This window comes from Flavobacterium sp. (assembly GCF_040402895.1).
Taxonomy (GTDB): Bacteria; Bacteroidota; Bacteroidia; order Flavobacteriales; family Flavobacteriaceae; genus Flavobacterium.
In genome coordinates this window covers 57,672-115,342 of sequence record NZ_JBBALR010000002.1, presented here as the reverse complement: position 1 = coordinate 115,342, position 57,671 = coordinate 57,672, and the positions used below count along the sequence as shown (strand labels likewise).

The 57,671-nt window shown below is 30.9% G+C and carries 48 protein-coding genes (2 of these 48 cut by a window edge); 18 read left to right on the top strand and 30 right to left on the bottom strand.

Annotation, left to right across the window (positions count from 1 at the left end; all coding sequences use genetic code 11):
• The 5 genes from ABWP60_RS02560 to ABWP60_RS02540 all read right to left on the bottom strand — a co-directional run.
• Positions 1-1,597, bottom strand: partial view of a phospho-sugar mutase gene (locus ABWP60_RS02560; protein ID WP_353148073.1) — the 5' portion only. It extends 131 nt beyond the left edge of the window; only the first 1,597 of its 1,728 coding nucleotides appear in the window; its start codon is at positions 1,595-1,597; the stop codon falls past the left edge of the window.
• Positions 1,598-1,601: 4 nt separating this feature from the next.
• Complete coding sequence (locus tag ABWP60_RS02555; protein WP_353148070.1) at positions 1,602-2,105, bottom strand: ORF6N domain-containing protein; 504 nt, start codon at positions 2,103-2,105, stop codon at positions 1,602-1,604.
• Between the two features lie 98 nt (positions 2,106-2,203).
• Complete coding sequence (locus ABWP60_RS02550; RefSeq protein WP_353148067.1) at positions 2,204-3,145, bottom strand: glycosyltransferase family 2 protein; 942 nt, start codon at positions 3,143-3,145, stop codon at positions 2,204-2,206.
• Positions 3,146-3,679 carry a DUF4199 domain-containing protein gene (locus ABWP60_RS02545; RefSeq protein ID WP_353148064.1) on the bottom strand — a complete coding sequence of 178 codons (534 nt, stop codon included), beginning with the start codon at positions 3,677-3,679 and terminating at the stop codon, positions 3,146-3,148.
• Between the two features lie 49 nt (positions 3,680-3,728).
• Entirely contained in the window at positions 3,729-4,412 is a 684-nt protein-coding gene (locus tag ABWP60_RS02540) for a cell division ATP-binding protein FtsE (RefSeq protein ID WP_353148061.1), read from the bottom strand.
• 149 nt (positions 4,413-4,561) lie between these two features.
• On the opposite strand from ABWP60_RS02540, the gene ABWP60_RS02535 reads away from it, so the two are divergent.
• The 5 genes from ABWP60_RS02535 to ABWP60_RS02515 all read left to right on the top strand — a co-directional run bounded on the left by ABWP60_RS02535 (position 4,562) and on the right by ABWP60_RS02515 (position 13,166).
• Complete coding sequence (locus ABWP60_RS02535; RefSeq protein ID WP_353148058.1) at positions 4,562-7,573, top strand: tetratricopeptide repeat protein; 3,012 nt, start codon at positions 4,562-4,564, stop codon at positions 7,571-7,573.
• Between the two features lie 104 nt (positions 7,574-7,677).
• Positions 7,678-9,426: a porin family protein gene (locus tag ABWP60_RS02530; protein WP_353148055.1), complete on the top strand. Its 1,749-nt coding sequence runs from the start codon at positions 7,678-7,680 to the stop codon at positions 9,424-9,426.
• A gap of 50 nt (positions 9,427-9,476) precedes the next feature.
• Positions 9,477-9,929, top strand: a complete 453-nt coding sequence (locus tag ABWP60_RS02525) for a hypothetical protein (protein ID WP_353148052.1) — start codon at positions 9,477-9,479, stop codon at positions 9,927-9,929.
• A 285-nt stretch (positions 9,930-10,214) separates the two neighbouring features.
• Positions 10,215-12,155, top strand: a complete 1,941-nt coding sequence (gene gyrB, locus ABWP60_RS02520; RefSeq protein ID WP_353148049.1) for a DNA topoisomerase (ATP-hydrolyzing) subunit B — start codon at positions 10,215-10,217, stop codon at positions 12,153-12,155.
• Entirely contained in the window at positions 12,156-13,166 is a 1,011-nt protein-coding gene (locus ABWP60_RS02515; protein ID WP_353148046.1) for a DUF6588 family protein, read from the top strand.
• A 43-nt stretch (positions 13,167-13,209) separates the two neighbouring features.
• Here ABWP60_RS02515 and ABWP60_RS02510 read toward each other — a convergent pair whose 3' ends face one another.
• From ABWP60_RS02510 to ABWP60_RS02485, 6 genes are all read right to left on the bottom strand, one after another.
• Positions 13,210-13,932, bottom strand: a complete 723-nt coding sequence (locus tag ABWP60_RS02510; RefSeq protein ID WP_353148043.1) for an LOG family protein — start codon at positions 13,930-13,932, stop codon at positions 13,210-13,212.
• Positions 13,933-13,962: 30 nt separating this feature from the next.
• The gene (gene uvrA / locus ABWP60_RS02505) at positions 13,963-16,794 is read right to left on the bottom strand and encodes an excinuclease ABC subunit UvrA (RefSeq protein WP_353148040.1); all 2,832 of its coding nucleotides are present in this window, start codon (positions 16,792-16,794) and stop codon (positions 13,963-13,965) included.
• Between the two features lie 68 nt (positions 16,795-16,862).
• Positions 16,863-17,192 carry a DUF6787 family protein gene (locus ABWP60_RS02500; RefSeq protein ID WP_353148038.1) on the bottom strand — a complete coding sequence of 110 codons (330 nt, stop codon included), beginning with the start codon at positions 17,190-17,192 and terminating at the stop codon, positions 16,863-16,865.
• A gap of 90 nt (positions 17,193-17,282) precedes the next feature.
• Positions 17,283-18,239 (bottom strand): D-2-hydroxyacid dehydrogenase, encoded by a 957-nt coding sequence (locus ABWP60_RS02495; protein WP_353148036.1) that lies wholly within the window; start codon positions 18,237-18,239, stop codon positions 17,283-17,285.
• A gap of 91 nt (positions 18,240-18,330) precedes the next feature.
• A complete protein-coding gene (gene serC / locus ABWP60_RS02490) occupies positions 18,331-19,404 on the bottom strand; it encodes a 3-phosphoserine/phosphohydroxythreonine transaminase (protein ID WP_353148034.1) in 1,074 nt (357 codons plus the stop codon).
• A gap of 236 nt (positions 19,405-19,640) precedes the next feature.
• On the bottom strand, positions 19,641-20,699 hold the full coding sequence (locus ABWP60_RS02485) for an acyl-CoA reductase (RefSeq protein WP_353148032.1): 1,059 nt from the start codon (positions 20,697-20,699) through the stop codon (positions 19,641-19,643).
• Positions 20,700-20,834: 135 nt separating this feature from the next.
• On the opposite strand from ABWP60_RS02485, the gene ABWP60_RS02480 reads away from it, so the two are divergent.
• The 4 genes from ABWP60_RS02480 (at position 20,835) to ABWP60_RS02465 (ending at position 27,258) form a co-directional block, all read left to right on the top strand.
• Positions 20,835-21,185 carry a 4Fe-4S binding protein gene (locus tag ABWP60_RS02480; protein ID WP_353148029.1) on the top strand — a complete coding sequence of 117 codons (351 nt, stop codon included), beginning with the start codon at positions 20,835-20,837 and terminating at the stop codon, positions 21,183-21,185.
• Positions 21,186-21,278: 93 nt separating this feature from the next.
• Positions 21,279-22,373, top strand: coding sequence for a redox-regulated ATPase YchF (ychF, locus tag ABWP60_RS02475; protein WP_353148026.1), 1,095 nt, complete (start codon positions 21,279-21,281; stop codon positions 22,371-22,373).
• Positions 22,374-22,601: 228 nt separating this feature from the next.
• A complete protein-coding gene (locus ABWP60_RS02470) occupies positions 22,602-24,464 on the top strand; it encodes a DNA topoisomerase IV subunit B (RefSeq protein ID WP_353148024.1) in 1,863 nt (620 codons plus the stop codon).
• Positions 24,465-24,522: 58 nt separating this feature from the next.
• Complete coding sequence (locus ABWP60_RS02465) at positions 24,523-27,258, top strand: DNA gyrase/topoisomerase IV subunit A (RefSeq protein WP_353148022.1); 2,736 nt, start codon at positions 24,523-24,525, stop codon at positions 27,256-27,258.
• Positions 27,259-27,310: 52 nt separating this feature from the next.
• Here ABWP60_RS02465 and ABWP60_RS02460 read toward each other — a convergent pair whose 3' ends face one another.
• The 4 genes from ABWP60_RS02460 to murQ form a co-directional block, all read right to left on the bottom strand.
• Positions 27,311-28,168: a TerC family protein gene (locus ABWP60_RS02460; protein WP_353148020.1), complete on the bottom strand. Its 858-nt coding sequence runs from the start codon at positions 28,166-28,168 to the stop codon at positions 27,311-27,313.
• A 70-nt stretch (positions 28,169-28,238) separates the two neighbouring features.
• Positions 28,239-28,604, bottom strand: coding sequence for a DNA topoisomerase IV (locus tag ABWP60_RS02455; protein ID WP_353148018.1), 366 nt, complete (start codon positions 28,602-28,604; stop codon positions 28,239-28,241).
• A 3-nt stretch (positions 28,605-28,607) separates the two neighbouring features.
• A complete protein-coding gene (locus tag ABWP60_RS02450; protein WP_353148016.1) occupies positions 28,608-28,829 on the bottom strand; it encodes a DUF6095 family protein in 222 nt (73 codons plus the stop codon).
• Between the two features lie 7 nt (positions 28,830-28,836).
• Complete coding sequence (gene murQ / locus ABWP60_RS02445) at positions 28,837-29,655, bottom strand: N-acetylmuramic acid 6-phosphate etherase (RefSeq protein ID WP_353148014.1); 819 nt, start codon at positions 29,653-29,655, stop codon at positions 28,837-28,839.
• 104 nt (positions 29,656-29,759) lie between these two features.
• Between murQ and ABWP60_RS02440 the strand changes: the two genes are divergently transcribed.
• Both ABWP60_RS02440 and ABWP60_RS02435 read left to right on the top strand, forming a co-directional pair.
• Positions 29,760-30,857 (top strand): glycosyltransferase, encoded by a 1,098-nt coding sequence (locus tag ABWP60_RS02440; RefSeq protein ID WP_353148012.1) that lies wholly within the window; start codon positions 29,760-29,762, stop codon positions 30,855-30,857.
• Positions 30,858-30,863: 6 nt separating this feature from the next.
• Positions 30,864-31,259, top strand: a complete 396-nt coding sequence (locus ABWP60_RS02435) for a sugar 3,4-ketoisomerase (RefSeq protein ID WP_353148010.1) — start codon at positions 30,864-30,866, stop codon at positions 31,257-31,259.
• 21 nt (positions 31,260-31,280) lie between these two features.
• On the opposite strand, the gene ABWP60_RS02430 is transcribed toward ABWP60_RS02435, so the two are convergent.
• Genes ABWP60_RS02430 through ABWP60_RS02410 form a run of 5 tightly spaced genes read right to left on the bottom strand, consistent with a single transcriptional unit; the run spans position 31,281 to position 35,315 of the window.
• Positions 31,281-32,213: a glycosyltransferase family 2 protein gene (locus tag ABWP60_RS02430; RefSeq protein WP_353148008.1), complete on the bottom strand. Its 933-nt coding sequence runs from the start codon at positions 32,211-32,213 to the stop codon at positions 31,281-31,283.
• A gap of 1 nt (position 32,214) precedes the next feature.
• Positions 32,215-33,315, bottom strand: coding sequence for a glycosyltransferase (locus tag ABWP60_RS02425; RefSeq protein WP_353148006.1), 1,101 nt, complete (start codon positions 33,313-33,315; stop codon positions 32,215-32,217).
• 11 nt (positions 33,316-33,326) lie between these two features.
• Positions 33,327-33,695, bottom strand: coding sequence for a sulfite exporter TauE/SafE family protein (locus ABWP60_RS02420; RefSeq protein ID WP_353148003.1), 369 nt, complete (start codon positions 33,693-33,695; stop codon positions 33,327-33,329).
• Positions 33,696-33,709: 14 nt separating this feature from the next.
• Positions 33,710-34,597, bottom strand: a complete 888-nt coding sequence (locus ABWP60_RS02415) for a lytic transglycosylase domain-containing protein (RefSeq protein WP_353148001.1) — start codon at positions 34,595-34,597, stop codon at positions 33,710-33,712.
• 58 nt (positions 34,598-34,655) lie between these two features.
• Positions 34,656-35,315, bottom strand: a complete 660-nt coding sequence (locus ABWP60_RS02410; RefSeq protein WP_353147994.1) for an alpha/beta hydrolase — start codon at positions 35,313-35,315, stop codon at positions 34,656-34,658.
• Between the two features lie 203 nt (positions 35,316-35,518).
• Here ABWP60_RS02410 and ABWP60_RS02405 point away from each other — a divergent pair, with 203 nt between their 5' ends.
• The 3 genes from ABWP60_RS02405 (at position 35,519) to ABWP60_RS02395 (ending at position 39,051) form a co-directional block, all read left to right on the top strand.
• Positions 35,519-35,809, top strand: coding sequence for an N-acetyltransferase (locus ABWP60_RS02405; protein WP_353147991.1), 291 nt, complete (start codon positions 35,519-35,521; stop codon positions 35,807-35,809).
• Positions 35,810-36,052: 243 nt separating this feature from the next.
• Entirely contained in the window at positions 36,053-38,152 is a 2,100-nt protein-coding gene (ppk1, locus tag ABWP60_RS02400) for a polyphosphate kinase 1 (RefSeq protein WP_353147988.1), read from the top strand.
• A gap of 8 nt (positions 38,153-38,160) precedes the next feature.
• Positions 38,161-39,051 carry a Ppx/GppA phosphatase family protein gene (locus tag ABWP60_RS02395; RefSeq protein WP_353147986.1) on the top strand — a complete coding sequence of 297 codons (891 nt, stop codon included), beginning with the start codon at positions 38,161-38,163 and terminating at the stop codon, positions 39,049-39,051.
• A 71-nt stretch (positions 39,052-39,122) separates the two neighbouring features.
• On the opposite strand, the gene katG is transcribed toward ABWP60_RS02395, so the two are convergent.
• A complete protein-coding gene (gene katG / locus ABWP60_RS02390; RefSeq protein WP_353147983.1) occupies positions 39,123-41,342 on the bottom strand; it encodes a catalase/peroxidase HPI in 2,220 nt (739 codons plus the stop codon).
• Positions 41,343-41,526: 184 nt separating this feature from the next.
• Here katG and ABWP60_RS02385 point away from each other — a divergent pair, with 184 nt between their 5' ends.
• Both ABWP60_RS02385 and ABWP60_RS02380 read left to right on the top strand, forming a co-directional pair.
• Positions 41,527-43,188 (top strand): amino acid permease, encoded by a 1,662-nt coding sequence (locus tag ABWP60_RS02385; RefSeq protein WP_353147980.1) that lies wholly within the window; start codon positions 41,527-41,529, stop codon positions 43,186-43,188.
• A 21-nt stretch (positions 43,189-43,209) separates the two neighbouring features.
• Positions 43,210-43,875 carry a DUF2461 domain-containing protein gene (locus tag ABWP60_RS02380; protein WP_353147977.1) on the top strand — a complete coding sequence of 222 codons (666 nt, stop codon included), beginning with the start codon at positions 43,210-43,212 and terminating at the stop codon, positions 43,873-43,875.
• Between the two features lie 36 nt (positions 43,876-43,911).
• On the opposite strand, the gene ABWP60_RS02375 is transcribed toward ABWP60_RS02380, so the two are convergent.
• On the bottom strand, positions 43,912-46,077 hold the full coding sequence (locus ABWP60_RS02375; protein WP_353147974.1) for an endonuclease MutS2: 2,166 nt from the start codon (positions 46,075-46,077) through the stop codon (positions 43,912-43,914).
• Between the two features lie 67 nt (positions 46,078-46,144).
• Here ABWP60_RS02375 and ung point away from each other — a divergent pair, with 67 nt between their 5' ends.
• A complete protein-coding gene (gene ung, locus ABWP60_RS02370; RefSeq protein WP_353147971.1) occupies positions 46,145-46,816 on the top strand; it encodes a uracil-DNA glycosylase in 672 nt (223 codons plus the stop codon).
• Here the strand turns inward: ung and ABWP60_RS02365 are convergent.
• The 8 genes from ABWP60_RS02365 to tsaD all read right to left on the bottom strand — a co-directional run bounded on the left by ABWP60_RS02365 (position 46,788) and on the right by tsaD (position 53,505).
• Complete coding sequence (locus ABWP60_RS02365) at positions 46,788-47,756, bottom strand: transglutaminase (protein WP_353147969.1); 969 nt, start codon at positions 47,754-47,756, stop codon at positions 46,788-46,790. The two genes, ung and ABWP60_RS02365, sit on opposite strands and share 29 nt — an antisense overlap.
• Positions 47,757-47,837: 81 nt before the next feature.
• Positions 47,838-48,689: a substrate-binding domain-containing protein gene (locus tag ABWP60_RS02360; protein ID WP_353147966.1), complete on the bottom strand. Its 852-nt coding sequence runs from the start codon at positions 48,687-48,689 to the stop codon at positions 47,838-47,840.
• Between the two features lie 97 nt (positions 48,690-48,786).
• Entirely contained in the window at positions 48,787-49,668 is an 882-nt protein-coding gene (locus tag ABWP60_RS02355; protein WP_353147963.1) for a nucleoside phosphorylase, read from the bottom strand.
• Between the two features lie 44 nt (positions 49,669-49,712).
• On the bottom strand, positions 49,713-50,045 hold the full coding sequence (locus ABWP60_RS02350) for a translation initiation factor (protein WP_353147961.1): 333 nt from the start codon (positions 50,043-50,045) through the stop codon (positions 49,713-49,715).
• 57 nt (positions 50,046-50,102) lie between these two features.
• Positions 50,103-51,056 carry an isopenicillin N synthase family dioxygenase gene (locus ABWP60_RS02345; protein WP_353147958.1) on the bottom strand — a complete coding sequence of 318 codons (954 nt, stop codon included), beginning with the start codon at positions 51,054-51,056 and terminating at the stop codon, positions 50,103-50,105.
• A gap of 71 nt (positions 51,057-51,127) precedes the next feature.
• Positions 51,128-51,769, bottom strand: a complete 642-nt coding sequence (locus ABWP60_RS02340; RefSeq protein WP_353147956.1) for a DUF4159 domain-containing protein — start codon at positions 51,767-51,769, stop codon at positions 51,128-51,130.
• Positions 51,762-52,466, bottom strand: coding sequence for a 16S rRNA (uracil(1498)-N(3))-methyltransferase (locus ABWP60_RS02335; RefSeq protein ID WP_353147954.1), 705 nt, complete (start codon positions 52,464-52,466; stop codon positions 51,762-51,764). Before ABWP60_RS02335 ends, ABWP60_RS02340 begins: the two co-directional genes overlap by 8 nt.
• 4 nt (positions 52,467-52,470) lie before the next feature.
• Positions 52,471-53,505 carry a tRNA (adenosine(37)-N6)-threonylcarbamoyltransferase complex transferase subunit TsaD gene (tsaD, locus tag ABWP60_RS02330; protein WP_353147951.1) on the bottom strand — a complete coding sequence of 345 codons (1,035 nt, stop codon included), beginning with the start codon at positions 53,503-53,505 and terminating at the stop codon, positions 52,471-52,473.
• Between the two features lie 74 nt (positions 53,506-53,579).
• Between tsaD and ABWP60_RS02325 the strand changes: the two genes are divergently transcribed.
• On the top strand, positions 53,580-57,671 hold the 5' portion of the coding sequence (locus ABWP60_RS02325) for a translocation/assembly module TamB domain-containing protein (RefSeq protein WP_502904805.1). The gene runs 450 nt beyond the window's last position; the window shows 4,092 of its 4,542 coding nt (coding positions 1-4,092); it begins with the start codon at positions 53,580-53,582; the stop codon falls past the right edge of the window.

Here is a 57,671-nt window from a genome sequence, read left to right as displayed (position 1 = left end):
CACTTGGTCTGGCGCAAATTTTTGTACCATCTTCTAAATAATAAATCAACACATTTGATTTTGGAATGTCTAAATCAAACGTTTCATTATTAATTAAATCGCGAGCGGTTGTATTTTGATAATCTTCAATACACACTACACGTTGTCCGTTGATAGTTTCCATTGGATGGTCTCGTAAATCTATCATCATTTGATTGATTTCCACTAAACCTTCTTTACCTTTTTTGGTTAAAGATATTAAATGTTCTTTGAAAAAACCGAAATCTAAGTATAAATTAATTAGTTCTTTATATAAGCTACTTCGAGAAGCTTTGGCTTGAGCGGCAATTTCGCACACCAATAAACTTGCTGCAACGGCATCTTTATCTCTTACGGCATCACCAACCATATACCCGAAACTTTCTTCGCCACCGCCAATAAACTTCTGATTTGGAAAGTCTTTAATAAATTTTGCAATCCATTTAAAACCTGTTAATCCTACTTTACATTCAATTCCATACGCACTTGCTAAATCAAGCATCATAGGAGTAGAAACTATAGTTGAACCAATAAATTCAGTTCCTGTAATTTTGTCAGCCCGTTTCCATTGTTCTAGTAAAAATGCCGTCATAACCACCATGGTTTGATTTCCGTTTAGTAACATCATTTTACCATTCGTATCTCTAACAGCCACTCCCAATCTATCCGAATCGGGATCGGTACCAATTACGATATCTGCATTTACTTGGTCAGCTAATTCTAATGCCATAGCTAACGCTTCAGGTTCTTCAGGATTTGGCGACTTAACTGTTGGAAAGTTTCCATCCGGAATTTCTTGTGCTGCCACGATATTTACATTCGTATATCCAGCTTTTGCTAAAACGGCAGGAATTGATTTTACAGATGTTCCATGTAAAGGTGTAAAAACAATATTTAAATTTTCTTTAGCTGATTTTGGAGTATTAAAACTGGCGTTTTCAATGGTAGAATTAATAAAAGCTTCATCAACTGTTTCATCAATATATTCAATTAAACTTTCATTTGATGAGAAGTTAATATCGCTATATTTTAATGCTTCAATTTCTGCGATAAGTTCCCCATCTTGTGGTGGTACAATTTGTCCGCCATCTTGCCAATATACTTTGTATCCGTTGTACTCTGGTGGATTATGTGATGCGGTTAATACAATTCCAGCGTGACAATTTAAGTGTTTTAAAGCAAATGATAATTCTGGAGTAGGACGTAATTCAGAAAACAAATAGACTTTTATATTATTCGCTGAAAAAATATCGGCTACTATTTTCGCTAACGTATCGCTGTTTTTTCTACAATCATAGGCTATTGCGACTTTTAAATCTTCATTTGGAAAACACTTGCGCAAATAATTAGACAAGCCTTGGGTGTTTTTTCCCAAAGTATATTTGTTTATACGATTGGTTCCAACACCCATAATACCTCGCATTCCACCTGTACCAAATTCTAAATTTTTGTAAAAAGCATCTTCTAAACCTTTTGGATCGGATGTCATTAATGCTTCAATTTCAGTTTGTGTATTTTGGTCGAAAGTAGGCGTAAGCCATTCGTTTACTTGATCTAATATGTTTTGTTCTATGTGCATTATTTTATTTTTTGTAACCAATTTTTGGTCGGTCTTCTTGTTCAATTTTTAATTCTTCTTTATCCATTAAATAATTCAAAATTTTATAAATTTCTGGAAACTGATTTTCAATTTCCTTTACTTTTGAAGTTATTTCTTCTAAATTTAGTAAGGAATTTCTCAAAATTACAAAAGTTCTCATAATTGCAATATTTATTTTAATTGCTTTTTCTGATTTTAAAACGCCTGAAAGCATTGCTACTCCTTGTTCTGTGAATGCGAAAGGCAAATATTTAGAGAATTTTCCTCTTCCAATCTCTAAGGTCACAATTTGTGACCTTAGAGATCTATATTCACTTTCTGTCAATTCAAACATAAAATCTTCTGGGAATCTTTCAATGTTTCTTTTAACAGATTGTTTTAAAACTTTTGTTTCAATTTCATAAAGTGTTGCTAAATCATAGTCTAACATCACTTTTTGATTTCGAATAATGTAAATTTTGTTTGTAATAATCTCTAAATTGTTCATTTTGGCGTATATTTAAGTTATTCATTAATCTTGAGGTCACAAATTGTAATCTTTATTATTTTTTAATTGTTGGTATCACATTTTTTGATACCATATAACTATACTATTTCCGATATTTTATATCGTTCTTCGTTGCTTTTGGTGCGTAAAATAATTTCGCCTAAAAAACCGGCTAAAAACAATTGCGTTCCAATAATCATAGTGGTTAAGGCGATGTAAAATTCCGGTCTATTTGTAATTAAACGTGCTGTTTTATGAATAAAAAGCTTATCGATTCCTAGATATATTGTTAAAACAAATCCAATGAAAAACATCAAACTACCAAGTAATCCAAAGAAATGCATAGGACGTTTTCCAAATTTTGAAATAAACCAAATGGTAATTAAATCTAAAAATCCATTTATAAATCTATCGATACCAAATTTTGATGTTCCGTATTTTCTAGCTTGATGAATCACTACTTTTTCTCCAATTTTTGAAAAACCAGCATTTTTAGCTAAAACGGGAATGTAGCGATGCATTTCGCCTGATACTTCAATATTTTTAATTACAACATTTTTGTAAGCTTTTAAACCGCAATTGAAATCGTTAAGTTTTACACCCGAAATTCTTCTTGCTGCCCAATTGAATAATTTTGATGGAATATTTTTAAACACCACAGAATCGTAGCGTTTTTTCTTCCAACCAGAAATTAAATCAAATCCTTGATTTTGAACTAAATCGTACAATTCTGGAATTTCATCTGGACTATCTTGTAAATCGGCATCCATAGTAATTACTACGTCTCCATTAGCTTTTGCAAAACCAGCGTGTAGGGCTTGACTTTTACCATAATTTCGTAAAAACTTAATTCCTTTGATGTTGGAATTGATTTTTTGTAAGTCTAAAATGGTTTGCCAAGACGCGTCAGTACTACCATCGTCTATAAACAATACTTCATAAGAAAAGTTATGACTCGTCATAACTTTCTCAATCCATTTTGATAATTCTGGTAACGATTCTTGTTCGTTTAATAAGGGAATTACTAATGATATATTCATTTATTCGTTTAATGGGTTTGTTTTACTTTTCATTATTGCCGCTAGAATTAATCCGAATATTGCCGCACCTAATAATGAAAATCCATATCCTTTAGTTAATCCCCCTATTGTAAATTGAGGATTATCTTTCATTTCTTTAATAGTTTCTTTAATAGTTTCAGTCGGAACATTCCATTTTTGTAATTGTTCTGCTTGATAGGTAATTAAATTTTCTGTAATTAAATCTCTTGCAGCAGTATCTATTACATTAAATAGTAAAATACTGAATAATGTTGAAATTGTTATACCTATAACTGCAGCATAAAAATATCCTGTAAAAGCTTCTTTAAAAGGCATTTTTCCAGATAGATCTTTTTTTAATTCAATTAATTGATAAATTCCAATTGCTAAATACAACAATATTAAACCTGAGCCTAACCAAGGATTAATAAATAATTTTAAATCAATAAGATAAAAAGTTAGTGATAGTACCACAGAAATAGCACCAGTTATAACTCCAAATTTAATTCCGTTTTTTTTAATAGCTTCGTTCATAATTTATAAGATTTAGGTTAATTAATTAGTATCTAAATTTAAAAATTTGTTACACTGCTTTTTGCACGACTTCATATACTTTTCCGTCTTCAAATTTTAATGTTTTTGCAGGATATTTCAATAATAAGGCATAGTCGTGCGTAGCAATGACTACCGTTTTTCCGTTGGCATTAATATTTCTTAATACTTCCATAATTTCAATACTCGTTTGAGGATCTAAATTACCAGATGGTTCGTCGGCTAAAATTAATTCCGGATCATTTAGAAGAGCACGTGCTATTGCAACACGCTGTTGTTCTCCACCAGATAATTGATGCGGCATTTTTGAAGCAAAATTAGCCATACCTACTTTTTCCAAAACTTCATGAATTTGTGCATCCATTTCAGATTTGTCTTTCCAGCCAGTAGCTTTTAATACAAACAATAAATTTTCTTTTATGCTTCTGTCAGATAATAATTTGAAATCCTGAAACACAATTCCAATTTTTCTTCTTAAAAACGGAATGTCTTTTTCTTTTAAGGTATTTAAATTATAATCAACAATTGTTCCTTCGCCTTCTTTTAAAGGTAAATCTGCATAAAGCACTTTCATTAAACTACTTTTTCCAGAACCCGTTTTTCCAATAAAATATAAAAATTCACCTTTTTGAACTTCTAAATTAATATCTGATACTATTAAATTGTTTTCTTGGTATATAGAAACGTTTTTTAGAGATAAAATCGTTTGACTCATAATAATGTAATTTATTCTGTAAAAATATAAACATTTCATCGCTAAACAAAATTATTCAAGTAAATTATTATCATTGCAATATTTAAGATAATTTTTGCGTTTATAATGATATCCTTTTGATATATTTGAAACTTAAAATGAATTCAATTATGAACGGTATTAAAACGCTTTTTTTAGCATTACTTTTTATTTCGCAAAGTAATATGGCTCAGCAATCTGCTATATATTTAAATCAAAATCCAGAATATCATAAAGCTATTCAATTATACAATGAAAAGCAGTTTCAAGCAGCACAAATTTTATTTGAACGTGTAAAAAATGCCATTCCATCTGAAGAAATTTTATCTGATTGCTATTATTTTATTGCCAATTGTGCTATAAAAACCAATCAACAAGATGCGGATGTACTGATGGAATCATTTATTGAAAATCACCCGACTAGTACAAAAAGAAATTTAGCTTATTTTGAAGTTGCACAATATTATTTTGCAGAAGGAAATTATGCGCAATCTTTAAAATGGTATGAAAATATTTATGAAGCTGAATTAGCTGATTACGATATAGTTAAAGCTAACTTTCAGAGAGGGTATGCCAATTTTTCAATTAAAAAAAATAAAGATGCTTCTAATTATTTGAATAAAGTAATTCAGTCGAAAGAATATGGAAATCAGGCCAAATATTATTTAGGATATTTAGCCTATGAAGGTAATAATTATAAAGAAGCTAACGAGCTCTTTGGACAAGTTGAAAATCAGGAAAAGTACAAAGAAAAAATGGGGTACTTTCAAGCCGATATGAATTTTAAATTAGGAAATTTTCAGAAAGCAATTGATTTAGGCGAACCGCAACTGAAAAAATCATCAGCAATTGAAAAAAGTGAATTGTCGAAAATAATTGGAGAAAGTTATTTTAATTTAAAACAATACGATAAAGCAATCCTTTATTTACAAGCCTATAAAGGAAAAAATGGCAAATGGAATCATACCGATTTTTACCAATTAGGGTATGCTTTTTACCAACAAAAAAATTATGAAAGTGCCATCTTACAATTCAATAAAATTATTGAAGGAAATGATTTTTTAGCACAAAACGCGTATTATCATTTAGCAGAAAGTTATCTAAATACCGACAAAAAACAGCAAGCATTAACTGCTTTTAAAACGGCTTCAGAAATGACTTTTGATGCTAAAATTCAAGAAGATGCCGCATTAAATTATGCAAAGTTGAGTTATGAAATTGGAAATCCATATGTCTCAACGCCTGAAATTCTTAAATCGTTCATAGAAAAATATCCAACGAATCCAAATAATCAGGAATTGAAAAGTTTATTGATTAATTCTTATATCACGTCTAAAAATTATACAGAAGCTTTAATTTTATTAGAAAAAAATAAAACACCTGAAAATAAATTAGCATACCAAAAAGTTACTTTTTACAGAGGGTTAGAACTTTATACAGATGGAAAGTATCAAGAAGCTTACATTTTATTTAAAAAATCATTAACAGAAAATAAAGAGGCAAAAATTAACGCACGTGCTACTTTTTGGAAAGCAGAATGTGAGTATAGTTTAGATCAATTTTCAGAAGCGGTTTTAACTTATAAACAATTTTTAAATGATGCGGCAGCATCAGAAACTCCAGAAAGTAAAACTGCGGAATATAATTTGGCCTATGCTTATTTTAAAATTAAAGAATATGAAAATGCCATTCCGTACTTTAATGCTTTTATTTTAAAAAGAAAAGACGATAAAGTCCGATTCACGGATGCGTATTTACGAATGGCAGACTGCAATTATATTTCTTCAAAATATTGGCCAGCTATGGATGCTTATAACAAAGCTATTGAGTTAAAATGCGTTGATGCTGATTATGCGGCTTTTCAAAAAGGAATGAGCTATGGATTTGTAAATAAGAATGAAAAGAAAATTGAGGATTTAAATAAATTTGTAACCACGTATAAAACATCACAATTTATGGATGATGCTTTATATGAATTAGCCAATACCTATACCGTTGAAGAACAAAATGATAAAGCCATTGCTACATTTGATGTTCTAATTACTACTCACAAAAATAGCGCCTATATAGCAAAATCAATATTAAAGCAAGGATTGATTTTTTACAATACAGATAAAGACGATGCTGCCATTACAAAATTTAAAAAAGTGGTAGCCGAATTTCCAAATTCGCCAGAATCATTAGAAGCTGTCTCAACAGCAAAAAATATTTACAAAGCAAATGGAAATATACCAGAATATGCTGCTTGGGTAAAAACACTACCTTTTGTAGAAGTTTCCGATGCAGAATTAGATAATGATATGTATGAATCGGCAGAAAAAAAATACTTAACAAATAATGCCAAACAAGCGATATCTGGATTTACGAGTTATTTGGTTCAGTTTCCAAATGGATTACACGCTTTGAAAGTACATTTTTACCTTGCGCAATTGTATTTTGCAGATGCATTAGAAAAAAATGCAATTCCACATTACGAGTATGTAATTGCACAAGCCAGAAACGAATTTACAGAACAAGCTTTGGTTCGCTTATCAGAAATTCATCTTAAAGATAAAAATTGTGATGCAGCAATTGTTGTTTTAAAACAATTAGAAACAGCTGCAGAATATCCTCAAAACATTACGTTTGCGCAAGCTAATTTGATGAAGTGTTTTTATGAAAAACAAGATTTTACTAACTCAGAATTGTATTCCGATAAGGTGTTAAATAATCAAAAAATAGAGGATAAGATTAAAAGTGATGCACAAATTATTATAGCACGTTCAGCAATAAAAACAAATAACGATGCAAAAGCAAAAGATGCTTATGCTAAATTACAAAAAATAGCAAAAGGCGAATTGGCAGCCGAAGCGTTGTATTACGATGCTTATTTTAAGAATAAAGAACAAAAATTTGAAGCCTCAAATACATCGGTAGAAAAATATTCGAGTACGTACTCAGGATATAAATATTTTGGAGCAAAAAGTTTGGTTTTAATGGCAAAAAACTATTACGGATTAAACGATAGTTTTCAAGCTACTGAAATTTTACAAAGTATCATCGATAATTTTACTGAGTTTCCTGATGTAGTTTCAGAATGTCAATCAGAATTAGAAACTATAAAAGCAGCAGAAGCGAAGACAAATTCGTCAGTTACGAAGTAAGTTTAATTACGATTTACGAATTTTGATTTACGAAGTATAAAATTAAAAAAAATACAAACCTTGCGAAAACCTTAATGTATTTGCGGTTTAAAAAAAAAACATATATGAAAAAAGTAATTATAAGTATCATCGTCCTTTCAGCTTTTCAAGTTGGTTTTTCTCAAAAGAAAGATGAAAACATTGGAAGTGAAGTGGTAAATATTGTAAAACCCTATACACCAACCATTTCGGATGCGTTTAAAATAAAACAATCACCAGCAGTGGAACAAGAAGTTGTGGAACCAAAAATTCCTATAAAATTTCAAATTTTTTCATTTCCAGTGGCCTCAACATTTATGCCTTCTAAAGGAAAAGCGGCTGATGTAGATGAAGAAATATTAGAAAAAGGTTTTTCTAATTATGTTTCTTTAGGTGCAGGTAATTATGGTACTGCAAATGCGGAAGTGTTTTTAACCCACCAATTGAGTAAAACCGATTATGTGGGCGGATTGTTTCAACATTTATCCTCTCAAGGTGGAATTGGTGGCGTACTTTTAGACAATAATTTTCACACAAATGCATTGGACGTAACTTATGGAAGTAGAAATAGAAAAATAAGTTGGAATGCTGACTTAGGAATTAAAAATCAAGGCATCAATTGGTATGGTTTACCAAATTATTCGTTTTTTGACGCTTCAGTAGTCAATAAAATTGATGAAAAACAAGTGTATAATACCCTAGCAATTGGTGGGAAAATGACTGCAAAAGACAGTTTTTTTAAGCAACTATCTATACAATTTAAACGATTTTCTGATGCTTTTGGCTCGGCTGAAAATAGATTTTTTGTCAAACCAAATTTTGATTTTGAAGTAATTGATCAAAAAGTGAAAACTGATTTTGTTTTAGATTATGTAGGTGGAAGTTTTGATAGAAGATTAATGCAAATGAATTCGGCTTACAAATATTCATCCTTAAATTTAGGTTTTAGTCCAAGTATTTTATACCAACAAGAGGATTTGTCAGTTGAAATAGGTGCAAAAGTTTTTTTTGCTCAATCATCCATAGATCAAGAAAATAATAACAAAATATTCTTTTATCCAAAAGTAAAAGCATCGTACAAATTAGTAGGTGATATTTTATCAGCTTATGCTGGAGCAGAAGGAAATTTAAAGCAAAACTCGTATGCGGATTTTGTAGATAATAATCCGTTTGTTTCTCCAACGTTATTTATTGCTCCAACCAATATTAAATATGATTTGTATGCTGGTTTAAAAGGAAAATTAGCCAATGCAGTAGCTTTTAATGTAAAAACTTCCTATTTAAATCAAGATAATAAAGCATTATTTGTAGCAAATTATTTTGATTCGTTACCAACATACACAAATGGATATGCTTTTGGAAATTCGTTTAATGTAGTTTATGACGACTTGAAAACCTGGAGTGTGTTTGGAGAATTAAAAGCAGATTTTACAAAAAACATTGCTTTCGGAATTAACGGAACCTTTAATACGTATACTACATCAACTCAAAATGAGGCTTGGAATTTACCAAAACTTCAAGTAGCAAGTTTTATTGACTTTGAAATAAATGAAAAATGGAGCGCTGGTGCTAAATTGTTTTTTGTAGGAGAAAGACAAGATATAGATAGCATTAATAATGAATCGATGTTTTCTTCGTTTTATTCAGGTATAAAAACAGTAACATTAGATAGTTACTTTGATTTGAATGCACACGTAGGATATAAATTCAGTAAAAGATTAAATTTCTTTTTAAAAGGAAATAATTTAGCCAATCAACAATATAACAGATGGGCAAATTTCCCAGTACAAGGCGTACAGATTTTGGGTGGTGCGAGTTATAAATTTGATTTTTAATTATAAAAATGATTTCAAGTCATTAAATTAAGTATTCTATAATTTTATATATGCCAAACTTCAAGCAAAAAATACTTTCCCATTATCAACTATTACTTCAAGATAAAATAGACATTTATCAGGATTTAATAAACTCATTAACGGAAGATGCGCAAAATGACGCTAAATCATCGGCAGGAGATAAGCACGAAACTACGTTGTCAAAATTACATATCGAACAAGAAAAAATCGCTACTAAACTTAAAGAAGCCATCGAGCAACAAGTCATATTATCAAAATTAGATATTGAACAGATTTCAAATAAAACCATTTTAGGAAGTGTTGTAGTTACTAATCATTTAACCGTTTTTATTAGCACTGCTTTACCTAAAATCACAATTGATAATCGAGTTGTTTTTGCCATTTCTCCGCAATCTCCTTTGGGCATACAATTGATGCATAAACCTGTACAAGCTGAATTTTTGGTAAATGAAGTGAATTATAAAATTTTAGAAATTCTATAAGTTTTTACTTTTTTTCTCTTTTTTAGGTTAATTATAGAAAAATAAGCATTTTTAAATACTTCTTTTTTTGCGTTTTAAGACGTTTTCATATTTTCAACTGTTTTCGATTGAGATAAAAAATCATCAAAATAGCATTTTTGACCCTTTTTAGCCCTTTTTAGAAAAGATTTCAGAAATTAACAAATGTTGATAACTTAAGGTGTTTTGCTGTTGTTATATCTTGGCTTTTTTTAATCCATTCGTTATATTTGTTTGTTATAAAAATGTTTATTTAACACAATTATTATGAGTGAAGAAAATAAAAAAGGTAGTTATTCAGCCGATAGTATCCAGGCGTTAGAAGGAATGGAGCATGTAAGAATGCGTCCATCTATGTATATTGGAGATACTGGAGTTAGAGGATTGCATCATTTAGTATATGAAGTAGTAGATAACTCTATTGATGAAGCATTAGCCGGTCATTGTGATACCATCTATGTAGCTATCAATGAAGATAATTCAATTACTGTTGAAGATAATGGACGCGGTATTCCTGTAGACATTCACAAGAAAGAAGGAATTTCTGCATTAGAGGTGGTAATGACCAAAATTGGAGCTGGAGGTAAGTTTGATAAAGATTCGTATAAAGTTTCTGGAGGACTTCATGGAGTAGGTGTATCTTGTGTGAATGCACTTTCAGACCACTTGCGCGCCACTGTTCATAGAGAAGGAAAAGTATATGAACAAGAATACGAAAAAGGAAAAAGCTTATATCCCGTAAAACAAATTGGTACAACAGATAAAAGAGGTACAATTGTAACGTTTAAGCCTGATGCTACTATTTTTACACAAACGTTAGAATATTCTTACGATACATTAGCGGCTCGTTTACGTGAGTTGTCATTCTTAAATAAAGGAATTACAATAACTTTAACCGATAAAAGACACTTAGCAGACGATGGAAGTCAGCCTGTTGAAACCTTTCATTCTAAAGAAGGGTTAAAAGAATTTATTAAGTTTTTAGATGGAAACAGAGAACCAATTATTTCTCATGTAATTAGCATGGAAAATGAAAAAGGAGAAATTCCTGTGGAAGTAGCCTTAATTTACAATACTTCTTATACAGAAAATATTTTTTCATATGTAAATAATATTAATACTCACGAAGGAGGAACCCATTTACAAGGTTTCCGTATGGGATTAACGCGTACGTTGAAAAAATATGCAGATGCTTCTGGTTTATTAGAAAAATTGAAATTTGAAATTGCTGGTGATGATTTCCGTGAAGGATTAACAGCAATAATTTCTGTGAAAATTCAAGAACCACAATTTGAAGGACAAACCAAAACAAAATTAGGAAATAGAGAAGTAGTTTCACCCGTTTCGCAAGCTGTTGCAGAAATGTTGGAAAACTATTTAGAAGAAAATCCTAATGATGCCAAAACTATTGTTCAGAAAGTAATTTTAGCAGCACAAGCGCGTCACGCAGCGAAGAAAGCTCGTGAAATGGTACAACGTAAAACCGTTATGGGTGGCGGTGGATTGCCTGGAAAATTATCCGATTGTTCGGAACAAGATCCTGAAAAATGTGAAATTTACTTAGTAGAGGGAGATTCTGCAGGTGGTACTGCCAAACAAGGTCGTAATAGATATTTTCAAGCCATTTTACCATTAAGAGGTAAAATTTTGAATGTAGAAAAAGCGATGCAACACAAAGTTTTTGAAAACGAAGAGATTAGAAATATTTTCACTGCTTTAGGAGTTACTGTAGGAACAGAAGAGGACAGTAAAGCATTAAACTTATCGAAATTACGTTACCATAAAGTAATTATTATGTGTGATGCCGATGTCGATGGTTCTCACATTTCTACATTAATTCTTACATTTTTCTTTAGATACATGAAAGAATTAATTGAAGGCGGACACGTGTACATTGCAGCCCCACCTTTATATCAAGTTAAAAAAGGAAACAAAAAACAATATGCTTGGAATGACGACCAACGCGATAGAATTTCTATGGAAATGGGCGGAAGTACAAGTATTCAACGTTATAAAGGTCTGGGAGAGATGAATGCAGAACAATTGTGGGAAACTACAATGAATCCGGATTTTAGAACTTTCCGTCAAGTAACTATCGATAATTTAGGTGAAGCAGATCGAGTGTTCTCTATGTTAATGGGTGATGAAGTTCCACCTCGTAGAGAATTTATTGAGAAAAATGCAGCTTACGCTAAAATTGATGCTTAATTGAAAAAGTTAAGTATTTTATCAGGTCTGTTTATTTTTGGATTTTCAAATTTTGGATTTTCACAAACAAGTGCACAATTTGAACAAATAGGGTATCTTTTAGAAGATGCCCTATTGTATTCCAAACAATATTTAATTCCAGCAACGGATGCAGCTGTTTATCAAGCGTCATCTGCATGGATGCATTCGGCTAAGAAGAAAGAAAATTGGAAAATTAATGTGGGAATTCATGGAAACATGTTTTTTGTTCCAAATTCGGATAGAAGTTTTACAATTGCAAATTCGGATTTTCAATTTTTACAGTTAGAAGGCACTCAAACTACAGCATTAGTCCCAACTGCGATTGGAAATGATGATACTTATTATTTAGTAGGTGATTTAGATGGGCAACAAGTCCGTTTAAAAACTCCAAAAGGAGTAAACCAAGAAACTATAAACTATCCATATTTAGATGTATCTCTCGCTTTACCAAGTGGTACAGAACTTATTGGTCGTTTTTCTACTAAAACCAATTTAAAACGTGGGTATTATCAAGTATATGGTGTTGGATTAAAGCACAATATTAGTCAATATTTTCCGAGTTTAGAACCTAAAAACATTCATATTTCTGCTATGTCTTTTTATTCAAATGAAGACATTAGTTTTGATTTTTTAGATGTGAATACTTCATTTGGAAATTTAGGTATTAATAATTTAAACGGAATTGTGGATACATTTCATTACCAATTAGCGGTATCTAAAGAAATCAAAAAATTTGAAATTTTAGGAAGTTTTATTGTCAACAGCAGCATGTTTAATTATGTAGTTAGCGGTGAAAAAGGCGCTATTGAAGATATCATTCCGGCTCAACAAATAATTAACCAATTGCTGGATACCATTGAAAAAAGAAAAACCAATTATATTGGTGAAATTGCCGTAAATTATACTTTAAATAAATTTAATTTTCTGAGTGCCTTTGCTTTCGGAAAGTTTTTTAATTTTAATTTAGGTGTTTCTTATAATATAAATTAAAAAAATCCCATTCAAAAGATGGGACTTTTTTTTAAATTTTATATTAGAAGTTAGGCGACAATTCATATTTTTTATAGAAATTATCTAAAGTTTCCACCACCTCATCTTCGTGATCTACAATTTTAAATAATTTTAAATCTTCTGGTGATGCATTTTTAAATTTGTCTATCATTACAGATTGAATCCAATCCATTAAACCCGTCCAAAATTCAGTTCCCACTAAGATAATTGGAAATTTAGCTATTTTTTTAGTTTGAATTAAAGTAATGGCTTCAAATAGTTCATCTAATGTTCCAAAACCTCCAGGCATCACCACAAAACCTTGAGAATATTTTACAAACATTACTTTTCTAACAAAAAAGTAATCGAAATTTAAGTTTTTATCTCGATCTATATATGGATTAAAATGTTGTTCAAAAGGTAAATCAATATTTAACCCCACAGATGTTCCTCCACCAATGTGTGCGCCTTTGTTTCCAGCTTCCATAATTCCAGGACCGCCACCGGTAATGACTCCGTACCCCGCTTTTGAAATTTTATAAGCAATTTTTTCGGCTAGTAAATAATATTTATCTTCTGGTTTTGTTCTTGCAGATCCAAAAATAGTTACACAAGGGCCAATACGTCCCATAGTTTCATATCCATTTACAAATTCTGACATGATTTTAAAAATAGCCCAAGAATCGTTTGCTCTTACTTCGTTCCAAGTTTTTTGTTTTAATTTATCTTGAATTCTTTCCTCTTCATTTTGGTATATTCCACTCATAGTATCAATTTTTTTATTAAAATAAGTAAACTAAGATAATTCTTTTTTCAAAAACTGTGCGGTATAACTTTTATTATTTTTTATAATTTCTTCTGGCGTGCCTTTACATAAAACTTCTCCGCCACCTTTTCCGCCTTCTAAACCAATATCTATAATATAATCTGCAAGTTTTATTACGTCTAAATTATGTTCAATAATTAAAACCGTATTTCCTTTGTCTACCAATTTATTTATGACATCCATTAAAATGCGAATGTCTTCAAAGTGCAAGCCAGTTGTAGGTTCATCTAAAATATAAAAGGTATTTCCTGTATCTTTTTTAGATAATTCTCCAGCTAATTTAATTCGTTGTGCTTCACCACCAGAAAGCGTGGTACTTTGTTGTCCTAATGTGATGTATCCCAAACCAACATCTTGGATGGTTTTTACTTTTCGATATATTTTTGGAATATTTTCAAAGAAATCTACGGCTTCATCAACCGTCATGTTTAATACATCTGAAATAGATTTCCCTTTGAAACGAATTTCTAAGGTTTCTCTGTTAAAACGTTTTCCTTGACAGGTTTCGCATGCTACATACACATCGGGTAAAAAACTCATTTCAATGGTTCTAACTCCAGAACCTTCACAGGTTTCGCAACGGCCACCTTTTACATTAAAACTAAAACGTCCTGGTTTATAGCCACGAATTTGTGCTTCAGATGTCAATGTAAATAAACTTCTTATTTCCGAAAAAACATCGGTATAAGTAGCTGGATTACTTCGCGGCGTTCTACCAATTGGACTTTGATCAATATCAATAACCTTATCTAAATGTACTAATCCTTCAATTTTCTTATAGGGTTGCGGTTTTTTAACCGCGTTATAAAAGTGTGCATTTAAAATAGGGTAGAGCGTTTCATTAATTAAGGTGGATTTTCCACTTCCAGAAACCCCTGAAACACAAATTAATTGCCCTAAAGGAATTTCTATTGAAACATTTTTTAGGTTGTTTCCTGTTGCACCTGATAATTTTAAAAATTTTCCATTTCCTTTTCTACGCGTTTTTGGTACTTCAATTTTCATTTTACCATTTAAATATTGCGCAGTAATGGTATTTTCTTTTAATAATGCAGCAGGTGTGCCTTGACTAATAATTTGCCCGCCATATTTACCAGCTTTCGGACCAATGTCAATCACGTGATCAGCACGAACTATCATATCTTTGTCGTGTTCCACCACTAAAACCGAGTTGCCAATATCGCGTAAACTTTCTAATGATTTTATTAATCGTTCATTGTCGCGTTGATGTAATCCGATACTTGGTTCGTCTAAAATATATAAAACGCCCACCAATTGCGAACCAATTTGTGTGGCCAATCGTATACGTTGTGCTTCACCACCAGAAAGCGTTTTGGAGCTTCTATTCAAACATAAATAATCCAAGCCAACATCTAGTAAAAAATTAATTCGAGCATTGATTTCTTTTAAAATTTCGAGTGAAATGGTTTGTTGTTTTTCCGACATGTGATTCGGTAAGTCCGAAAACCACTGTTGTAATTCTACAATATCCATTTGCACTAAATCGCCAATACTTTTTTCGTTGATTTTAAAGTACAAAACTTCTTTTCGTAAACGTGATCCGTGACATTCCGAACATTCGTTTTCGTCCATAAATTCTTTTGCCCAACGTTTAATACTTGCCGATTCGGATTGCTCAAACTGATTTTTAATAAAGTTGGAGATGCCTTCGAAGTCAATTTTATACTCTTTAGTGATGCCCATCACTTTAGAAACTACTGAAAATTTTTCATTTCCACCGTATAAAATCATATCCATGGCTTCTGCCGGAATGGTTTCTATATTATCTGTAATCTTAAATCCGTATTTTTCACCAATAAATTCTAATTGCTTAAAAATCCAAGTGCTTTTATATTCGCCCAAAGGCGCAAAACCACCGGATTTGATTGATGCTTTTGGATTAGGAATAATTTTTTGAAGATTAATTTCATTTACAATTCCTAAACCATTACAGTTAGAACAAGCCCCTTTTGGTGAATTGAAGGAGAAATTATTAGGTTCTGGATTGGGATACGAAATACCAGAAGTAGGACACATTAAACTTCTACTATAAAAACGAACTTCTTGAGTATCTTGTTCAATAACCATTAAAATATCATCACCATGATGCATCGCTACTTTGATGCTTTCGGTTAATCTTTTATCGGTGTCTTCATCTTGTTTTACAGCGACTCTATCAATAACAATTTCAATATCGTGTGTTTTGTATCGATCTACTTTCATGCCATATTCTAAATCTTTTATAGTGCCGTTTACACGCACTTTTAAAAAACCTTGTTTGGCAATTTGTTCAAACAACTCACGATAATGTCCTTTACGGGAACGAATTACTGGTGCTAATATGTTAATTTTTTTTCCATCAAATTCTTGATAAATCAACTCTTTAATTTGATCATCCGAATAAGAAACCATTTTTTCACCCGTATTGTAACTGTATGCATCTGCAGCACGAGCAAATAATAATCTAAGAAAATCGTATATTTCTGTAATAGTACCCACGGTTGAGCGTGGACTTTTATTGGTTGTTTTTTGTTCAATGGCAATTACAGGAGATAATCCATCAATTTTATCTACATCAGGACGTTCTAAACCGCCTAAAAATTGACGCGCATAAGCAGAAAATGTTTCGATATATCTACGTTGTCCTTCCGCATAAATGGTATCAAAGGCTAATGAGGACTTTCCAGAACCCGATAAACCCGTAATTACCACTAATTTTTCACGAGGAATGGTAACATCAATATTTTTTAAATTATGAGTACGAGCCCCAATAATTTCAATAGAATTTTCTGTGTGTTGCATACAATTTTTATCAAAACGCAAAATTACAATTTTTTAGTTCAATTGTAAGTCAGAAATAGGTTTTGTTTTTATTTTTTTAGAATTTTTTCATCTACAAAATTAGCAATGAAACCTAGTCTCATTCTATACAGCATTTTCTTTTCAAAATTCCAAAAGAAAGTAAATTGTCCGAAAACAAATCCAATAAAAACAAGTAAAACTTGATAGATAGGAAAAATTAATACCAATCGTAAAATACGATATAACCAATGTGGTTGAAAGGTTTCGGGAATTCCAATTAATGACAGAAAAGGTTTCGCTACTTGTAATGAGCTGAATCCCGTAATAGCAAAAACAATTAAAATGCTAACTAATTGCCAGTTACTAGAAATATTCCAACGTTTTTTTAACCTGTTCATTTTTTAAAATTTATCGGTATAAAGATAAAAAAAAAGTCCCGAAAAATCGGGACTAAATTTTATTTTTGGTAAATGTTAATGTTATTTGAATTATTTGTTTTTCAATAAACTAATAATTTGCTCAGCTAATTCGGTACCAATTCTGTCTTGCGCTTCTAAAGTAGCTGCACCAATATGAGGTGTTAATGAAATTTTTGGTTGCATTAATATTTGAACTTCTGGAGTGGGCTCGTTTTCAAACACATCTAAACCTGCAAATAACACTTTTCCGTTTTCGATAGCTTCAAGTAAAGCGACTTCATTTATCACGCCACCACGAGCACAATTTACAATTCCAACTTCATTTTTCATCATTTCAAATTCGGCTTTGTCTAATACATAACCGTCTTGTGCCGGTACATGTAGCGTAATAAAGTCAGCATGTTTTAATACATCTTCTAATGGCTCTGTGATAACATCAACATTAATAAATTGACCGTTATAAAAATCGACTCTAATTACGGCTTCGTTAATATATTTATCGGCAGCAATCACTTTCATTCCTATTCCTAAAGCTAATTTCGCCACCGCCTGACCAATTCTACCGAATCCAATAATTCCAATAGTTTTTCCTCTTAGTTCTAATCCGTCAGCGTAGGCTTTTTTTAATCCATTGAAATTCGTATCACCTTCTAAAGGCATATTTCTATTGGCATCGTGTAAAAAACGAACGCCAGAAAACAAATGCGCAAAAACCAATTCGGCTACACTTTCAGATGAAGAGGCAGGAGTATTAATAACGTGAATTCCTTTTGAACGCGCATATTCTACATCTATATTATCCATTCCAACACCACCACGACCAATAATTTTTAATCCTGGACAAGCATCGATAATGTCTTGTTTTACTTTGGTAGCACTTCTTACCAAAATAACTTGTACATCATTTGTATTGATGTAATGGGCTACTTGTTCTTGGGCTACTTTTGTAGTAATGACTTCAAATCCTGCTTTTTCTAAGGTAGTGATACCACTTTTTGAAATTCCGTCGTTTGCTAATATTTTCATATTTGAGTTTGTAAGTTTAAAAGTTTATGAGTTTAAAAGTTAAAACTCAATTATTATTTATTTTCTATTTTTTCTGAAAAATAACTACTGATTATTGAATACTACTTTCTAATTCTTTCATTACATCAACCAAAACTTGAACACTTTCTATTGGAAGTGCGTTGTACATTGAAGCACGATATCCTCCAACTGAGCGGTGCCCAGTCAATCCTGATATTCCTGCAGCTTTCCACATCGCATCAAATTTTTCAGTTAGACTTTCGTCTGTTAAAACAAATGTTGCATTCATGTTACTTCTATCTTCAACTTCGGCAGTACCTTTAAATAATGGATTTCTGTCAATTTCTGAATATAATAAAGCTGCTTTTTGTTCGTTTATTTTTTCAATAGCTGCAATACCACCTAAATTTTTCAACCATTGTAAAGTTAATAATGAAGCATAAACAGGGAACACCGGCGGCGTATTGTACATGCTTTCCGCTTTAATATGTTTTTCATAATCTAGCATACTTGGTATATAACGTCCTGTTTTTCCTAAGATTTCTTCTTTTATAACTACCAGTGTAGTCCCAGCTGGACCCATATTTTTTTGTGCCCCAGCATAAATGATATCAAATTGAGAAAAATCTAATGTTCTTGAAAAAATATCCGAACTCATATCGCAAACCACAGGCACATTTGTTTTCGGAAATGATTTCATTTGTGTTCCAAAGATTGTATTATTACTTGTACAATGGAAATAATTTACATCTGTTGGAATTTCAATGTTTTTTGGAATATAATTATAATTGGCTTCTTTTGAAGAACCCACAACAAGTGTTTCTCCAAAATGTTTGGCTTCTTTTATAGCATTGTTTGCCCAAGTTCCTGTATCTAAATAGGCAGCTTTTCCGTCAGATTTCATTAAGTTATAGGGCACCATTAAGAATTCTAAACTGGCACCACCTGCTAAAAATAATGCTTGATATCCTTTGTTTTCTAAGCCCAAAAGTTCTAAAACTAAAGCACGTGCATCATCCATAACGGCAACAAAATCTTTACTTCTGTGCGATATTTCTAATAAAGATAAATCGGAATTATTAAAATTTAAAATGGCTTGAGCAGATTTTTCAAATACTTCTTGTGGCAAAATACAAGGTCCTGCGCTATAATTGTGTTTTTTCATGATGTTGGTTGTAGTTTGGTGCAAATTTCATATTTTAAGAAAAACTGCCCAAAATTAAATAAACGAAATTGAATCGAATTATTAACAATATCGATTTCGGAAAATATTATTTTTCTTTTTTAGAGGCCTTTCTATTTGAATTTATTTTTGCTTCCAAATTAAATTTGGGTTGGTGTTTATGTACCTCTTTTTCTTTTTGAGTTTTAATTATGGTACTAATTTTTGAAACAGCCATTTTATAAATTATTTAGAAAATCTAAAGTATCTACATTGTCGGCATAGTCCCATAAGTTAGGTTTCTGCGTGTTTCCAAAATATACTGAGTTCTCAATGATTCCATTAGAAACTACACATTGAATGATTTCGGCATCTTGTTGTATACGTGTTTTTACTTCGTTTATATCTTCATAATATTCATAAAACACAGAAGAAATAGGCGAGGCGTGACTGGTGTCTTCCTTTATCGTTAAAAATTCGTTATCTAATAATTGAAAATTACTCATTAAAAAAACGGCTTTGTTGTAATCGTAATTATTAGCATATTTTTCATAATAAATTACGTCTTTTTGAGCATACATTCCATTAAAAAACGCATCGAAATTATAATTTTTCGGCACAAAAATTTTAGAGACATTTCGGCAACCTAATCCAAAATATCTAAAAACATCTTCGCTTAATAAGGTCATTTCTTCTGGAGTTTCATTACCTGTTAATACAGCAACAGAATTTCTACTTTTTCTAATAATCGAAGGTTTGTTTTTAAAATAATATTCAAAATATCTTGCGGTATTGTTGCTTCCAGTAGCAATAACGGCATCAAAATTTTTTAATTTTCCTTCAACAAACGTTATTTTTTCATTAAAACGGGTATCTAAAGCAATTAAATAGTTAGCTAAAAATTTAATTATATAATCGTCTTTACTAGATGTTTTCACTAAAACATTATTTCCTGAAATCAAAACAGATAAAAAATCGTGAAAACCTACCAACGGAATATTTCCTGCTAAAATTAAACCTACGTTTTTGGGTTCTTTTTCAATAAAATTGTAAGCAGAAAGCCACTGATTTAAGTTGTTTTCAGTCAAAGCTTCAGACCAACTTGAAATACTAAAATGCACATTATCTGGTGTAAACCAATTGTTGTGAGATTGGGATAACGCAATTAAATCTACAAACGAGTTAAAAAACAAATCATTATATTTTACTTGCTCATTTTGTTGATTATTCTCTAAAGAAAATTGACTTAAAAACTTTCCCAATTCAACAAAATTATTTTTTATTTCAATTTGTAACATCTGTAACTTGTTTATATTTAGTTTACGTTGTATTTTTGCACAAAATTAATATAATATGTCGAAAGTCTAACGTCTTAAAGTAAAAAGATTTACGACATTTGACATTATGACTTTTCAACATTAAGACAAAATAAAATGGCAATTATAATAACAGACGAATGTATTAATTGTGGCGCTTGTGAACCCGAATGTCCAAATACTGCAATATATGAAGGTGCGGATGATTGGCGTTGGAAAGACGGTACCAAACTTTCAGGAAAAATAATTTTACCAGACGGAACAGAAATTGATGCAGATGCGGCACAAACGCCAGTTTCTGATGATTTATATTACATTGTTCCAGGAAAGTGTACTGAATGTAAAGGGTTTCACGATGAACCTCAATGTGCGGCAGTTTGCCCAGTGGATTGTTGTGTACCAGATGATAATCACGTAGAAAGTGAAGAAACACTTTTAAACCGACAAGCATTTTTGCATAACCAATAATACCTTAAACCCCAAAGTTGCGTTTTTGATAGTAAAATAATAATAAATTGAACCGATGTGAAGTCCCCTTCGGGGATTTAGGGGCTTTAAAATATGAAAGCAGGAATTGTAGGCTTACCAAACGTTGGAAAATCAACGTTATTTAATTGTTTATCAAACGCAAAAGCACAAAGTGCTAATTTTCCGTTTTGTACTATCGAGCCAAATATTGGTGTAGTAAATGTACCAGACCCAAGAATTAATCGTTTAGAAGAATTGGTAAAACCAGAACGTGTGCAAATGGCTACCGTTGATATTGTTGATATTGCTGGTTTGGTTAAAGGAGCAAGTAAAGGAGAAGGATTGGGAAATCAGTTTTTAGGAAATATTAGAGAATGTAATGCGATTATTCACGTATTACGTTGTTTTGATAATGACAATATTGTTCACGTAGATGGAAATGTAAATCCAATTCGTGATAAAGAAACTATTGATATCGAATTGCAATTAAAAGACTTAGAAACGGTTGAAAAACGTTTAGAAAAAGCAAATAAAGGAGCTAAAACCGGTAACGCTGAGGCGAAAATTGAAAAAGGAATTTTAGATAGAATTAAAGAAGCTTTATTACAAGGAAAATCGGCAAGAACGGTTGTTCCAAATGGTAATGAAGAGGAAGTTTTTTTCGAGGCGTTTCAATTAATTACTGCAAAACCTGTTTTATATGTTTGTAACGTGGACGAAGCGTCTGCCGTAAATGGTAACAAATATGTAGACCAAGTTAAAGAATTAGTAAAAGACGAACAAGCTGAAGTAATTATTCTTTCTGTAGGAGCAGAAGCGGATATCACAGAATTAGAAAGTTACGAAGAGCGTCAGGTTTTTTTAGAAGATATGGGATTGTCTGAACCAGGTTCGGCAGTTTTAATTCGTGCCGCTTATAAATTATTAAATTTACAAACGTATTTCACAGCGGGTGTCAAAGAAGTTAGAGCTTGGACCATCCAAATTGGTGATACAGCTCCGCAAGCAGCAGGAGTAATTCACTCTGATTTTGAAAAAGGATTTATTCGCGCCGAAGTAATTGCTTTTGAAGATTATTCTAATTTCGGTACAGAAGCCAAATGTAAAGAAGCAGGAAAATTAAGAGTAGAAGGAAAAGAATACATTGTAAAAGATGGTGATGTAATGCATTTCCGTTTTAATGTTTAATTTGAGAAAATAGAATATAGAGAAAACCGTTGCAGAAATGCAATGGTTTTTTTATTACCTTATGTTTTTATTTGTCATTATAAAATCAAATTTAATTGCAGTTTTAAGTCTATATTCTGTATTCTGTTCTCTATATTCTAAAACTGAAAACTTCTTAATAACTTCTTTAAAAACCATTTTTATTTTTTAATGAAATCCTTTATCTTGCAACAAATACAAAATCCGATTATGCAAGACCAACAAGACCAATATAACGAAGATAATATACGTTCACTCGACTGGAAAGAGCATATTCGTATGCGTCCTGGGATGTATATTGGTAAGTTAGGAGATGGTTCCTCACCAGATGATGGTATTTATATTTTATTAAAAGAAGTGCTCGACAACTGTATCGATGAATTTGTAATGGGCGCTGGAAAAGTAATTGAAGTTACGCTAAAAGACAAAATGATGACCGTTCGAGATTATGGTCGTGGTATTCCGTTAGGAAAAGTAGTCGATGTAGTTTCTAAAATGAACACCGGTGGAAAATACGATTCTAAAGCCTTTAAAAAATCTGTAGGTTTAAATGGAGTTGGAACCAAAGCAGTTAATGCTTTGTCCAATTATTTCCGAGTGGAATCGGTTCGTGATAACCAGCAAAAAGCAGCCGAATTTTCTGCAGGAAATTTAACGCTTGAAGAAGATGTTATAGAATCAACCAAGCGAAAAGGTACAAAAGTATCTTTCGTTGCTGATGAAGCTATTTTTAAAAACTACAAGTATCGTAATGAATATATCATTAAAATGCTTAAAAATTATTGTTACCTAAATACAGGTTTAACAATATATTATAACGGTGAAAAATATTTTTCAGACAATGGTTTAAAAGATTTATTAGAAGAAACCATTTCAGAAGAAGATATGGTGTATCCAATTATTCACCTTTTAGACGATGATATTGAAGTCGCCATTACGCATAGTAAAACCCAATATTCAGAAGAATATTATTCTTTTGTAAACGGACAAAACACCACGCAAGGTGGAACGCATTTAGGGGCATTCAGAGAAGCATTAGTAAAAACCATAAAAGAGTTTTATAACAAACCTTTTGAAGCGTCAGACATTCGTAAATCGATTGTTTCGGCCATTGTGGTTCGTGTAGAAGAACCTGTTTTCGAAAGTCAGACGAAAACCAAATTGGGTTCTACAGATATGGGACCTGACTTGCCATCAGTTCGTACGTTTGTTAATGATTTTATGAAAACGAAGTTAGATAACTTCTTACATAAAAATCCAGAAGTTGCCGATGCTTTACTTCGCAAAATTCTTCAAGCGGAACGTGAGCGTAAAGAATTATCAGGAATTAGAAAGTTAGCAAAAGACAGAGCAAAGAAAGCCAATCTTCACAATAAAAAATTACGCGATTGTAGAGTGCATTTAACCGATGCGAAAAACCCAAGAAGTTTAGAGAGTACGCTTTTTATTACTGAGGGAGATTCGGCTTCTGGTTCGATTACTAAAAGTCGTGATGTGAATACACAAGCTGTTTTCAGTTTACGTGGTAAGCCTTTAAATTCGTATGGTATGACCAAAAAAATTGTGTACGAAAATGAAGAATTCAATTTATTGCAAGCGGCATTGAATATTGAAGAAAGTATGGAAGATTTACGATATAACAATATCGTAATTGCTACCGATGCCGATGTCGATGGTATGCACATTCGATTGTTGTTAATTACCTTCTTCTTGCAATTTTTTCCTGAAATGATCAAAGAAGGGCATTTGTATATTTTACAAACGCCATTATTCAGAATTCGAAATAAGAAAGAAACCATTTATTGCTATTCGGAAGAAGAACGAAAAGCGGCGATGGAAAAACTAAAACCAAAACCAGAAATTACCCGATTTAAAGGATTAGGAGAAATTTCGCCCGATGAGTTTAAAAATTTTATTGGTGAAACCATTCGACTTGATCCAGTAATGTTGGACAAAGCCACGTCTATTGAGAAATTATTAGAATTTTATATGGGTAAAAACACGCCCGACCGTCAAGACTTTATCATTAACAACTTGAAGGTAGAATTAGATGTGGTCGAAGAGGAAGTTTAGAACAATTAAAAATATACTGAAACTCTGAAATGAATTCAGAGAAAATAAATTCAGATAAATGAAAGACGAAGAAGAAAACATTCATCCAGAAGAAGAAAATACGGATCATATCAATTCAGAGGATAATTCAATTGATGGCAATCAAGAAGATGAGCTTTCTGAAGAAATTATTGAAGTAGATGCCAAACACTTCGAAGGACAACATTTTTACGAAAACGACGAAAATCCGGAAGACACCATTACCAAAGTTACAGGAATGTACAAAGATTGGTTTTTGGACTATGCTTCGTATGTAATTTTAGAGCGTGCGGTTCCTGCTATTGAAGATGGTTTTAAACCGGTTCAACGTCGTATTATGCACTCGTTAAAGGAGTTAGATGATGGTCGTTATAACAAAGTGGCAAATGTTGTTGGGCACACTATGCAGTATCATCCTCACGGAGATGCTAGTATTGGTGATGCTATGGTGCAAATCGGGCAGCGTGAATTGCTTATCGATTGTCAAGGAAACTGGGGAAATATTTTAACTGGTGATAGTGCGGCAGCTTCTCGTTACATTGAAGCGCGTTTGTCAAAATTTGCTTTGGAAGTATTGTATTCTCCAAAAATTACTGATTGGGGTGTTTCTTACGATGGTCGTAGAGCAGAACCAAACAATTTACCTGTTAAATTCCCATTATTATTAGCTTCAGGAGCCGAAGGAATTGCGGTTGGATTGTCAACAAAAGTCTTGCCTCACAATTTTAATGAATTAATTGACGCTTCTATAAAAATTTTAAAGGGAAAACCATTTACCATTTATCCGGATTTCCAAACAGCGGGTATTGCAGACGTTTCGAATTATAACGATGGAATGCGTGGTGGTAGAGTTCGAGTACGTGCTAAAATTTCGCAATTAGACAAGCAAACATTAGTCATTACTCAAATTCCGTTTTCAACCAATACGTCAACCTTGATTGATAGTATTCTGAAAGCCAATGAAAAAGGAAAAATAAAAATTAAAAAGATTGAAGATAATACGGCTGCTGAGGTAGAAATATTAATTCATCTTTTCCCTGGTGTTTCGCCAGATAAATCTATTGATGCATTGTATGCTTTCACGGCTTGTGAAACTTCTGTAGCGCCTTTAGGTTGTGTGATTCAAGATAACAAACCGCTTTTTGTTGGCGTGTCTCATATGTTGAAAATTTCTACAGAGCGAACCGTAGAATTACTTCGAAAAGAATTAGAAATTCAGTTAGAAGAATTAAAAACAAAATGGCATTTTTCTACTTTAGAAAAAATCTTCATTCGTGAAGAAATGTATATCGATTTCAAATTGTATTCGGACAGAGAAACACTTTACGAATATTTATACAAACAATTTGAACCGTTTAAAAAGTCGTTTGTTCGTGAAATCGTAGATGAAGATTTACAGAAATTAACGCAAATTCCAATGATTCGGATTACGCGATTTGATTCGGATAAAGCGGACGATTTTATTGCGAAGTTAGAAGACGAAATGAAAGAAGTGCAACATCATTTAGATAATTTAATTGATTTTGCAATTGATTATTTCGCCAAATTAAAAGAAAAATACGGAAAAGGAAGAGAGCGTCAAACGGAATTAAGAAATTTTGATACGATTGAAGCTACGAAAGTAGTTTTACGTAATACCAAATTATACGTGAACAAAGAAGAAGGTTTCTTTGGAACAGGTTTGAAAAAAGACGAATATGTAGCCGATTGTTCGGATATTGATGATGTAATTGTTTTCCTAAGAGATGGAAGAGTGATGATTGCCAAAGTGGACGATAAAAAATTCGTAGGTAAAGATATCATTCATATTGCGGTTTTCGATAAAAACGACAAACGTACCATTTATAATATGATTTATCGTGATGGTAAAAATGGTTCCACATTTATTAAACGATTTAATGTTTCTGGAGTAACTCGTGATAAATTTTACGATTTAACCCAAGAAAATATTGGCACACAAGTTTTATATTTCTCTGCTAATCCAAATGGAGAAGCTGAGGTAGTGACGATTTTATTACGCCAAGTTGGTAATATTAAGAAATTGAAATGGGATCAAGATTTTTCAGATATCGCAATCAAAGGCCGTGCAAGTAAAGGAAATACAGTTACAAAATATCCTATCAAGAAAATAGAATTAAAAGAAAAAGGAATTTCGACACTTCGACCAAGAAAAATTTGGTTTGATGATACGGTACATCGTTTAAATGTGGATGGAAGAGGGGAGTTGTTAGGTGAATTTAAACCTAACGATAGAATACTTGTCGCCAATCAATCAGGAAAAATTAAAACCATCATTCCAGAATTGACCACGCATTTTGATGAAGATATGATTGTAATGGAAAAATGGAATCCTAAAAAACCAATTTCTGCTATTTATTACGATGGTGAAAAAGAGCGTTATTATGTAAAACGTTTCTTAATTGAAAACGAAAATAAAGAAGAAATTTTTATTACTGAACACGAAAAATCACAATTAGAAATTATTTCTACAGACTGGTTACCAATGGCTGAAGTGGTTTATGCGAAAGTGAAAGGTGTGCAAAAAGACAATCAGATTGTAAATTTAGATGAATTTATTGCAATAAAAGGAATAAAAGCACTTGGAAATCAATTGACTACAGATAAAATAAAACAGATCAACATATTAGAATCATTACCTTATGAAGAGATGTTGGACGAACCAGAAGCTATGGTTTCTGAAGAAATTGATTCTGAATCTCAAGATTTTAATATTGAATTAAACGATGACGGACAAATAACGTTAAGTTTAGAATAAATAAAAAAACAAACCTGACAAGAGTTTGAAACTTGTCAGGTTTTTATATTATTTAATTCGTTACATCAGCATCTTTTAATTTCTCATCCATAATTTTACTATTGTATAAAACTACAGGTTTACTGCTGTTTTTCTTCATTTTCAGATTTAAAAACTCTACAAATAACGAGAAGAAAATAGAGAAGTATAAATACCCTTTTGGAATACTATTAACGGTTTCACCACCAAAGAATTTAAAGTTAGCTAAGTGTGATCCTTCTGCTAAAAGCATGACACCAATTAAAATTAAGAACGATAAACCTAAAATTTGTATGGTTGGGTGATTGTTTACGAATTTACTAACAGGTCCTGCAAAAATCATCATAATTATTATTGAAATAATGATGGCCATAATCATAATTTCTATGGCACCAGCTGCACCAAATCCAACCGGTGGCTCTACAGCACTTACTAAACCAATCGCTGTTAAAATACTATCAAAAGAGAAAACTATATTTAATAAAGCAATTTGTAAAATGGCGGCTCCTAATGTATTACTGGCTTTTCCATTAGTTCCTTCTTCTTCACCTTCAAGTTTGTGATGTATTTCGGAAACAGATTTGTATAATAAAAACAAACCACCACCAAAAATAATTATGCTTTGTCCAGATATTTCTCCTGATAAAAACCCTAAATCGAAATCGAAAAACGATTTTTTTAAGCTCATAACCCAAGAAATCCCAAAAAGCAATATAATTCGGAAAGCCATCGCTAATAGCAAACCAATTCTTCTGGCTTTTGGTTGGTCTTTTTCTTCTAGTTTACCGGATACTATTGATAAAAATACAATATTATCAATTCCAAGTATAATTTCTAAAAAAGTTAATGTTAGTAGGGCAATCCAAGCGTCTGGGTTGGTTAATATTTCCATTTGATTAGGTATAGATTTTATTTTTAGAATTTAGTGTATTTTAAGATACGCTTATATTTTACGTAGAAAATTATAATTTAGTTACAGAACCAAATTGTTTTTTTGCATCGCCAACAAATGAATATTCAAAATTATATTTTAAGTCTTTGGTATTTAGTATTTTAACATGAACGGCTTTTTTTTCTGCTCTGTTCTTTGGTTTCATATTTTCTAAAATATATTCACAATCATTAATCCAGCGTATTGTAAAAGTATCAATAACTTGATTGTAGTTTTCAATTTGAATAGAATCATTTCTTTCAAAGGTACTGGTTAATTTTTTGCCATCAAAAGTGGTTTCTGAAGTAAATTTTCCGGTTTTAAAATCGGTACACTTTCTTTCTTGATTGTAACAAGAAACAAGTGTTATAGTAAGTAGGAATAGTATCTTTCTCATTTTTTATTTTTCAAACATGCTTTTCATTATCGTATTTATTCCTTTAAACATCAAATAAACGGAAAAACCACAAATAATAATTCCTAAAATTGCAACATAAATAAATAAAGGATGATTTTGATTTTTAAAGCTACTATTCAAGATAAACACACCTACAAAAAGTGTGGGCAGCGAACCTAATAATACGCGAAGTCCTTTGTTTAATATTGTTTTATTTATAGACATGTTATATTTATTTTTGGCTAATATAAAAATCAACAGCTTTTCTAACACTTCCATACTTTTGTAGTAACTTTTCTCCTATTTCATATGTTACAGGAATTTCTTCCATTATCATTCGTATGCCTCTGTCAATTAATTTATCATTACTTAATTGCATGTCTACCATTTTGTTGCCTTTTACTTTTCCAAGTGCAATCATAGTAGTTGTAGAAATCATATTTAATACTAATTTCTGTGCAGTTCCTGCTTTCATTCTGCTGCTACCAGTAACAAATTCGGGGCCTACAATTACATCAATTGGGTAATTTGCTGTTTGCGAAAGCGGACTATTTGCATTGCAACTAATACTTCCTGTAGTAATACGGTTTTCATTGCATTTTTGTAAACCACCAATAACATAAGGAGTTGTTCCAGAAGCGGCTATACCAATTACAACATCGTTTTCATTAATATTCCAGGCTTGTAAGTCAATCCAGGCTTGGTTTTTATTATCTTCAGCAAACTCAACTGCTTTTCTAATTGCAGTATCTCCACCTGCAATAATTCCGATAACGGTATCAAAATCTACACCAAAAGTTGGCGGACACTCACTTGCATCTACTACACCTAATCGACCAGAAGTACCAGCTCCTATATAAAATAAACGTCCACCTAATTTCATTTTAGAAATAACTTGCGTCGCTAATACTTCAATTTGTGGTAATGCTTTTTCAACAGCTAAAGGCACTGTTTTGTCTTCACTATTAATATTAGAAAGCAATTCACAAACAGACATTTTTTCTAAATGTTCGTATTTTGATGCTTGCTCCGTAGTTTTAATAAACGTCATTGAAATCCTTTTATTGTTGCTCAAATATACAAAGTATTTATAAATTTAAAGAATGACAGCCGTAGTTTCTTGAATATTTTTATATTTGTTAAAAACTATATCTTTTGACTCAAAAATCTCACAGATTAAAAATTTGTTTTGTTACCGTAACACTTTCAGATGGGGGTGCAGAAAGAGTTGCAGCAGATTTATCATTGTACTTCGAAAGTCAAGGTATTGAAGTGTATCACGTTGTTTTTTCAGGCAGAATTGAATATAATTATGCAGGTAAACTGTTTCATTTAGAACATTTGAAAGATAAAAGAAACAGTTGGTGGAGTAGATGCAAACGCTTTTTTGCTTTGAAGAAATTCTTTATGAATAATCATTTTGATTACGTAATTGACTTTAGAACAAAAGAGTATTTTTTACAAGAATTGATTATTCACAACTTAATTTATCCGAAATTCATTCAAACCATTCACAATTATCATTTAGAACATTATTTTAATAAAAGTAAGCTTTTATCAAAATTGTTGTATTTAAATTGTGCTAAATTTATTTCGGTTTCTAAAGCTATTCAACAAAAAGTAACAACCGATTATGGATTTAAAAATATAGGTCTTATTTATAATCCATTGAATTTTAATAAGATAGCATTCGAATCTAATGAGTTTTTTGATTTCAAATTTGATTTTATATTAGCGGCTGGCAGAATGCACAAAAATAATGTAAAACAATTTGATGTAATTATTGAGTCATATTCTAAATCAATATTGCCGTTAAATAACATTAAGCTTGTTATTTTAGGTGATGGAGATTTAAAAAAAGATTTAATTAATTTATCAAAAAAGTTAAACTTGGAAGATCATATCATTTTTGAAGGTTTTGTTTCTAACCCATTTAAATATTATAAAAATGCACTTTTTTTAGTTATGGCAAGTAAATTTGAAGGTTTTCCGATGGTAATTATTGAAGCTTTGTGTTGTAGATTACCTATTGTTTCTTGGGATTTTAATTCAGGACCAAGGGAGATAATAAAAAATAGAGAGAATGGTATTTTGGTTGAAAACTACAATAAAGAAAAACTAATTGAAGCAATGAACTTATTTATTTTAGATAATAAATTATATTTACATTGTAAAGAAAATGCATTATCGAGTGTAAAACAGTTTAGTATAGAAACTATTGGTAATGAATGGTTGAACGTATTTAAAAAATAAAAATTAATGAATTATAAACTCATAGATATTCCAAAAATTAACAACACAAAAGGAAATATTGGTGTTATTGAAAATGATACGATTCCTTTTGATGTAAAAAGGGTGTATTATTTGTTTGATGTGCCAAGTGGCGCTAAACGAGGTGGACATGCACATAAGAAACTAAAACAAGTTTTAATTGCAATTTCGGGAAGTTTTGATGTGGTTTTGAAGAATGGAAAATCCAAAGAAATTATTACTTTAAATAGACCCGACAAAGGTTTGCTAATTGAAAACAACATTTGGAGAGAATTGGAAAACTTTTCTTCAGGTTCGGTTTGTTTGGTGTTGGCTTCTGAAGAATTTTCGGAAAACGATTATATTAGAAGTTATAAGGATTATTTGAGCAATATAAAAGAGTAATTATTTAATTCAGTAAAAAAATCAATACGTACTTGTTTTTATACCTAATTTTAATAAAAGAAACTTCAATTTATCTACTGTATTTAAAACAAAACTTGGCATTTTTATAAGAACATTTTGTTTCCAATTTAAGTTTCTTGAATCAATAGTTGCGATCATTTTTTTCCAACGCAAATCGTTATTTTTCTTTAAGCGTTTTCCTAAAACATATCGTTCGAAATCGAGGTATTTTTTTATATCCGAATTCGTTTTTGCCCAATTTTCATAACTATCAAAATCAGGAATATTTTTGTTTAATAATGAACTCTGTGTAAGTTGGTTTTCAGTTTGCATAAAATAACGCATTTGAACCGAGTTAGTATATGCCAGTTTAAAATTGTAATTAGCTCTAATGTTGAAATCTAAATCTTCAGAAAAATTTATTTTTTCATTATAAAAACCAACCTTTTCAAATACTTCTTTATGAAAACAAACGGAACCATGATTATAAATCCCTTGTTTTATATTTATTTTGAAAAAGTTGATATACCCTGTAAAATCTTTTGGTAAAATTTCAGAACCATTGCAAGGATTTTTAATTACGGCATCCCAAACTTCTTCATAATTTGTTGCAAAAATTCTCGCTTCTGGAAAATTTTGAATTAATTGAAAGATACTTTCTAAAAAAGTAGGTTTCCATAAATCATCAGCATCTAAAAACGTTATATAATTAGAATTTGCTTTTTTAATTCCAGTATTTCTTGACGCAGATAAGCCACAATTTTTTTTATGATAAATTAATTGTACTTTTTCTGATTCAAATGTTGCGGCAATTGCAGCACTTTTATCTGAAGAAAAATCGTCAATAATTACTAATTCGAAATCTGTAAAAGTCTGATTTAAAACACTTTTTATAGCATTTTCAATATACTTTTCTTTGTTGTAAAGCGGAATTATGACAGTGAAAAAAGACATATTAATCGTTTAATATATATTGGAATACTTCATTCCAGTTTTGTAAATCTTTACTTGTGTCAAAAGGTGAAGTATTTCCTTGAAACGTATGATTACCTTCTACAAATTCAGTAATCAGTTTTGCTAAATCAGAAGCGCTATTTTCATCAAAAAAAGTTACTTTTTCATAATTGCCACAAGCTTCTTTGGCATAAGGTAAATTAGCCAAAAACATCGGCTTGTTGTATGCTTTTGCCTCTGAAATTGGCAATCCCCATGTTTCTATTTTTGATGGAAATAGTAAACAATCCATAGCATTATACATTGAAAGTAAATGACTTCTTTTTACTTTACTATAAAATTGAACATTTTTTAAATCGCCATATTTTTTAATTAAAAATTGGGCATATTTTTCTTTATTATCTTTTATGGTGGTGAAATGAAATTGGGTTTGTGCTAAAATATTTTTAGGCAAAACTTTTATTGCTTCTAATATTATTTCATGATTTTTATAGCTTCTTGGAAAACTTGGATAGAAAAAATGAATTTTATTGGCTTCAAAATTGTATTTTTCTGAAGTAATTTCCTCCACATATTCTGGAGTGGCAACTTTTATATTTGTAGGGTTGAATCGCTTTTCAAATACTTCTTTTATCCAATGTTGCTGTACAAAAACAGTATGATTTTTAGTAATATTAAATTGGAATAGCCTATCGTACAAAACGGAAAAAACGCCAATTTTGTAATTAAATTTCCAATCTCTCCAAGTAGGTTTAAATAATGTTGTAGGATGATGGCAATATACAAATTGTTTTTTTGCTACCACATTTGGCGTAGTATCGTGTAGGGAAAACCAAATGTCAGGTTGTACTTGTTTTGATAATTTTTTAAAATAAAAATACTCGTAATACAAACGAAACCACCAAGATTTTTTTGAAAGTGGCATCTCAATTATTGTAATATTTGAAAATTGAAATTTTGAGGCGTCATGAACCAAAGCGATAACTTCAACTTCCTTGTTTTCAATATGTTTAGAAAGTTCTTGTAAGGCATTGTGAAGAATAGTAAATATACCACCTTCTACCATATTTATACCCGAAATTACAATTTTTTTACTTTTCAATGTAATTTAGATTATTTGTCTAACAACATTTTTCCTGCAATAACAAGTAATACTACGGCAAAAATTTTCTTTAACAATTTTTGGTCTAATGTTAAAGCAAATTTACTTCCAAAAATACTACCTACAACAAAAAAAACAGCAATAATTGCGGCGTATTTTACATTAATTTGTCCTTCTTTATAGTAATTGAAAACCGCAACAGCTGTAACGGGTACTGCTAATACAGCTAAACTCGTGCCTTGTGCTTGGTGCTGATTAAATCCGAAAAACATGACTAATAATGGCACCATAATTATGCCGCCACCCACGCCAACCAATCCGCTAAGTACTCCTGCTAAAACTCCAATAAGAATTAAAGACAATATTATTTGTAGGGTCATTTTTCTTTTCATTTTTATTTATTATATCCTTCAATTGGAATTTCAATTTCGTATATTTTTTTTGTTGGATTAACTAATTTTTTATCACGCAACCATTGGTTATGTGTTTTTAAAATTTTATAGTTAATTCCTTGACTCATAGCAAATGTAGACAAATTTGTAATAGTAGAGTCTACCAATATTTTTTTTGTATTAATTTTTGGGTATAAGGCTTCTTTTGGAATTAAATAGCCATATTTTTCTGGATTTTTCATAATTTCTTTCAAAGCTAAAATTCTGAAAACATAACGAGAGGTTTCATCGGATAGCCATAAACTATAATAATCTGAAGTTTGTTGAAAAGTAATGTGATTTTGTAATCCAGTCATACCGCCATTGTAAGATGCGGCAGCTATGGTCCAATTTCCGAATTTATTTTTAGCTTTAATTAAATATTCACAAGCTGCTTGTGTTGATTTTTCAATATGATAGCGTTCGTCTACTTGTTCTGATACTTCCAAATTACTTTCTTTAGCTGTTGCTGGCATAAATTGCCAAACACCTTTTGCACCAGATGGGGAAATTGCATTAATTAAGCCGCTTTCAATTACGGCTAAATATTTAAAATCATTAGGAACATTATATTTTGCTAATATAGGTTCGATTATTGGGAACACTTTATTGGCTCTTTTAATTAAAATAGCAGTTGAAGCATTTAAATTAATATTTACTAACATTTCTCTATCTAAACGTTCTTTTACATCTGCTTGATTGGTTGGAACTTTTTCTCCACAAAAATCCATTTCACTTGGATATTCTACATGATTTTTTTTAGGTACGTTTTGGTAGGAACTAGCATAAATTAAAAACCCGCAAATTATAAATAGTGCGAATAATAAAATAGTTTTATTTTGGTGTTTCATAAGTCTGTAATTTTAGTAATATCCCTTATAATCATGGTAACTTTAAATATTTTTTTGTTTAATCTAATATTAAATGAGGTAAATTTTTATTCAACCATTTGTATTTATTTACAATCATGATATGCGTTCCACCCTTTACAACAATACAATTTTTAATATTAGAAATAGGAAAAACCATATCCTCATCACCGTGAATGTGTATTACTTTTTCATCAGGAACACTTCTTTGCCAAAGTAAAACATTTTCAATTGCCCAATCTAAATAGTTAGTTTGTTTCATAAATAGATATTTATTGTATAATTTTACTCTTTTAGCAAGTACACCTCTGCCTTTTATGTATCTTGATAAATAATTCACTTGCCCTAAAAGGCTGGTAGGTATTGCTTTATATAATTTTGTAGCCTTGGCTAATTTCATATGAATTGGCAATTCCTGGTTGCTTTTTACACTTGAAATAATGATAACTTTTTTTGTTTTAATTATTTCAGACATTTCTTGAACCATTATTCCACCAAAAGACACACCAATTAAAACGCAATTTTCATGCTTCACTTTTTCACACATTCTTTTTGCATAGCATTGTAAGGTCTCATTATAAATAGGCAAAATCCATTCTAAATAATACATTTCAAATTGTTCCTTAGGCAATTTTATATTTTCGAAGATAGCTATGCTTGCGGCTAAACCAGGAACAAAGTAAACTTGTATTTTCGACATTAGTTTGATGATTTCGTGCCTTAAAATTATAATATTAATTTTAATTGGGTTTCTTTTTTCGAAATAAAAATATTAATTTAACAAATAATTTTCTATTGTTATGATTTTCATTTGTTTACTACTTGATTTGTCTTTATTTTTTTGTAAATTTGCAGACATTTTAACAAACAATTAAGATTTGTTAGTATTTAAAACCCAAATTTATGCTAGTTGAGGAAATTAAAGACAATGAATTATTAAGACAATTTGAAACGAAAACCGCTTGTGGACTATTAACAATTGAATACGCCATACAAGAGCGAAAAATATTTTTAACAAAGCTTTGTGCCAGTGAAAACGAACAAGAGGATAAAGTAAATCAATTTATTTCTTCTGTTTTAGATATAGCTCAGGAACGCAAATTTAAAGTCGTTCCCACAAACACAAAAATTGTTTCTTTTTTTAGAAAAAATAAAAAATTTCATCAGTTATTACCCCCTGGTATTAAGATTTAGTACCTAATTTAAAAGTATTTAAACAGCATTAAAACTCGTTTTGATGCTGTTTTGGTTTATTATAATTTTATTAATAAATTACTAAATTTGTAAATGTTATATTTTCATCAATTTTTGTTAATTAAATATGAAAATGGTACCTTTATAACTAAATTTGGTTTTATTTTATAGTAAAAAATATTTAAAAAAATCAATTCATAAAGAAAAATTACTTTTCAAAATTAATAAGAATCAAAGTTTAGAATGAACCCATACATTGACAGAGAAAAAAGCTGGTTAGCCTTTAATGCTAGAGTGTTGCAAGAAGCTGCAGACGAAAACGTACCGTTATTAGATAGATTGAGATTCTTAGGTATTTTTTCAAATAATTTAGATGAGTTTTTCCGTGTTCGATATGCTGCAATTCGAAGAATGACATTAGAAAAAATTGATACTAAACCAATGTTGGGCGATATTTCTGCTGAACAGTTACTGAAAGATATTACAGAAATTGTAATAGAACATCAATCCGAAAGTCTACGAATATTAAATGATATTGAAAAAAAACTTGAAAAACAAGGAATTTATATCATTAATGAAAAGCAAATAAATAAAGACCAAGAAGCTTTTATTAAAGACTTTTTCATTCAAAAAGTCAGCCCGGAATTAGTTACCATTATGTTAAATGATTTAGTTGAGTTTCCTTTAATTAAAGATACTTCAGGATATTTAGCAGTAAAATTGGTAATGAATAATACCAAATCGGGATTTATTTCTCAATTATTAAATGATAAAGAAATCAAATATGCCATTGTAGAAATTCCAAAAACAATTAACCGATTTGTTGTTTTACCTTCTAATTCAGACAAACAATATATTATTTTACTAGATGATGTAATTCGATATAGTTTAGATCATATTTTTAATATTTTCGATTATGAAAGTATTGACGCGCACATGATAAAAATTACTCGTGATGCCCAATTGGAGTTTGATTCCGATTTAAGTAAGAGTTTAATTGAGAAAATTTCTTTTAGTGTAAAAGAGCGTAGAGTTGGAGAGCCTGTTCGATTTGTGTATGATCAAGCAATTGATAAAGATACGTTAGAGTTTTTTCTTAATAGAATGAAAATTGATAGTTCCGATTCAATAATTCCTGGTGGAAGATATCATAACCGAAGAGATTATATGGATTTTCCAAACCTTGGACGATACGATTTGTTGTACAAACAAAATGTTCCACTCCCTATTCAAGGTTTAAGTTTGGATGGAGGAATGTTGCAAAGTATTAAAGAAAAAGATTATTTGTTGCACGCGCCATATCAAACTTTCTCTTACGTCATTCGGTTTTTAAGAGAAGCTGCTTTAGACCCTAAAGTGCAATCTATAAAGATTACGTTATACCGATTGTCTAAAAATTCTCAAATTGTAAGTTCGCTTATCAACGCGGCTAAAAATGGTAAGAAAGTTACCGTTCAAATTGAATTACAAGCTCGTTTTGATGAAGCAAGTAACATATCATATGCAGAACAAATGCAGGAAGAAGGAATTAATTTAATATTTGGAGTCAAAGGTTTAAAAGTACATAGCAAAATTTGTTTAGTAGAACGTTTAGAAGAGGATGAAATTAAAAGATATGGTTTTGTTTCAACAGGTAATTTTAGTGAAGCTTCGGCAAGAATTTATACCGATGTTACCTTGTTTACAAGTGATTCAAAAATTTTAAAAGACATGTCAAGAGTTTTTGACTTTTTTGAAGTGAATTATAGGGTACATCGTTACAAACATTTAATTGTATCCCCACATTATACGCGTTCTCGTTTTATAAAATTGATTGATAGAGAAATTAAAAATGCTTCCGAAGGTTTACCTGCTTACATTAATTTAAAAATGAATAGTTTATCAGATTATAAAATGATAGATAAATTATACGAAGCAAGTAACGGTGGAGTTAAAATTAAATTGATAATAAGAGGCATTTGTTGTTTGGTTCCCGGTTTAAAAAATTATAGCGAAAATATTGAAGCAATTAGTATCGTTGATAATTTTTTAGAACATTCACGTGTTTTTATTTTTGGAAATAATGAAAATCCGGAAGTATTTATTTCTTCTGCAGATTTTATGACTAGAAATATTGATGCACGAGTTGAAGTAACATGTCCAATTTACGATCAAGAAATTAAACAAGATTTAATTGATACTTTTGAAATTGGATGGAAAGCCAATGTAAAAGCACGTTTACATTCAGATAAATTTGAAAATTTATACAGGAAACGTGGCGAAGACAAAGTATTTAGAGCCCAACAAGAAATGTATAAGCACTATCAAAATAAATTAGAAGTAATACTACCAGAAACTTTATAAACACATTAATGATTCAAATTAAAAAATATGCTGCAATAGATATTGGTTCCAATGCGATGCGGTTATTAATTACAAATATTATTGAACAAAAGGGTAAAGAAGTACAATTTAATAAAAGTGCCTTAATACGTGTCCCTATTCGTTTAGGGCAAGATGCCTTTACAGTAGGTGAAATTTCAGAAGAAAATATTGACAGAATGATTGATGCGATGCACGCATTTAAATTATTAATGAAGGTATATAAAGTTGAAAAATTTATGGCTTGTGCCACCTCTGCCATGCGTGAAGCATACAATGCTAAAGAAGTTGTTGAAATCATAAAGAAAAAAACAGATATAAAAATTGAAATTATTGATGGTAAAAATGAAGCTGCAATTATTGCCTCATCTGATCTACATCACTTTATAAATACAAATGAAAATTATCTTTATGTGGATGTAGGTGGCGGTAGCACGGAGTTTTCTTTGTTCTCAGACGGAAAAATGCTGGTTTCTAAATCATTCAAAAACGGAACTGTTCGTATGCTAAATAATATGGTTAACGAAGTGGTTTGGCAAGAAATTGAAAAATGGATAAAAACCAATACAGAAGGCATGAATAATATTATTATGATTGGATTTGGTGGAAATATCAATAAATCATTTAAGTTGTCTGGTAAAACGCAAGATAAACCATTGACTTATAAGTATTTAAAATCACAATTTGATCATATAAACGCTTTAACATACGAACAAAGAATTTCCGAATTAGGTTTAAATACTGACCGTGCCGATGTAATTATTCCAGCACTTTCCATATATTTAAGTGCGATGCGATGGAGCGGTGCCAATCATATATATGTACCAAAAATTGGATTAGCCGATGGTGTAGTAAAAGCTATGTATTACGAAAGAATATAAGCACAATACAAATAAATAAAAAAAAGGCAATTTGTTTCCAAACCACCTTTAATATAAAATATTGATTTTGATTATTTTGCGATGTCAAATCGGTCTAAATTCATCACTTTATCCCAAGCTTTTACAAAATCAGTTGCGAATTTTTGACTGGCATCTGAAGAAGCATACACTTCAGCTAATGCTCTTAATTCTGAATTCGAACCGAAAATTAAATCTACTCTAGTTCCTGTCCATGTTAATTCGCCAGTTTTGCGATTTCTTCCTTCAAAAATGCCAGCATCATTAGAAGATGCTTTCCAAGAAGTATTTAAATCTAATAAATTCACAAAGAAATCATTGGATAATGTTTCAGGATTATTAGTAAAAACTCCGTGTTTAGAATGGTTGTAATTCGCGTTCAATACACGTAATCCACCAACTAAAACTGTCATTTCGGAGGTAGTTAATGTCATTAATTGTGCTTTATCTACTAACATCTCTTCTGCGGAAACCGTGTATTGCGTTTTCATATAATTTCTGAAACCATCTGCTTCTGGTTCTAATACCGCAAAAGATTCAACATCTGTTTGTTCTTGAGTAGCATCATTTCTGCCTGGTTTAAATGGTACCTTAATATCATGATTTGCGTTTTTAGCTCCTTTTTCAATTCCAACAGCACCTGCTAAAACTATTAAATCAGCTAAAGAAACACGTTTACCATCGAATTGAGCACTATTAAATCCATTTTTAATATTCTCTAAAGTAGCTAATACTTTTGATAATTGCGCAGGATTGTTTGCTTCCCAATTTTTTTGTGGTGCTAAGCTAATTCTTGCTCCGTTTGCTCCACCACGTTTATCTGAGTTTCGGAAAGTAGAAGCGGATGCCCATGCCGTTGCAACCATTTCAGAAATAGAAAGTCCAGATTCTGCAATTTTAGTTTTTAAAATTGCGATGTCGTTTTCATCAATTAATTTATGTGTTACAGCCGGAATTGGATCTTGCCAAATCAATTCTTCTTGAGGTACTTCTGGTCCTAGGTATAAAGATTTTGGACCCATATCTCTATGTGTTAATTTGAACCACGCTCTTGCAAAAGCATCAGCAAATTCCTCTGGATTTTCATGAAAACGTTTAGAAATTTTAGCATATATAGGATCCATTTTCATAGCCATATCTGCAGTTGTCATCATTAATCTTTGAGATTTTGAAGCATCTCCAGCAGTTGGCGCCATTTTTGCATTCGAAGCTGCTGTCGGTGTCCATTGTTGTGCACCAGCTGGACTTTTGGTTAATTCCCATTCGTAACCCAATAATACGTTGAAATAATCATTGTCCCATTGCGTTGGATTTGGCGTCCATGCACCTTCAATTCCACTTGTAATGGTATCATTTCCAACACCTGTACCAAATGAATTTTTCCACCCGCGACTTTGTTCTTCAATTGGAGCACCAGCAGGTTCTGGTCCAACAAATTCTCCAGGATCTGCCGCACCGTGTGCTTTCCCGAATGTATGTCCGCCTGCAGTTAATGCAACCGTTTCTTCATCATTCATGGCCATTCTCGCAAACGTTTCACGAATATCTCTTGCCGAAGCTAGAGGATCGGGGTTTCCATCTGGGCCTTCTGGGTTTACATAAATTAATCCCATTTGAACCGCTGCTAACGGATTTTCTAATTCACGCTCACCTTGATATCTTTTATTTCCTAACCAATCACTTTCAGAACCCCAGTAAATATCTTGTTCTGGTTCCCAAACATCAGCGCGGCCTCCACCAAAACCAAACGTTTTGAATCCCATAGATTCTAACGCACAGTTTCCAGCTAAAACCATTAAATCAGCCCAAGAAATTTTATTTCCATATTTTTGTTTAATTGGCCATAATAATAAACGGGCCTTGTCTAAATTCCCATTGTCTGGCCAACTGTTAAGTGGTTCAAAACGTTGTTGTCCTGATCCAGCACCACCACGACCATCACCAATACGATACGTTCCTGCTGCATGCCAAGCCATACGAATAAAAAATGGACCATAATGTCCGTAATCTGCAGGCCACCAATCTTGAGAATTGGTCATTAAGTTAACGATATCTTGTTTTAAAGCTTCGTAATCAACACTTTTAAATGCTTCAGCATAATTAAAATCTTCACCCATTGGATTGGATAATTCTGAATGTTGACGAAGAATATTTAATTTTAACTGATTTGGCCACCAATCACTATTTCTTGTACCATTACCAGCTGTTTGTTTTGTTACAGCACCAGAAAAAGGACATTTTCCTCCTCCATCTGAATTTGAATTGTTTTCCATAATTATTATGTTTTTGTTTTTTTTCTTTACAAATTTATGCTTTAAATTATGTTTATTTACATAATTTGTAATTATATAAATTTATTTGACAATAGATTTTGATTATTTATTTTTGACATTAATAACTGAAAACAATTACAATTTTAATTCTATATTTGCTTTGCTAATCAAAATTTATAAAAAAATGAAAATTTTCAGAAAGAAATCAATTACAACGATATTAAAACAAGGAGGCGATGGTGAACATTCTGGTTTAAATAAAGTATTGACTGTAAAAGATTTAACTTTTTTTGGAATTGCTGCTATTATTGGTGGTGGTACGTTTAGTGCCATCGGAAACGCTTGCTTTTCAGGCGGACCTGCCGTAGTACTTTTATATATTATGTGCGCCATTGCTTGTGGTTTTACAGCAATGTGTTACGCTGAATTCGCATCTCGTGTGCCGGTTTCTGGTAGTGCGTATACGTATGCTTACGTTTCTTTTGGAGAACTTTTTGCATGGATAATTGGTTGGGCATTAATTATGGAATATTCAATAGGAAATATATATATTGCCTTTTCATGGAGTGGTTATTTTACTAACTTATTAGAAAGTTTTGGAATTTATTTACCAGAATGGTTAACCATAAATTATAAATCGGCACACGCAGCTTTTATTGCAAGTAAAGGTGACGAAGGTTTATCAGCATGGAAAAACGCGCCAATGTTAGGAAATTTGAAAGTAATTTTCGATTTACCAGCGGTGATTATTAATATTTTAATTACTTATTTGGTGTACAGAGGTACAAAAGAATCTAAAAACTTTAGCAATGCTATGGTGTATATAAAGTTAGCAATAATTGCCTTGGTAATAATTATAGGTGCTTTTTATGTAGATATTGATAATTGGACGCCTTTTATGCCAAATGGTTTTAGTGGAGTTATGGGTGGCGTTTCTGCTGTTTTCTTTGCTTATATTGGGTTTGATGCAGTTTCTACTTTGGCAGAAGAAAGTAAAAATCCACAACGCGATTTACCAAAAGGAATGATTTATTCGTTAGTAATCTGCACGATTGTTTTTATAGTTTTAGCTTTGGTTATTACAGGAATGGTTTCTTATAAACTGCTTGGCGTTAGTGATCCTTTAGCTGAAATATTTGCTTTAAAAGGTGTAAAATGGATGTTGTTTGTGGTTTCAATTGCAGCAGTTGTAGCTATGACTAGTGTGTTACTGGTTTTTCAAATGGGACAACCAAGAATTTGGATGACGATGAGTCGTGATGGTTTAATGCCTAAACGTTTTTCGACTATTCATCCTAAATATAAAACACCAAGTTTCGCTACTCTTGTTACTGGTTTAGTAGTAGGAATTCCCATCTTTTTTACGGATGAAAATTTTGTTTTAGATTTTACAAGTATTGGAACTTTATTTGCGTTTGTATTAGTTTGTGGTGGCGTTTTAATGCTTTCTCCACAAAGTGAAACCGAAATCGCAGAACGTGAAACCAAAGGAAAATTCAGAATTCCGTATGTGAATGCTAAGTTTATTTTTCCTGTTTTAGTTGCAATTGCTACAATATTAATTGTTAATTATGTTCCAGATTTCTTTACAAATCTTTTCGATTTTTCAATAGATAAATTAGCTACAAACATACCCATGTTGGTTTTTATTCTTGTTTGTATAGTAATGACAATTTTATCCTTCACTAAAAACTTATCATTAATTCCATTATTAGGATTAATTTCTTGTTGTTATTTATTAACAGGAATGGCGGTTTCTAATTGGATGTGGTTTGGCGTTTGGTTGATTATTGGATTGGTAATTTATTTTGCCTTCAGTTACAAAAACAGTAAACTAAATGATTAAATTTAATTTTAATAACTACTTATGTTAACAAAATCAACTTTTGAATTTTTAGATTTACTTGCTAAAAACAACAATCGCGATTGGTTTACCGAAAATAAAAAACGCTTTGAAACAGAAAATAATTTGGCAAAAGCTTTTTTTACAGAAGTCTTTACCGATTTGGAAAAAATAGATAGTTTAGAAAAAATGCAAGTGTTTAGAATTTATAGAGATGTACGTTTTTCTAAAGATAAATTGCCTTATAAAAATCATTTTTCTGTTGGATTTTCTAGAACAAAACCGATGCTTCGTGGTGGTATGTATTTACATATTGAAAATGAAGCGAGCTTTGTTGGTGGCGGATTTTGGGAACCCAATAACGAAGATTTATTGCGATTTAGAAAAGAATTAGAATTGGATGCCTCTGATTTAAGGAAAATTATCGCAGATGCAACATTTAAAAAAATGTTTGGAACTTTGGAAGGTGAAGAATTAAAAACCGCTCCAAAAAACTTCGATAAAACACATCCAGATATTGATTTAATTAGAAAAAAGCAGTTTTTATTAACCAGAAAATTTACAAACAAAGACGTATTATCGCCAAATTTTAAGGAAGAAGTACTCGCTACTTTTGCAGCAATGAGACCTTTTTTCAATTATATGAGCGATGTATTGACTACGGATTTAAACGGCGAAAGTCTTTATTAGATGATCTTTAGGTAAATTAAACCAAAAACTGCCACATTAACTTGGTTGAACATATTCTAAACTTTCTAAATTTGTTTTAGAGATAAACACGCCGTAGTTCACAGAAACTTTATTTTTTTCAATTTTCTCAATGGTTCCGATAGCTTTTCCATCTTTCATTCGAACTCTATCACCAACTTTTAAAACTACAACAGGTTTCTCAGGAATCAATTTGGCTTTGATTTTATTTTCCTTTTTTTCGGTACGAATTTCTTCTACTTTTACGTTTACTTCAGCAATTACTTGTTTCACAACAACTTCTTTGATTTTTTTCTCTTTAGCAGATATTTTTTTTCGTTTCGAATTTTCAATTTCAACTACTTTTAATAATTCTCCAATTAAGGTTTTTTTGTCTTTATTATTAAAGTATTTTTCGGCAATATCATCAATTTTTTGTCCCATATAAATCAAACGCTGATTGGCGTCATACAATTCCTGATAACGTTCTAGTTTATCCTGAATTTTACTATTTATGGATTCCATTTTCTTGCTTTCTTCACGCGCTTTGGTTTCTTCTTCTTTTAAGGAAACAGACGTTTTTTCCATTTTCGAGCGCTCTTTTTGTAAAGTAGCAATGGTTTTATCAAATCGTACTTTTGTATTTTCTATTTTCTTTTTCGCACGATTAATTAAACCATATGGAATTCCATTTTTCTGTGCGACTTCAAACGTAAACGAACTTCCTGGCTGACCCAAATGTAATTTATACATTGGTTCTAGTGACTTTTCATCAAATAACATATTGGCATTACTAGCAAAAGGCAATTCGTTGGCTAATATTTTTAAGTTGGTATAATGTGTGGTGATAATTCCGTAGGCTTCTCGGTCGTAAAATTCTTCTAAGAAAATTTCTGCCAAAGCACCACCCAATTCAGGATCAGAACCTGTACCAAATTCGTCAATTAAAAATAAAGTTTTGTCGTTACATTTTTTTAAGAAATAATTCATATTCTTCAAACGATAACTATAGGTACTCAAATGATTTTCAATGGATTGGTTGTCGCCTATATCTGTTAAGATTCTATCAAATAAAAACGTTTCACTACGTTCGTGAACTGGAATTAGCATCCCGCATTGTAACATCAATTGTAGTAAACCAATAGTTTTTAAAGAAATGGTTTTTCCCCCTGCATTAGGACCTGAAATTACAATAATACGATTATTGCTTTCTAGCTCTATGGTTTGTGGAAAAGTAGGTTTGTTTTCTAATTTGTTATTTAAAAGTAGAATAGGATGGAAGGCCTCTCTAAAAAACAAGCGCTTTTCAGTATTAATTTTTGGAAGTATTCCGTTAATTCTGTTGGCGTATTTTGCTTTTGCTGCAATTACATCCATATCAGAAAGAAAATCCTGATATTGAGAAATTAAGGGTGTATAGGGTCTAATTGTTGCAGAAAGCATGCGTAAAATTCGCATAATTTCTTCCCGTTCTTCAAACTCTAATACATTTAATTCTCGAGAATATTTTAATGTAGTTTCTGGTTCTATGTAGGCAATACTCCCTGTTTTAGAATTTCCTAAAATAGACCCTTTGACTTTCTTTCGATACATCGCTTGAACCGCTAAAACTCTACGATTATCAACAACTGTTTCCTTAATGTCATCTAAATAACCAAGTGAATTAAAGTGCGATAACGCCATTCCAAAACTTTGGTTGATTTTACCTCGAACCACATTAATACTTCTTCTAATGTTTACTAAATCGGGTGAAGCATCATCTTTAATTTCTCCAAATTTATTTACAATTTCTTCTATAGATTTTGTGATATAAGGTGTAAACTCAATTTGAGTAGATTTTTTGTATAATTCTGGATAATAATCCGAAAATTTCTTTAAAAATTTTAAATATTCATTGGTAGATTTACTTAAATCTAATATTTTTTTTATGGCTATTAACTCCAAGAAACTATCTTCAATAGCTAATAATTTCAAATCAGTAGTAACGGTCTCAAACCCATGATTTGGTAAAGCATTGTTATTGCTAAAAGAAGCTACATATTCATTGGTATATGCCAATTCTGAAAACAATATTTCTTTATTTTGGAATGGCTGAATTTGAAGTGCTTTTTCCATTCCAATTTCTGTGTTACAACGCTCAGAAATGGTCTGTAAAATAGTATGAAACTCTAAATCTTTTAGTGTTTTTTCGGTAATTGAAATCATTTTTAAATTCCTAGGATATTTGCAAAGTTACAAAAGATAAAGTTTTATATTTGTAAAAACAATAAATATGCTCTATGATAATATTGATTTTTCTTGGAAATCATTTTTTGAAGTAGAAATTCAAAAAGAATATTTTTTAAAACTAATTTCAAATGTTGAAAACGAATATGAAACTTCCGTTTGTTTTCCTCCAAAACATTTAATTTTTAATGCTTTTGAAAAATGTAATTTGAATGATTTAAAAGTGGTAATAATTGGTCAAGATCCTTATCACGGAGATGGAGAAGCAAATGGTTTATGTTTTTCGGTAAATGAAGGTATTAAAATTCCACCTTCATTAAAAAATATTTTTGCAGAAATTAATTCTGATTTAGATTCGATATTTTTACCAACAAATGGTAATTTAGAGCGTTGGGCACAACAAGGCATACTACTATTGAATGCTAGTTTAACGGTTAGAAAAGACGAAGCGAATAGTCACAAACACTTAAAGTGGAATATTTTTACTGATCATTTAATCGATTTTATTTCAAGCGAATGCGAAAACATTGTTTTTTTACTTTGGGGAAGTTTTGCACAAAAAAAAGGAATTAAAATAAATAGAGAAAAACATCTTGTTTTAAAGTGTGGCCATCCATCACCATTAAGTGCTAATAGAGGATTTTGGTTTGGAAATAAGCATTTTAGCCAATCCAATACGTATTTAAAATCTATTGGAAAAAACCAGATTGATTGGTAAGTTCAGGTTGTTGTAAATCTAAAATACTTAACACTTCTTCACCTAAAAAGGGCCCTCCAGGATAATGTGCGGTATAATCTAAATTTAACCAAATTTTTCCTTTTTCATCACGATGAAAATAAATTGTTCTTCCTTTTGAAATATCTTTAAAAAGCTCATTACTAATTAGATACATGGCGGTTTCTAATTCTTTTTCATTTCCTATTAAAACTTCTGGATACATGTGTTTTCCTGTATGTATTAGTCGCATACTTCCACCAATTGATTTTATTGCCGCACACATTAAAATGGCATGATCATCGCAATCACCTGAAAAATATAATAAACTCTCGCTACCACTTGCAAAATATTCTTGTCCTTTTGGATCATTTACATAATTCCATCTGCGATTTACTTCTTTAAAAACCGCAAAATATTGAATCAGTTTTCTATTAATCGGATAATTTGGTGTGTCTTTAAAATGAGTATTAACTGCATATAATGCAAAATTTCTAACTTTTGAACTGGAAAAATCCACACTTTTATATACCCGAGTTTTATTTGGAAATGGTTTTAATGTTTTTTGTTCTAAATAGGTTTCCTCTTTTTGCATTTCATCACTTAAAAAAGTGATTTTATATGCTGTTACTACTTGAAATAAAGCATAGTTTCCCTGTACAGATGCTATCGTAAAAATGAGAAAATAAACTAAAATTGAATATATGATTTTTTTACGTAACCATTTTAAAATTAGCATAAATACAGTTAAAAGAAAAATAAAAACTGAAATTTTATCGAAAGGTATTTCTGCATCAAAATAATAAATATTTTTTCTAAAATAAATAAAGACAGGAATGCTAATTAAAAAAGATAAAACAAATAATATACTATTTTCTCTAAGCTTATTTGAAATAAGCCAAACGGATATTTTATCAAAAAAAGATTTTAGAAAAAATGTCATTTTTATATTTCGGAAATTCGATTTTGTTTTGCATTCAAAAGTAGTTAAAAATGTAGCAATAACATAAATTGAAACTTCTTTTTATAGGTTTTTAACAAGTTGATTGAAGGCTACTTTATTAGAAATAATAGCTAAATCAAACAGTTTATTTTGAACAATTTGATAGGTTTTTTCATCTAAATTTTTCTGACTCCACTGGGTTTGTTGCAACCATTGTTGGATATCTTCTAATTTTTGATGATATCTTGTTGCAAGTGTTCTATCGATGCTTGGAATGTATTTGAATTCTTCTGTTGTAGCGTTTATTATTTCTAAAATTAAAGCCATCACAGATTCGTTTTCTGCTAAAAATTCATTTCTAACCGCAATTACAAAACATGGCCAAGGGGTAGGACATTCGCCCACACGTTTAAAAGTTCCATTGTCTACCAAAGGTTTTGTGGTGAATTTTTCCCACATAAAATAATCTGATTTTCCTTCAGAAAAACTTGCTACTGCGCCATCTAAATTATTAACAACTTCAAAAGGGATATTATTTGTATTCCAATTATTTTTTTCAGCATTTACAATGCTCATTAAATGAGAACCAGAACCCATTCTGCTTATGGCAGAAACTTTATTTTCTAAATCAGCAACCGAATTATATTCAGCTTTTCCATCTACATGAATTCCCCATATTAAGGGTGATTTTACGAAAATTTGTATTATACTGCTGTGTTGATTTTCATTTAGATCCTTAATAATTCCTTCAGTTAAAATAATGGCAATATCCGTTTCATTAGCACGAAGCATTTGACACATTTTTCCTGTTCCTTCAGGTACATCTGTCCATTTTAAATCGATTCCAACTTCATGAAATTCACCATTTTCAATACACATGTGCCATGGTAAATTAAAATGTTCGGGAACGCCAACTATTTTTACTTCTTTCATATTTTGGGTGTAAGGTTTTGGATTATGGGTTTAAGGGTTTACTTAATTATTTTTTAAAACACTCATTTGAGAAATTACACTAATTATTAAAATTTCTTTAATCTGTATAGTTTATTTCTACCAATTTATCTAAAGTATAAGCAATTAACTCATTCACTGTTTTTTCTGGGTTCGAACTAAATTCGCCTACCGCTCTGTTTGCAATAATGGCATTTAATGACAAACAATTATGACCTAATAATTTACCTAAGCCATAAATTGCAGCCGTTTCCATTTCTAAATTAGTTATGCTTGTTCCTTTATAGTTAAACGTATCCATTTTATGATTTAATTCAGGATCCTGAATATTTAAGCGAACTATTCTGCCTTGAGGTCCGTAAAATCCTCCAACTGTTCCTGTAAATCCTTTATGAAATTTTTCTGAACAAAATTTGATCTCCAAGGTTTCATTACACGATACCACAGTTGGTCTACCTTTTCTAATATCCCAATTGGTGTGTAAAATAAAAGCATCTTCTAATTCTGAATCAGTATGTTCTTCAATTAAATAGGAGCGAAGCATGTTGTCCAAACCAATGGCAAATTTGCTCATTACCCAACTATCCACCGGAATATCAGCTTGTAAAGAACCAGAAGTTCCAATTCGAACAATGTTTAAAGTGGTATGATTTGGTTTAAGTACTTTTGTGTTTAAATCGATATTAACTAAGGCATCTAATTCGTTCATGACTATGTCAATATTGTCAGGACCAATTCCTGTTGATTGAACTGTTAAACGTTTTCCTTTATAAATTCCGGTTTCGGTTTTAAATTCTCTTTTCTGTTTTGAAAATTCTATAGTTTCAAAATGTTGTGTAATTTTAGACACTCGCTCTGGATCGCCAACAAAAATGATATCATTAGCAATATATTCAGGTTTTAAATTTAGATGATAAACACTTCCGTCTGGATTTAATATTAATTCTGATGATTTTATCATAATTGTATTTAACTGAACACTAAAATTGTTAACGGAATATACTTTTATCCTCCCACACGTTTTGTTTTGAAGCCTTTATCTTGAAGCATTTTCATTATTTTATCTCTGTAATCGCCTTGAAGGATAATCGCACCATCTTTAAAACTACCACCCACACTTAATTTTGTTTTGATTTCTTTAGCAAGAACTTTGAAATCTTCGTCCGATCCTTCGTAACCTTCAATAATAGTTGTAGCTTTTCCTTTTCGTTTTTCATATTTACAAATCATAGGTTCTTTCTGAACGTATAATACATGTGCAATTTCCTGACTAACTTCTGGTTCATTTGAAGGAATATGGTCTGGAAAAAGGTTTTTTAGTTGTTCTTGTAAATCCATTTTTAATACACAAATCATACAGATTCGCAGAGCGAAATGCGAATTAAATCTGATTTTTTATTTTTTAATTAATCCTAATTCTACTAATCTTTCATGTAAAAAATCACCAGCATTTATATCTTCATATAATTTTGGATGATTTTCATCGATACATTCTGGCAAACAATTTAATTTCATATCACTAACAGGATGCATGAAAAAAGGAATAGAATATCTTGAAGTTCCCCATAATTCTCTTGGTGGATTTACCACTTGGTGAATCGTAGATTTCAATCGATTATTGGTATGACGCGATAACATATCTCCAACATTTATCATTAATTCATCCGGTTGTGCCATTGCATCAATCCATTGTCCCTCGTGGTTTTGAACCTGAAGTCCTTTTCCTTGAGCACCCATTAATAAAGTGATTAGATTGATATCTCCATGAGCTGCCGCACGAACGGCACCATCTTTAGGTTCGTCAGTTATTGGTGGGTAATGTATAGGTCTTAATATACTATTACCTTCAGAAATGTAAGCATCAAAATAAAATTCATCTAATCCTATAAACAACGCTAAAGCGCGAAGTACATAGATTCCTGTTTTTTCTAACATTTGATATGCTTCTTTACCTGTATTATTAAAATTGGGTAATTCAGACACTGTTACATTTTCAGGGTATTCATTAGCATATTTTGAATTCGAATCTGCATATTGACCAAAGTGCCAAAATTCTTTTAAATCTCCAGCGGAACGACCTTTTGCATGTTCTTTTCCAAAAGACACATAGCCTCTTTGTCCTCCGATACCAGGAATTTCATATTTTTCTTTGGTTTCAATAGGTAGTGTGAAGAAATTTTTAACTTCGCTGTACAAATTTTCAACTAATTTGTCATCTAAAAAGTGACCTTTTAACGCAACGAAACCAATTTCTTCGTAGGCTTTTCCGATTTCATTTACAAATTTTTGTTTCCTTATCGGGTCTTCCGACAGAAAATCACGTAAGTCTACACTTGGAATTTTTTGCATGTTAAAAAAATATTTGTTTATCCAACTCAGATTTTGAATGGAATTCTTGCTCTTACAAATGTATAGAAAAATTAGTTAGAAAACACATAATTTATAATATTTGCGCCCATTTTAAGTGCTTTTTCCCTAACGTTTGCTGGGTCGTTGTGTACTTCTTGATTTTCCCAACCGTCTCCTAAATCGCACTCGAAAGTGTATAAAAGTGCCAATCTATTTTCAATAAAAATTCCATAAGCTTGCGGTTGTTTATTATCGTGTTCGTGAATTTTTGGTAATCCATTTGGAAAAGAATATGGCGATTGGAAAATAGGATGTGTTTTAGGAATTTCAACTAAAGCAGTATTTGGAAAAAGTTTTTTTATTTCTTTTCTAATAAATTCATCCATACCGTAATTATCATCAATATGTAAAAAACCACCAGAATTTAAATAATTTTGAAGATTTTGAATATCGTTGTTGCTGAAAACTACATTTCCGTGACCCGTCATATGAACAAAAGGATATAAGAATAATTCAGCACTTCCCACATCAACGGAATTGACTTTAGGGTTCAATTTTGTGTTGATGTTTTGATTACAAAACTTTACCAAATTAGGTAAAGAGGTAGGATTGGCATACCAATCTCCTCCGCCAGAATATTTTAAAACAGCAATATCTTGGGAAAATCCCAAGTTGCAAAATATTAAAATTCCAAAAGTTATAAATTTATTCATTTTGAATTACAATTGTATGACAAGCGACTAAAGCCGCAGTTTCCGTTCTTAATCTTGTGTTCCCCAAAGTTACAGGAATAAATTCATTTTCAACAGCTAAGTTGATTTCTTTTGAAGAAAAATCACCTTCAGGTCCAATTAATATAGTAACAGGATTATCTTTTATAATTTCGTTAGCAAAAGATTTTTTTTCGGTTTCTACACAATGGGCAATAAATTTTTGACCAGAATGATTTTTTTTAAGAAATTCGTTTAAAGTAGTGGCTTCGTTTATTTTTGGTAGGTAATACTGATTAGATTGTTTTGTTGCAGCTTGAATGATTTTTTCCGCTCTGTCTGTTTTATAAATTTTTCGTTCTGAATGTTCGCAAATAATTGGCGTAATTTCATGAATACCAATCTCGGTAGCTTTCTCTAAAAACCATTCTATTCTGTCGAGCATTTTGGTAGGAGCAACAGCAATATGTGTGTAAAAATTAGTGGGTTTAAAAAAACGTTCTTCGTTGATTTTAACTTCACATTTTTTTTCTAAACCTAGAACTATTTCAGAAATAAATAAAAAACCTAAACCATTAGTAATGTGTATTTTATTACCTTCCTGTTTTCGTAATACTTTAATAATATGTTTGCTTTCTTCTTTATCAAAAGTAAACGTTTTATCACCAGATTTTATTTCGGAATTATAGAATAATTGCATAGTTTTAAAATTCAATTCTTGCTTTAGAGACCACATCAGATGTACTGAAATTTTCTTCTAAAAAATTATAATAACCCACAATTCCAATCATTGCAGCGTTGTCTGTTGTGTATTCAAATTTTGGAATAAACGTTTGCCATCCGTATTTTGATTCCGCTTCTTTTAATGTATTTCTTATTCCTGAATTAGCCGAAACTCCACCTCCAATTGTAATTCTTGTAATTCCAGTTTCGGTTACAGCTAATTTTAGTTTTTCCATTAATATTTCAATAATCGTATGTTGTATAGATGCACAAATATCGTTTAAATTTTCAGTAATAAAATTTTCATTTTCAGCTGTTTTTTTCTGAACAAAATATAAAATTTGTGTTTTTAACCCGCTAAAACTAAAATCTAAACCCTGCACTTTTGGTTTGGTAAAAGCAAATGCTTTAGGATTTCCCAATTGTGCGTATTTGTCAACTAAAGGTCCGCCAGGATAAGGAAGCCCTAAAATTTTAGCACTTTTATCAAATGCTTCTCCAACGGCATCATCAGTGGTTTCTCCAATAATTTCCATCTCAAAAAAACTAGAAACTTTTACAATTTGTGTGTGACCTCCAGATATGGTTAAAGAAATAAAAGGGAAATTGGGTTTTCCATAGCCTTCTTCATCAATAAAATGCGCTAAAATATGTGCTTTCATGTGATTTATTGCCACTAATGGAATACCTAAGCCTAAACTTAACGATTTAGCAAAACTACCACCCACTAAAAGCGAACCCATTAAACCTGGACCTTGAGTAAAGGCTATGCAATTTAATTTTTCTTTTGTAATTCCAGCTTTCTTAATAGCCATTTCTACAACGGGAACAATATTTTGTTGGTGCGCTCTTGAAGCTAGCTCAGGAACCACGCCACCATATTCTTCATGTACTTTTTGACCGGCAACAATATTTGAAAGTACTTTGTCATTGCATAAAACAGCAGCAGAAGTATCGTCACAAGAACTTTCTATGGCTAACGTGTAAATATTTTTTAAATTTGTAATAGTAGGCATGAATTTTGGTGTAAAAGTATTGTTAAAGTCTTACAAAATTGCTTATTTTTGTAGCTATAAGCAAATAAAAATAGATTTGTTTTGCAAATTTAAATAAATATAATATTAAATCAGTAAAAAAAATAGCGGTTCGTACCTTAATTGGTATTTTGCTTTTTATGCTTCTAGTAGCCATACTATTGGCCTTACCTGTAGTGCAAACAAGGCTCGGAAAATATGCTACTGATCAACTGAAAGAAGATTTTGGCGTAACAATTACCATTGAAAAAGTGGCTATCAATCCGTTTGGAGGAGTCAAATTAAAAGGAGTTTTTGCAAAAGATCATCATAATGATACATTGTTTCATTTTAACCGTATTCATACTTCAATTTTAAGTTATAAAAAGTTATACGAAAACGGACATCCTTATTTAGGTGATTTACAAGCGGATGGATTAAACCTAAAAATCATTCAATACAAGGGAGAAAAAGATACTAATTTAGATAAATTTGTTGCTGCTTTTGACGACAATCCGCCAAAGCCTTCCAGTGGAAAATTTAGATTAAAAATAAATTCTATTTCCTTACAAAATAGTAGATTTAGATACATTGATCAAAATCTTATAAAACCTAAAATTTTAGATTTTTCAAGTTTAAATGGTCAGTTAGACGACTTTTATATTAAAGGTGCAAATGTATTTTCTTATGTATACAAGATGTCGTTTAAAGATCATAGAGGTTTGGTAATGAAAAACTTAACTTCTGATTTCACTTACACACAAAAGAATATTTTATTAAATGAATTAATTTTAGAAACAGAAAATTCTTCGTTTAAAGGAAAAACAGAATTACGTTACAATCGAAAAGATTTCAAAGATTTTAATAATAAAGTGATTTTCGATTTGGATATCAAAGAAGGTAAAATTTCAAGTAATGACTTGAATTTCTTCTATCCAGAATTCGGAAAAAATCAGAAATTTTATATTGATTCCCATATTTTAGGTACGTTAAATGATTTGAAATTTAATAACTTAAAATTCAATGATTTAAATGATAATGAAATAGTAGGAAATCTTCAACTTAAAAATATTTTTGGTAAAGGCGACCAAAAATTTTACCTCAAAGGAAGTTTTGACAGATTATCCGCAAGTCAAACTAGTATTAGTAAAGTTTTACCGAATCTTTTAGGAAAAAACTTACCAAAACAATTACAAAAACTTGGACGTGTTGATGTTAAAGGAAAAGTAGAGCTTACTGAAAAATGGATCATTGCCGATGTGGATTTGTTTTCAAAATTAGGACGTGCAAAGGGCGATTTTAAAATGGATAAAATAGACACCATAGACAGGGCCACTTATGTAGGAAATTTTCAGTTAGATAATTTTAATTTAGGAGCCTTCTTAAATGAAAAAGATTTAGGAAATACATCGGTAGTATTAGATATTAATGGAACAGGGTTTTCTAAAAAATATTTAAATACGAAGCTAAAAGGAAATATTGGTCAATTTAGATTCAATGGGTATTCGTATAAAAATATTGATATAAATGGTACGATGAAGATGCCTTATTTTAAAGGACATTTTCATAGTAAAGACCCTAATTTATTATTAACGTTTGATGGTTTAGTAGATTTAAGTAATAGAAAAAAAATATATGATTTTGATGTTGAAATTGAATATGCTAATCTTAAAAAAATAAATTTATATACTAAAGATGCTACTTCAATATTGGCTGGCTCAATTGAAATGCAGGCGCAAGGCAACTCTTTAGACGATTTAGCAGGTACCATAAATTTAGAAAATATTTCCTACATCAACCCGAAAAACAAATATTATTTCGATTCAGCTTCGGTAACTTCATCTTTTGATAATCAAAACATTAGAACGGTTTCCTTTCAATCGGATGATATTATTGAAGGTCAAATAGTAGGTAAATATCAAACCAAACAAATTAAAAAAATTGTTGAAAATGCTGTTGGTAGTTTGTATGCCAATTATTCACCACATAAATTATCTAAAAATCAATTTTTAGATTTTGATTTTACAGTTTACAATACTGTTTTAGAAGTATTTTATCCGGATGTTTCAATTGGCGAAAATTCCCGATTAAAAGGAAAAATTAATGCAGATGAAGGCTTGTTTCAATTTGACTTTAATTCTACATTTGTCAATGCATTTGAGAACAAATTTAACGGTATTAAAATTGATATAGACAACAAAAATCCTTTGTATAACACATATATTGAATTAGATAGTTTAAATACAAAAAACTATAAAATTTCCGATTTTAGTTTGATAAATTTAACAGTAAACGATACGCTTTTTGCAAGAACCGAATTTAAAGGCGGTGATAATGGTGAAGATAAATTCGATTTAAACTTATATCATACAATTGATGAAAATAAGCAATCTATAGTTGGATTTAAAAAATCAGATATTACATTTAAAAATTTCCAATGGTTTATTAACGAAAAGGAATCAACTGAAAACACTATTGTTTTTGACAAACAGTTTAAGAACTTCAATTTCAACCAATTAACTTTATCACATAATAATCAATTCATTGATTTTAATGGGGAAATGAAAGGAGATACCTACAAAGATTTTAATTTTACGTTTTACGATGTTGATATTTCCAAAATCACACCCGATGTTAAGAATTTAAGTCTTGGTGGGAAGTTAAATGGAAATCTAAAATACAAACAAGATAACCTAATTTATAAACCATCAACAGACCTAACGATAGATGGGTTAGTACTAAATGATAGCGAATTAGGAGATTTAAAATTAAAAGTTTTTGGAGATGAAACTTTTAAGATATTTAATGTTGATGCTTCTGTAGTTAATAAAGATCAAGAAACATTTTTAACTACAGGAACAATTGATTTAGTTAATAATCAAACGATATTAAATTTAGATGCAAGTTTTGATAACTTTAATATCAAACCAATAGGTGGTTTTTTAACGGGTGTTTTAGATAATGTCCGTGGCTTGGCTTCCGGAAGAGCTAATATTGTTGGACCAATTGATAATCCTGAATTAGATGGCGTATTGTATTTAAATGAAGCAGGTTTACGAGTACCTTATCTAAATGTAGATTATGATTTCGATAAAAATTCAAAAGTCGATTTAACTCAAGATAAATTTATTTTTAGAGATATTGATTTAATAGATGTAAATGAAAAAACCAAAGGAATACTCAGCGGAACCATTTCTCATGAAAAATTTGAAAATTGGGAAATGGATTTGAAAATAGCATCAAATAAACTTTTAGTTTTAGATACCCAAGATGCAGACGATGCCTATTATTTTGGAAAAGCATATTTTGATGGTTTTGCCACCATTGAGGGCCCTGTAGAGGCTTTAGTTATCAACGCCGAAGGGGAAACCGCCAAAGGAACTTCAATTAAAATTCCTGTTAACGATTCGGAAAGTGTGAGTGAAAATGGTTTAGTACATTTTACTACCCCTGAAGAAAAATTTGGCACAAAAAATAGTACCAACCAACCAACCAAAACCTACAGAGGTATCGATTTGAATTTTAATTTTGCCATTACACCAAATGCTGAAATTGAAGTGATTTTAAATCGTGAAACGGGGCATTCCATGAAAGGAACGGGTAACGGATCTATGTTTATGAACATCAATACCTTAGGAAAATTTCAAATGACGGGTGACTTCATCGTCAACAAAGGAGAATATTTATTTAGATATGGTAGTATTATTGATAAGAAATTCACAGTAAAAAATGGAGGAACTATTAGCTGGGAAGGCGATCCATTGGGCGCTAAGTTAAATTTAGAAGCTGTAACAACAAATATTACTGCAAACCCTAATGTGTTGTTAGAAAATACCACTTTTAATAAAAAAATTCCTACAGAAGTAAGTATTTTAATAACTGGTGAATTAAACGCACCTCAATCTGATTTTAATATTAATTTTCCTAATGTAAGTTCTGTATTAAAAAGTGATTTAGATTATAAATTACAAGACAAGGATTTCAGACAACAACAAGCCTTTGCATTATTAGCCACAGGTGGTTTTTTTGCACCAAATAATACCAATTATTTTGGCTCTTTATTCGAAAAAGCTAGTAGTATATTTGGCGATGTTTTATCTGATGGAGAAAATAAATTACAATTAGGATTAAATTATGAAATTGGAAATCGGCAACAAGAAATTTCTGAT

Bases quoted from the DNA above. Each gene is read 5' to 3' on its own strand.
- ABWP60_RS02375 (WP_353147974.1), bottom strand. From the start codon at position 46,077: ATGATTTCAATTACCGAAAAAACACTAAAAGATTTAGAGTTTCATACT.
- ung (WP_353147971.1), top strand. From the start codon at position 46,145: ATGCTCTATGATAATATTGATTTTTCTTGGAAATCATTTTTTGAAGTA.
- ABWP60_RS02345 (WP_353147958.1), bottom strand. From the start codon at position 51,056: ATGCAAAAAATTCCAAGTGTAGACTTACGTGATTTTCTGTCGGAAGAC.
- katG (WP_353147983.1), bottom strand. From the start codon at position 41,342: ATGGAAAACAATTCAAATTCAGATGGAGGAGGAAAATGTCCTTTTTCT.
- uvrA (WP_353148040.1), bottom strand. From the start codon at position 16,794: ATGCAACACACAGAAAATTCTATTGAAATTATTGGGGCTCGTACTCAT.
- ABWP60_RS02525 (WP_353148052.1), top strand. From the start codon at position 9,477: ATGCCAAACTTCAAGCAAAAAATACTTTCCCATTATCAACTATTACTT.
- ABWP60_RS02360 (WP_353147966.1), bottom strand. From the start codon at position 48,689: ATGAAAGAAGTAAAAATAGTTGGCGTTCCCGAACATTTTAATTTACCA.
- ABWP60_RS02405 (WP_353147991.1), top strand. From the start codon at position 35,519: ATGCTAGTTGAGGAAATTAAAGACAATGAATTATTAAGACAATTTGAA.
- ABWP60_RS02430 (WP_353148008.1), bottom strand. From the start codon at position 32,213: ATGTCTTTTTTCACTGTCATAATTCCGCTTTACAACAAAGAAAAGTAT.
- ychF (WP_353148026.1), top strand. From the start codon at position 21,279: ATGAAAGCAGGAATTGTAGGCTTACCAAACGTTGGAAAATCAACGTTA.
- ABWP60_RS02530 (WP_353148055.1), top strand. From the start codon at position 7,678: ATGAAAAAAGTAATTATAAGTATCATCGTCCTTTCAGCTTTTCAAGTT.
- ABWP60_RS02485 (WP_353148032.1), bottom strand. From the start codon at position 20,699: ATGTTACAAATTGAAATAAAAAATAATTTTGTTGAATTGGGAAAGTTT.
- ABWP60_RS02470 (WP_353148024.1), top strand. From the start codon at position 22,602: ATGCAAGACCAACAAGACCAATATAACGAAGATAATATACGTTCACTC.
- ABWP60_RS02465 (WP_353148022.1), top strand. From the start codon at position 24,523: ATGAAAGACGAAGAAGAAAACATTCATCCAGAAGAAGAAAATACGGAT.
- ABWP60_RS02340 (WP_353147956.1), bottom strand. From the start codon at position 51,769: ATGAATAAATTTATAACTTTTGGAATTTTAATATTTTGCAACTTGGGA.
- tsaD (WP_353147951.1), bottom strand. From the start codon at position 53,505: ATGCCTACTATTACAAATTTAAAAAATATTTACACGTTAGCCATAGAA.
- ABWP60_RS02435 (WP_353148010.1), top strand. From the start codon at position 30,864: ATGAATTATAAACTCATAGATATTCCAAAAATTAACAACACAAAAGGA.
- ABWP60_RS02380 (WP_353147977.1), top strand. From the start codon at position 43,210: ATGTTAACAAAATCAACTTTTGAATTTTTAGATTTACTTGCTAAAAAC.
- ABWP60_RS02410 (WP_353147994.1), bottom strand. From the start codon at position 35,315: ATGTCGAAAATACAAGTTTACTTTGTTCCTGGTTTAGCCGCAAGCATA.
- ABWP60_RS02480 (WP_353148029.1), top strand. From the start codon at position 20,835: ATGGCAATTATAATAACAGACGAATGTATTAATTGTGGCGCTTGTGAA.
- ABWP60_RS02455 (WP_353148018.1), bottom strand. From the start codon at position 28,604: ATGAGAAAGATACTATTCCTACTTACTATAACACTTGTTTCTTGTTAC.
- ABWP60_RS02460 (WP_353148020.1), bottom strand. From the start codon at position 28,168: ATGGAAATATTAACCAACCCAGACGCTTGGATTGCCCTACTAACATTA.
- ABWP60_RS02535 (WP_353148058.1), top strand. From the start codon at position 4,562: ATGAACGGTATTAAAACGCTTTTTTTAGCATTACTTTTTATTTCGCAA.
- ABWP60_RS02500 (WP_353148038.1), bottom strand. From the start codon at position 17,192: ATGAACAGGTTAAAAAAACGTTGGAATATTTCTAGTAACTGGCAATTA.
- ABWP60_RS02350 (WP_353147961.1), bottom strand. From the start codon at position 50,045: ATGGATTTACAAGAACAACTAAAAAACCTTTTTCCAGACCATATTCCT.
- serC (WP_353148034.1), bottom strand. From the start codon at position 19,404: ATGAAAAAACACAATTATAGCGCAGGACCTTGTATTTTGCCACAAGAA.
- ABWP60_RS02385 (WP_353147980.1), top strand. From the start codon at position 41,527: ATGAAAATTTTCAGAAAGAAATCAATTACAACGATATTAAAACAAGGA.
- ppk1 (WP_353147988.1), top strand. From the start codon at position 36,053: ATGAACCCATACATTGACAGAGAAAAAAGCTGGTTAGCCTTTAATGCT.
- murQ (WP_353148014.1), bottom strand. From the start codon at position 29,655: ATGACGTTTATTAAAACTACGGAGCAAGCATCAAAATACGAACATTTA.
- ABWP60_RS02335 (WP_353147954.1), bottom strand. From the start codon at position 52,466: ATGCAATTATTCTATAATTCCGAAATAAAATCTGGTGATAAAACGTTT.
- ABWP60_RS02555 (WP_353148070.1), bottom strand. From the start codon at position 2,105: ATGAACAATTTAGAGATTATTACAAACAAAATTTACATTATTCGAAAT.
- ABWP60_RS02395 (WP_353147986.1), top strand. From the start codon at position 38,161: ATGATTCAAATTAAAAAATATGCTGCAATAGATATTGGTTCCAATGCG.
- ABWP60_RS02550 (WP_353148067.1), bottom strand. From the start codon at position 3,145: ATGAATATATCATTAGTAATTCCCTTATTAAACGAACAAGAATCGTTA.
- ABWP60_RS02540 (WP_353148061.1), bottom strand. From the start codon at position 4,412: ATGAGTCAAACGATTTTATCTCTAAAAAACGTTTCTATATACCAAGAA.
- ABWP60_RS02415 (WP_353148001.1), bottom strand. From the start codon at position 34,597: ATGAAACACCAAAATAAAACTATTTTATTATTCGCACTATTTATAATT.
- gyrB (WP_353148049.1), top strand. From the start codon at position 10,215: ATGAGTGAAGAAAATAAAAAAGGTAGTTATTCAGCCGATAGTATCCAG.
- ABWP60_RS02495 (WP_353148036.1), bottom strand. From the start codon at position 18,239: ATGAAAATATTAGCAAACGACGGAATTTCAAAAAGTGGTATCACTACC.
- ABWP60_RS02545 (WP_353148064.1), bottom strand. From the start codon at position 3,679: ATGAACGAAGCTATTAAAAAAAACGGAATTAAATTTGGAGTTATAACT.
- ABWP60_RS02450 (WP_353148016.1), bottom strand. From the start codon at position 28,829: ATGTCTATAAATAAAACAATATTAAACAAAGGACTTCGCGTATTATTA.
- ABWP60_RS02510 (WP_353148043.1), bottom strand. From the start codon at position 13,932: ATGAGTGGAATATACCAAAATGAAGAGGAAAGAATTCAAGATAAATTA.
- ABWP60_RS02420 (WP_353148003.1), bottom strand. From the start codon at position 33,695: ATGACCCTACAAATAATATTGTCTTTAATTCTTATTGGAGTTTTAGCA.
- ABWP60_RS02365 (WP_353147969.1), bottom strand. From the start codon at position 47,756: ATGACATTTTTTCTAAAATCTTTTTTTGATAAAATATCCGTTTGGCTT.
- ABWP60_RS02355 (WP_353147963.1), bottom strand. From the start codon at position 49,668: ATGATAAAATCATCAGAATTAATATTAAATCCAGACGGAAGTGTTTAT.